The sequence below is a fragment of the Halobacteriovorax sp. genome (genome assembly GCF_048381875.1).
Lineage (GTDB): Bacteria > Bdellovibrionota > Bacteriovoracia > Bacteriovoracales > Bacteriovoracaceae > Halobacteriovorax_A > Halobacteriovorax_A vibrionivorans.
Genome location: NZ_JBLXBP010000003.1, coordinates 113,377 through 171,047, shown reverse-complemented (window position 1 = coordinate 171,047; position 57,671 = coordinate 113,377). Strand labels below are relative to the sequence as shown.

The 57,671-nt window shown below is 35.2% G+C and carries 59 protein-coding genes, 2 tRNA genes and 1 pseudogene (2 of these 62 only partly in view); 24 read left to right on the top strand and 38 right to left on the bottom strand.

Annotated elements, in window-relative coordinates:
• Window positions 1–499: the 5' portion of a ParA family protein gene (locus ACN5L8_RS09390; RefSeq protein ID WP_158536760.1), read on the bottom strand. 278 nt of this gene lie to the left of the window's left edge; only the first 499 of its 777 coding nucleotides appear in the window; the start codon lies at window positions 497–499; its stop codon lies off the left edge, out of view.
• Between the two features lie 210 nt (window positions 500–709).
• Here ACN5L8_RS09390 and ACN5L8_RS09385 point away from each other — a divergent pair, with 210 nt between their 5' ends.
• From ACN5L8_RS09385 to ACN5L8_RS09370, 4 genes are read left to right on the top strand one after another with little or no spacing between them, the layout of a single operon-like run.
• Window positions 710–1,030 (top strand): rhodanese-like domain-containing protein, encoded by a 321-nt coding sequence (locus ACN5L8_RS09385; RefSeq protein ID WP_114705713.1) that lies wholly within the window; start codon window positions 710–712, stop codon window positions 1,028–1,030.
• A 22-nt stretch (window positions 1,031–1,052) separates the two neighbouring features.
• Complete coding sequence (nadA, locus tag ACN5L8_RS09380; RefSeq protein WP_334677952.1) at window positions 1,053–2,162, top strand: quinolinate synthase NadA; 1,110 nt, start codon at window positions 1,053–1,055, stop codon at window positions 2,160–2,162.
• A 32-nt stretch (window positions 2,163–2,194) separates the two neighbouring features.
• Window positions 2,195–3,343, top strand: coding sequence for a cysteine desulfurase family protein (locus ACN5L8_RS09375; protein WP_419172893.1), 1,149 nt, complete (start codon window positions 2,195–2,197; stop codon window positions 3,341–3,343).
• A gap of 31 nt (window positions 3,344–3,374) precedes the next feature.
• On the top strand, window positions 3,375–4,403 hold the full coding sequence (locus ACN5L8_RS09370; RefSeq protein WP_419172892.1) for a hypothetical protein: 1,029 nt from the start codon (window positions 3,375–3,377) through the stop codon (window positions 4,401–4,403).
• Here the strand turns inward: ACN5L8_RS09370 and ACN5L8_RS09365 are convergent.
• Together ACN5L8_RS09365 and ACN5L8_RS09360 are read right to left on the bottom strand one after the other, a co-directional pair.
• Complete coding sequence (locus ACN5L8_RS09365) at window positions 4,389–5,168, bottom strand: hypothetical protein (protein ID WP_419172891.1); 780 nt, start codon at window positions 5,166–5,168, stop codon at window positions 4,389–4,391. The genes ACN5L8_RS09370 and ACN5L8_RS09365 overlap by 15 nt on opposite strands.
• On the bottom strand, window positions 5,168–6,337 hold the full coding sequence (locus ACN5L8_RS09360; RefSeq protein ID WP_419172890.1) for a hypothetical protein: 1,170 nt from the start codon (window positions 6,335–6,337) through the stop codon (window positions 5,168–5,170). Before ACN5L8_RS09360 ends, ACN5L8_RS09365 begins: the two co-directional genes overlap by 1 nt.
• An 81-nt stretch (window positions 6,338–6,418) precedes the next feature.
• Between ACN5L8_RS09360 and ACN5L8_RS09355 the strand changes: the two genes are divergently transcribed.
• Window positions 6,419–8,617 (top strand): hypothetical protein, encoded by a 2,199-nt coding sequence (locus tag ACN5L8_RS09355; protein ID WP_162929696.1) that lies wholly within the window; start codon window positions 6,419–6,421, stop codon window positions 8,615–8,617.
• A gap of 21 nt (window positions 8,618–8,638) precedes the next feature.
• The gene (locus ACN5L8_RS09350) at window positions 8,639–9,712 is read left to right on the top strand and encodes an RluA family pseudouridine synthase (RefSeq protein ID WP_419172889.1); all 1,074 of its coding nucleotides are present in this window, start codon (window positions 8,639–8,641) and stop codon (window positions 9,710–9,712) included.
• Here the strand turns inward: ACN5L8_RS09350 and ACN5L8_RS09345 are convergent.
• Both ACN5L8_RS09345 and ACN5L8_RS09340 read right to left on the bottom strand, forming a co-directional pair.
• Entirely contained in the window at window positions 9,687–10,421 is a 735-nt protein-coding gene (locus ACN5L8_RS09345; protein WP_158536762.1) for an HAD family hydrolase, read from the bottom strand. The two genes, ACN5L8_RS09350 and ACN5L8_RS09345, sit on opposite strands and share 26 nt — an antisense overlap.
• 66 nt (window positions 10,422–10,487) lie before the next feature.
• The gene (locus tag ACN5L8_RS09340) at window positions 10,488–11,090 is read right to left on the bottom strand and encodes a hypothetical protein (RefSeq protein ID WP_114705722.1); all 603 of its coding nucleotides are present in this window, start codon (window positions 11,088–11,090) and stop codon (window positions 10,488–10,490) included.
• A 162-nt stretch (window positions 11,091–11,252) separates the two neighbouring features.
• Here ACN5L8_RS09340 and ACN5L8_RS09335 point away from each other — a divergent pair.
• Window positions 11,253–11,328: transfer RNA gene (locus tag ACN5L8_RS09335), tRNA-His, on the top strand.
• Window positions 11,329–11,655: 327 nt separating this feature from the next.
• The gene (locus ACN5L8_RS09330) at window positions 11,656–11,889 is read left to right on the top strand and encodes a hypothetical protein (RefSeq protein ID WP_419172888.1); all 234 of its coding nucleotides are present in this window, start codon (window positions 11,656–11,658) and stop codon (window positions 11,887–11,889) included.
• Here ACN5L8_RS09330 and ACN5L8_RS09325 read toward each other — a convergent pair.
• From ACN5L8_RS09325 to ACN5L8_RS09300, 6 genes are all read right to left on the bottom strand, one after another.
• Window positions 11,879–12,415 (bottom strand): hypothetical protein, encoded by a 537-nt coding sequence (locus ACN5L8_RS09325; protein ID WP_419172887.1) that lies wholly within the window; start codon window positions 12,413–12,415, stop codon window positions 11,879–11,881. The genes ACN5L8_RS09330 and ACN5L8_RS09325 overlap by 11 nt on opposite strands.
• A gap of 142 nt (window positions 12,416–12,557) precedes the next feature.
• Window positions 12,558–13,049: a hypothetical protein gene (locus ACN5L8_RS09320; protein ID WP_419172886.1), complete on the bottom strand. Its 492-nt coding sequence runs from the start codon at window positions 13,047–13,049 to the stop codon at window positions 12,558–12,560.
• A 68-nt stretch (window positions 13,050–13,117) separates the two neighbouring features.
• Window positions 13,118–14,734, bottom strand: a complete 1,617-nt coding sequence (locus ACN5L8_RS09315; protein ID WP_419172885.1) for a hypothetical protein — start codon at window positions 14,732–14,734, stop codon at window positions 13,118–13,120.
• Window positions 14,735–14,868: 134 nt separating this feature from the next.
• The gene (locus ACN5L8_RS09310) at window positions 14,869–16,143 is read right to left on the bottom strand and encodes a DEAD/DEAH box helicase (protein ID WP_419172884.1); all 1,275 of its coding nucleotides are present in this window, start codon (window positions 16,141–16,143) and stop codon (window positions 14,869–14,871) included.
• A gap of 163 nt (window positions 16,144–16,306) precedes the next feature.
• A complete protein-coding gene (locus ACN5L8_RS09305) occupies window positions 16,307–17,065 on the bottom strand; it encodes an MBL fold metallo-hydrolase (protein WP_114705727.1) in 759 nt (252 codons plus the stop codon).
• Between the two features lie 20 nt (window positions 17,066–17,085).
• On the bottom strand, window positions 17,086–17,835 hold the full coding sequence (locus tag ACN5L8_RS09300; protein WP_419172883.1) for a hypothetical protein: 750 nt from the start codon (window positions 17,833–17,835) through the stop codon (window positions 17,086–17,088).
• Between the two features lie 85 nt (window positions 17,836–17,920).
• On the opposite strand from ACN5L8_RS09300, the gene ACN5L8_RS09295 reads away from it, so the two are divergent.
• Window positions 17,921–18,295: a VOC family protein gene (locus ACN5L8_RS09295; protein WP_114705729.1), complete on the top strand. Its 375-nt coding sequence runs from the start codon at window positions 17,921–17,923 to the stop codon at window positions 18,293–18,295.
• Here ACN5L8_RS09295 and ACN5L8_RS09290 read toward each other — a convergent pair.
• The 8 genes and pseudogenes from ACN5L8_RS09290 to ACN5L8_RS09255 form a co-directional block, all read right to left on the bottom strand.
• Window positions 18,287–20,014 (bottom strand): hypothetical protein, encoded by a 1,728-nt coding sequence (locus ACN5L8_RS09290; protein WP_419172882.1) that lies wholly within the window; start codon window positions 20,012–20,014, stop codon window positions 18,287–18,289. The genes ACN5L8_RS09295 and ACN5L8_RS09290 overlap by 9 nt on opposite strands.
• Window positions 20,015–20,335: 321 nt before the next feature.
• A pseudogene (locus tag ACN5L8_RS09285) lies at window positions 20,336–21,712 on the bottom strand (HAMP domain-containing methyl-accepting chemotaxis protein); the annotation flags it as partial.
• A 329-nt stretch (window positions 21,713–22,041) separates the two neighbouring features.
• Window positions 22,042–23,010 (bottom strand): FAD:protein FMN transferase, encoded by a 969-nt coding sequence (locus ACN5L8_RS09280; RefSeq protein WP_419172881.1) that lies wholly within the window; start codon window positions 23,008–23,010, stop codon window positions 22,042–22,044.
• A complete protein-coding gene (locus ACN5L8_RS09275; protein WP_419168064.1) occupies window positions 23,010–23,447 on the bottom strand; it encodes a TlpA family protein disulfide reductase in 438 nt (145 codons plus the stop codon). The genes ACN5L8_RS09280 and ACN5L8_RS09275 overlap by 1 nt, the downstream gene beginning before the upstream one ends.
• Before the next feature lie 7 nt (window positions 23,448–23,454).
• Window positions 23,455–24,540 (bottom strand): DUF3570 domain-containing protein, encoded by a 1,086-nt coding sequence (locus ACN5L8_RS09270; protein ID WP_419172880.1) that lies wholly within the window; start codon window positions 24,538–24,540, stop codon window positions 23,455–23,457.
• Between the two features lie 64 nt (window positions 24,541–24,604).
• The gene (locus tag ACN5L8_RS09265; protein WP_419172879.1) at window positions 24,605–24,808 is read right to left on the bottom strand and encodes a DUF4266 domain-containing protein; all 204 of its coding nucleotides are present in this window, start codon (window positions 24,806–24,808) and stop codon (window positions 24,605–24,607) included.
• Window positions 24,809–24,908: 100 nt separating this feature from the next.
• Entirely contained in the window at window positions 24,909–26,255 is a 1,347-nt protein-coding gene (locus ACN5L8_RS09260) for a hypothetical protein (protein WP_419172878.1), read from the bottom strand.
• Window positions 26,256–26,257: 2 nt separating this feature from the next.
• The gene (locus ACN5L8_RS09255) at window positions 26,258–27,643 is read right to left on the bottom strand and encodes a hypothetical protein (RefSeq protein WP_419168061.1); all 1,386 of its coding nucleotides are present in this window, start codon (window positions 27,641–27,643) and stop codon (window positions 26,258–26,260) included.
• A gap of 172 nt (window positions 27,644–27,815) precedes the next feature.
• Here ACN5L8_RS09255 and ACN5L8_RS09250 point away from each other — a divergent pair, with 172 nt between their 5' ends.
• The 3 genes from ACN5L8_RS09250 to ACN5L8_RS09240 all read left to right on the top strand — a co-directional run bounded on the left by ACN5L8_RS09250 (window position 27,816) and on the right by ACN5L8_RS09240 (window position 29,606).
• Window positions 27,816–28,388: an outer membrane beta-barrel protein gene (locus tag ACN5L8_RS09250; RefSeq protein WP_120405503.1), complete on the top strand. Its 573-nt coding sequence runs from the start codon at window positions 27,816–27,818 to the stop codon at window positions 28,386–28,388.
• A 211-nt stretch (window positions 28,389–28,599) separates the two neighbouring features.
• On the top strand, window positions 28,600–29,340 hold the full coding sequence (locus ACN5L8_RS09245; protein WP_114705738.1) for a hypothetical protein: 741 nt from the start codon (window positions 28,600–28,602) through the stop codon (window positions 29,338–29,340).
• An 11-nt stretch (window positions 29,341–29,351) separates the two neighbouring features.
• Window positions 29,352–29,606 (top strand): DUF6868 family protein, encoded by a 255-nt coding sequence (locus tag ACN5L8_RS09240; protein ID WP_419168058.1) that lies wholly within the window; start codon window positions 29,352–29,354, stop codon window positions 29,604–29,606.
• A 2-nt stretch (window positions 29,607–29,608) separates the two neighbouring features.
• On the opposite strand, the gene ACN5L8_RS09235 is transcribed toward ACN5L8_RS09240, so the two are convergent.
• The 6 genes from ACN5L8_RS09235 to ACN5L8_RS09210 form a co-directional block, all read right to left on the bottom strand.
• Window positions 29,609–30,529 (bottom strand): hypothetical protein, encoded by a 921-nt coding sequence (locus ACN5L8_RS09235; RefSeq protein ID WP_419172877.1) that lies wholly within the window; start codon window positions 30,527–30,529, stop codon window positions 29,609–29,611.
• An 8-nt stretch (window positions 30,530–30,537) separates the two neighbouring features.
• Window positions 30,538–32,940, bottom strand: a complete 2,403-nt coding sequence (locus ACN5L8_RS09230) for a fimbria/pilus outer membrane usher protein (protein ID WP_419172876.1) — start codon at window positions 32,938–32,940, stop codon at window positions 30,538–30,540.
• On the bottom strand, window positions 32,930–33,622 hold the full coding sequence (locus tag ACN5L8_RS09225; RefSeq protein ID WP_419172875.1) for a molecular chaperone: 693 nt from the start codon (window positions 33,620–33,622) through the stop codon (window positions 32,930–32,932). The genes ACN5L8_RS09230 and ACN5L8_RS09225 overlap by 11 nt, the downstream gene beginning before the upstream one ends.
• Before the next feature lie 61 nt (window positions 33,623–33,683).
• On the bottom strand, window positions 33,684–33,920 hold the full coding sequence (locus ACN5L8_RS09220; RefSeq protein ID WP_419172874.1) for a hypothetical protein: 237 nt from the start codon (window positions 33,918–33,920) through the stop codon (window positions 33,684–33,686).
• A 43-nt stretch (window positions 33,921–33,963) separates the two neighbouring features.
• Entirely contained in the window at window positions 33,964–34,431 is a 468-nt protein-coding gene (locus tag ACN5L8_RS09215) for a fimbrial protein (RefSeq protein WP_419172873.1), read from the bottom strand.
• 206 nt (window positions 34,432–34,637) lie between these two features.
• The gene (locus ACN5L8_RS09210; RefSeq protein ID WP_419172872.1) at window positions 34,638–34,826 is read right to left on the bottom strand and encodes a DUF1232 domain-containing protein; all 189 of its coding nucleotides are present in this window, start codon (window positions 34,824–34,826) and stop codon (window positions 34,638–34,640) included.
• Window positions 34,827–34,973: 147 nt separating this feature from the next.
• On the opposite strand from ACN5L8_RS09210, the gene ACN5L8_RS09205 reads away from it, so the two are divergent.
• A complete protein-coding gene (locus ACN5L8_RS09205; RefSeq protein ID WP_419172871.1) occupies window positions 34,974–36,563 on the top strand; it encodes a cache domain-containing protein in 1,590 nt (529 codons plus the stop codon).
• A gap of 316 nt (window positions 36,564–36,879) precedes the next feature.
• On the top strand, window positions 36,880–37,224 hold the full coding sequence (locus ACN5L8_RS09200) for a hypothetical protein (RefSeq protein WP_419172870.1): 345 nt from the start codon (window positions 36,880–36,882) through the stop codon (window positions 37,222–37,224).
• Here ACN5L8_RS09200 and ACN5L8_RS09195 read toward each other — a convergent pair.
• Window positions 37,221–37,826, bottom strand: coding sequence for a hypothetical protein (locus tag ACN5L8_RS09195; protein ID WP_419172869.1), 606 nt, complete (start codon window positions 37,824–37,826; stop codon window positions 37,221–37,223). The genes ACN5L8_RS09200 and ACN5L8_RS09195 overlap by 4 nt on opposite strands.
• Window positions 37,816–38,613 (bottom strand): biosynthetic peptidoglycan transglycosylase, encoded by a 798-nt coding sequence (locus tag ACN5L8_RS09190; protein WP_114705745.1) that lies wholly within the window; start codon window positions 38,611–38,613, stop codon window positions 37,816–37,818. The genes ACN5L8_RS09195 and ACN5L8_RS09190 overlap by 11 nt, the downstream gene beginning before the upstream one ends.
• 200 nt (window positions 38,614–38,813) lie before the next feature.
• On the opposite strand from ACN5L8_RS09190, the gene ACN5L8_RS09185 reads away from it, so the two are divergent.
• On the top strand, window positions 38,814–39,644 hold the full coding sequence (locus ACN5L8_RS09185; protein ID WP_412473833.1) for a hypothetical protein: 831 nt from the start codon (window positions 38,814–38,816) through the stop codon (window positions 39,642–39,644).
• Window positions 39,645–39,661: 17 nt separating this feature from the next.
• Here the strand turns inward: ACN5L8_RS09185 and ACN5L8_RS09180 are convergent, their stop codons facing one another.
• The 4 genes from ACN5L8_RS09180 to dapF are packed head-to-tail and all read right to left on the bottom strand — an operon-like array spanning window position 39,662 to window position 42,146.
• Window positions 39,662–40,192: a TIGR00730 family Rossman fold protein gene (locus tag ACN5L8_RS09180; RefSeq protein ID WP_419172868.1), complete on the bottom strand. Its 531-nt coding sequence runs from the start codon at window positions 40,190–40,192 to the stop codon at window positions 39,662–39,664.
• Window position 40,193: 1 nt separating this feature from the next.
• Window positions 40,194–40,976, bottom strand: a complete 783-nt coding sequence (locus tag ACN5L8_RS09175) for a TlyA family RNA methyltransferase (RefSeq protein ID WP_419172867.1) — start codon at window positions 40,974–40,976, stop codon at window positions 40,194–40,196.
• On the bottom strand, window positions 40,976–41,365 hold the full coding sequence (locus ACN5L8_RS09170) for a hypothetical protein (protein WP_114705749.1): 390 nt from the start codon (window positions 41,363–41,365) through the stop codon (window positions 40,976–40,978). Before ACN5L8_RS09170 ends, ACN5L8_RS09175 begins: the two co-directional genes overlap by 1 nt.
• Window positions 41,358–42,146 (bottom strand): diaminopimelate epimerase, encoded by a 789-nt coding sequence (dapF, locus tag ACN5L8_RS09165; RefSeq protein ID WP_120405508.1) that lies wholly within the window; start codon window positions 42,144–42,146, stop codon window positions 41,358–41,360. The genes ACN5L8_RS09170 and dapF overlap by 8 nt, the downstream gene beginning before the upstream one ends.
• A gap of 133 nt (window positions 42,147–42,279) precedes the next feature.
• Between dapF and ACN5L8_RS09160 the strand changes: the two genes are divergently transcribed.
• Window positions 42,280–42,356, top strand: a tRNA-Ile gene (locus tag ACN5L8_RS09160).
• Window positions 42,357–43,071: 715 nt separating this feature from the next.
• On the opposite strand, the gene ACN5L8_RS09155 is transcribed toward ACN5L8_RS09160, so the two are convergent.
• Window positions 43,072–43,353 carry a hypothetical protein gene (locus ACN5L8_RS09155; RefSeq protein WP_419172866.1) on the bottom strand — a complete coding sequence of 94 codons (282 nt, stop codon included), beginning with the start codon at window positions 43,351–43,353 and terminating at the stop codon, window positions 43,072–43,074.
• Between the two features lie 132 nt (window positions 43,354–43,485).
• Here ACN5L8_RS09155 and ACN5L8_RS09150 point away from each other — a divergent pair, with 132 nt between their 5' ends.
• From ACN5L8_RS09150 to ACN5L8_RS09140, 3 genes are all read left to right on the top strand, one after another.
• Window positions 43,486–45,066 (top strand): FAD-dependent oxidoreductase, encoded by a 1,581-nt coding sequence (locus ACN5L8_RS09150; RefSeq protein ID WP_419172865.1) that lies wholly within the window; start codon window positions 43,486–43,488, stop codon window positions 45,064–45,066.
• A gap of 113 nt (window positions 45,067–45,179) precedes the next feature.
• Window positions 45,180–45,764, top strand: coding sequence for a hypothetical protein (locus tag ACN5L8_RS09145; RefSeq protein ID WP_419172864.1), 585 nt, complete (start codon window positions 45,180–45,182; stop codon window positions 45,762–45,764).
• 3 nt (window positions 45,765–45,767) lie between these two features.
• Window positions 45,768–47,174: a methyl-accepting chemotaxis protein gene (locus ACN5L8_RS09140; protein ID WP_419172863.1), complete on the top strand. Its 1,407-nt coding sequence runs from the start codon at window positions 45,768–45,770 to the stop codon at window positions 47,172–47,174.
• A 46-nt stretch (window positions 47,175–47,220) separates the two neighbouring features.
• Here ACN5L8_RS09140 and ACN5L8_RS09135 read toward each other — a convergent pair whose 3' ends face one another.
• On the bottom strand, window positions 47,221–48,765 hold the full coding sequence (locus tag ACN5L8_RS09135; RefSeq protein WP_419172862.1) for a GNAT family N-acetyltransferase: 1,545 nt from the start codon (window positions 48,763–48,765) through the stop codon (window positions 47,221–47,223).
• Between the two features lie 136 nt (window positions 48,766–48,901).
• On the opposite strand from ACN5L8_RS09135, the gene ACN5L8_RS09130 reads away from it, so the two are divergent.
• Entirely contained in the window at window positions 48,902–49,504 is a 603-nt protein-coding gene (locus ACN5L8_RS09130) for a radical SAM protein (protein ID WP_114705757.1), read from the top strand.
• Between the two features lie 65 nt (window positions 49,505–49,569).
• On the opposite strand, the gene ACN5L8_RS09125 is transcribed toward ACN5L8_RS09130, so the two are convergent.
• Complete coding sequence (locus ACN5L8_RS09125) at window positions 49,570–51,312, bottom strand: tail fiber domain-containing protein (RefSeq protein ID WP_120405515.1); 1,743 nt, start codon at window positions 51,310–51,312, stop codon at window positions 49,570–49,572.
• A 117-nt stretch (window positions 51,313–51,429) separates the two neighbouring features.
• Between ACN5L8_RS09125 and ACN5L8_RS09120 the strand changes: the two genes are divergently transcribed.
• From ACN5L8_RS09120 to ACN5L8_RS09105, 4 genes are read left to right on the top strand one after another with little or no spacing between them, the layout of a single operon-like run.
• On the top strand, window positions 51,430–52,380 hold the full coding sequence (locus ACN5L8_RS09120; protein ID WP_419172861.1) for an NAD-dependent epimerase/dehydratase family protein: 951 nt from the start codon (window positions 51,430–51,432) through the stop codon (window positions 52,378–52,380).
• Entirely contained in the window at window positions 52,373–52,954 is a 582-nt protein-coding gene (locus ACN5L8_RS09115; RefSeq protein ID WP_120405517.1) for a polysaccharide deacetylase family protein, read from the top strand. Before ACN5L8_RS09120 ends, ACN5L8_RS09115 begins: the two co-directional genes overlap by 8 nt.
• Window positions 52,951–53,862, top strand: coding sequence for a radical SAM protein (locus ACN5L8_RS09110; RefSeq protein ID WP_419172860.1), 912 nt, complete (start codon window positions 52,951–52,953; stop codon window positions 53,860–53,862). Before ACN5L8_RS09115 ends, ACN5L8_RS09110 begins: the two co-directional genes overlap by 4 nt.
• Window positions 53,859–54,539, top strand: coding sequence for a PIG-L deacetylase family protein (locus ACN5L8_RS09105; RefSeq protein ID WP_419172859.1), 681 nt, complete (start codon window positions 53,859–53,861; stop codon window positions 54,537–54,539). The genes ACN5L8_RS09110 and ACN5L8_RS09105 overlap by 4 nt, the downstream gene beginning before the upstream one ends.
• On the opposite strand, the gene ACN5L8_RS09100 is transcribed toward ACN5L8_RS09105, so the two are convergent.
• The 4 genes in view from ACN5L8_RS09100 to ACN5L8_RS09085 are tightly spaced (at most 7 nt apart) and all read right to left on the bottom strand, a layout consistent with a single transcriptional unit that may run on beyond the window.
• Window positions 54,517–55,584, bottom strand: coding sequence for a DegT/DnrJ/EryC1/StrS family aminotransferase (locus ACN5L8_RS09100; RefSeq protein ID WP_120405520.1), 1,068 nt, complete (start codon window positions 55,582–55,584; stop codon window positions 54,517–54,519). The two genes, ACN5L8_RS09105 and ACN5L8_RS09100, sit on opposite strands and share 23 nt — an antisense overlap.
• The gene (locus tag ACN5L8_RS09095; protein ID WP_120405521.1) at window positions 55,581–56,258 is read right to left on the bottom strand and encodes a hypothetical protein; all 678 of its coding nucleotides are present in this window, start codon (window positions 56,256–56,258) and stop codon (window positions 55,581–55,583) included. Before ACN5L8_RS09095 ends, ACN5L8_RS09100 begins: the two co-directional genes overlap by 4 nt.
• Window position 56,259: 1 nt before the next feature.
• Window positions 56,260–57,102, bottom strand: coding sequence for a hypothetical protein (locus tag ACN5L8_RS09090; RefSeq protein ID WP_419172858.1), 843 nt, complete (start codon window positions 57,100–57,102; stop codon window positions 56,260–56,262).
• Window positions 57,103–57,109: 7 nt separating this feature from the next.
• On the bottom strand, window positions 57,110–57,671 hold the 3' portion of the coding sequence (locus tag ACN5L8_RS09085; protein ID WP_419172857.1) for a hypothetical protein. The gene runs 533 nt beyond the window's last position; only the last 562 of its 1,095 coding nucleotides appear in the window; its start codon lies off the right edge, out of view; its stop codon occupies window positions 57,110–57,112.

The following is a 57,671-nucleotide window of genomic DNA, read 5'->3' as shown; positions in this document are numbered from 1 at the left end:
CAATAGAGTAATCTTGAGCCTGTGTTGGAATTAGAATCTTATTACTTGCAACAAGTGCCATAATAAGTTCATCACCAAGCATTGGAGGTGTATCGATTACAACGTAATCAAACATGCCCTCTGGAATTTGCTCAAGTCTTAGCCTCATCAGTCTTTCCTTACGGCCAGCTTCTTTTCTAATCTCACCTTCTGAAAGAATCAGAAGCTTTGATAGATTGGCCATATGACGACTTGATGGAATAACAGTAATATTCTTATGAAATTTACCCTTACCTTCTGAAGGCACCATAACGTCTTCAATAGTAACGTCACCGATTAACCACTCAGGAATAAGAGTTCTGTGAATTTGTAAATTAAATGTTGAACTTAAATTGGCCTGTGAATCTAGGTCAATAACAAGTACCTTGTGACCTTTATTGGCCAAGTGAGTCGCTAATTGGTAGCACTGCATTGTTTTACCAACGCCACCCTTGTTATTTGCAACCGTTATAACTTCCATGTAAGCTCCCCTGGTCATCCATTTGACCAATATAAAAAACTATCTATATAAAATGTTAAGAAAAGTATCACGCAACGTCAAATACCTGATTAAACAATTTGAGCCCCATCAAATCTATTTTTAGACGCACATGGTAAATTACTCATAAGGTGACAGCTTGTGAGGAATGTTCTAAATTCCCAAACGTCGTATTAATAAAAGGAGTAACGCATGATTAACTTTATGGAAGTTGGTGAATTAAAGGATTTAATGGATAAGAATACTGACCTTATTCTTGTGGATTGCCGAGAGCAAGATGAGTGGGATGCAGGTCATATTGAAGAAGCTATTTTTATTCCACTATCAGACTTCGCTAATCAATATGCGAATCACTTAAAAGATAAGAGTAAAAAAATTGTTGTTCAATGCCGTAGTGGAAAGAGAAGTTTAAATGCTTGCCAATTTCTACTGGAAGAAGGTTTTGAAGACTTATACAACCTAGAAGGTGGAATCCTTGCTTGGGGAGAAAGTGGTTACCCAATTAAGGCTTAATCAATAAATTAAAGGAATAAATATGTTAGATCTTTTCGGAAAAGAGGAAGTTCACCGTCCAATAATTTCTCAAGAAGAATTATCAGACGAAGAAGTACTAGTTGAACTCAGAAAGATTAAAGAGGAGCTTAAGGACGAAGTTGTTGTTCTTGGCCACCACTATCAGCAAGATGACGTTATTGAGTTTGCTGATTATAAAGGTGACTCACTAAAGCTTGCTCAAGATGCAGCCCTACTCAAGGATAAGCCATATATCATTTTCTGTGGCGTTCACTTCATGGCCGAAACGGCAGATATGCTAACAGGAGATGACCAGAACGTCATCCTTCCAGACATGCAAGCAGGTTGCTCAATGGCCGACATGGCAAACCGAGAAGAGATTGATAAAGCATGGGACTTCATGCGCAAATCAACTAACGATAAAATTATTCCTATTACTTATATTAATTGTGCTGCAACTTTAAAGTCATTTGTTGGTGAAAACGATGGAACAATCTGTACTTCATCAAATGCACAAAACATTATCAAGTGGGCCTTTGATCAAGGTCAAAAACTATTATTCTTTCCAGATCAACACTTAGGAAGAAATACTTGTCATGACCTAGGAATCTCACTTGATGAAATGGTTGTCTACAACCCTAATATGCTTAATGGTGGGCTAACGAGCGAACAAATCGATAAGGCCAAAGTTATTCTTTGGTACGGATTCTGCTCAGTTCACCAAGGCTTTACAGCAACACAAGTAGAACAAATTAAAAAAGAAAAACCAGATACAACTGTTATCGTACATCCTGAGTGTAACTTTGAGGTTGTACAAGCGGCACACGACAACGGCTCAACTGCTTACATCATCAATAAGATCAAAGAAGCACCAGCAGGCTCAAAGTTTGCAGTAGGAACAGAGATTAACCTTGTTAATCGTTTAGCAAATGATTTTCCAGATAAAGAAATCACTTCACTGTCACCTTACCAGTGTTTATGTACAACAATGTATCGAGTAAGACCGCGTTGGCTACTTGCCAGCTTTAGAGCGATTAAGGAAAATAAACCTATTAATATAATTAAAGTAGATGACAAGACTAAGGAATACTCACTGAAAGCATTAAATAAAATGCTTGAGTTAAGTAAATAGGTTTTACACACAAGAGAGAGAGGGATTTAAACATGCAAGAGATTTACGCTGACTACAATGGCAGTGCTCCAATTTGCAATGAAGTAAAGGAGTACATTATTAACCGCCTAAACAAGGGGCCATTTGCTAACCCAAATGCCACACACCATGTTGGAACACGCGTGAAGGTGGCCATGGAAAATGCACGCTCTGTATGTGCAAAGCTTCTCGGTGCTCAAATGAGTCAACTTGTATTTAACTCTGGCTCGACAGAAGGTATCTCAACTGTTTTTCAATCTGTACTTTTAAATAATCCAAAAAAGAAAATAATCATCTCGGGAATCGAGCACTCAGCTGTTACAAACAATGCTCTTTTCTACCAAGAAAATCACGGCCATGAAGTCTATACATTACAAACGAAGCCAAATGGAATTGTTGATGTAGAAGACCTCATTAATCATATCGAAGAAGACACTGCACTTGTTGCGGTGATGGCAGCAAATAATGAAACAGGTGTTATTCAACCTTACTTAGACGTTGCAAAAATATGCCAAGAAAAAGGTGTTCCTTTCCTATGTGATACAACTCAATTTGTAGGAAAGACTGAATTTAACTTTGCTGACTCGGGAATTGATTACGCTGTAGTGGCCGGACATAAAATTGGTGGCATGACAGGCTCAGGCTTAGTTCTTGCAAAAGATCCAGCAACTTTAAAACCTCTCATTATTGGTGGAGGACAAGAGAAAGGTCTTCGTGGTGGAACTCAAAACTACCTCGGAAATGAAACTCTTGCCGTTGCCCTAACATATGCAATGAATAATCTACCAAAATATGAGGCCATTAATACTAAACGCCAACAATTTGAAGAAAATATTAAAGCTAAATTTCCACAAATTGTTATCATTGGTGAAGATGCCCCAAGGCTTTCTTCAACATCATACCTTTCAATGCCAGGAATCCATGGCCAGGCCGTGCAAATGGAGCTTGAATCTGAGGGAATTTATGTAACAACATCATCAGCTTGTTCTGACAATAACCCTCAAACTTCTAAAGTTCTTAAGGCCATGGGAGTAACTGACGATATTGGTCGAGGTGTTGTGAGAATTTCTTTAGGGCTTTGTAATGATCCTTCCCTCTATGATAGAATCGAAAGTGCATTAATAAACGCTTACGAAAAACTATCAAAGATAAAAAGTTATTAAGACAAAAAACCTTTTCATCATATTTTTAATTTTGGGAACTCTCATTTCTTGTAGTGAGAGTTCTCAAAAATATAATTCCTTAAAGCTTACTAAGAAGTTCTCTAAGAACACTAAAGATTCAATTATTATCGCCTATACTGGTAATTTAAAGTCGCAACTCACACCTCACAAAGACGAGCTGATCAATGGTTCAAAAATAGAATTTGGTGGTGCACAGCTACAGAGAAAATACCTCAGTGCCATAAGAAGTGAACTTGGAAATATTCTTTTAATCGATGGAGGACAGATTCTAGCAGGTCAATCAAAAGAAGATGGTGACGAAGTTCTTGAGCATATAAATGAATTAGAATACGATGCCGTTCTCTTATCAGATCATGACCTCATTAGCTTAAAGAATCAGAAGAATAAAGAGATCAATATTCCATTTGTTAATTCAAATCTCTTATCACTTGATACAAATGAATCCCTTTCAAGCTTTAATAATAAAGAAGTAATCATTAAGGAGATAAATGGTGTAAAGGTTGGAATCTTTGGACTAACTCCATATAAACCGATACTTAAAGATGAGGATGGTTTAGAGGGAATCCTCTTTGATGATGTTGTTGCAAGAATCCTTAATATAAAAAGAAAGATCAAAGGTCAGACTGATATAAATATTGCTATCTTACATGCACATGATGAGTGTAGTGATAAAATCGATTACCGATTTAAAGACTGTAAAATTGATCGTAGCTTCATTAAAAAAATCTTAACGCGCCTACCTCCAGATACCATTGATATCGTTTTTAGTGGAAGTAGTATTGAGCCTGTAACAAAGATCCTAGAGTATCCTGTTGTCTCTAACCTTGGGCATGGGGAATTCATTACTCTTTTAAGATACTTTCCAAAAACGAAAGAGATAGAAGCGCAACAAGTAAGAATTTGCTCTGATTTCTATGATGTAACTAATAGTTGTTATATTTCCCCTGATGACATTAATGCCATTAAAGAAGTGAGAAAAAGTCGTCTAAAACTTAGGCCAGCTCAGATACTTAAGACAAAAATCCTACAAACAAACTAGAATTCCATCATCATTACAAAATGTTTCAAGGCCTGGCTCACAAAAGCCAGCAGGAGAGCCATTAAAGCAGAGGCTTGGAAGCTTTGTATCTAAAACTTTATAACCACGAGGACAAGCTGGTTGGTTTTTTGTACCACACTTATTAACTCCACAGTACTTACTTCCACCTTGTTTACAGTTGAAGTCTACGACTTCGTAACTTCCACTAGGACACATATCACAAATATTTGCCACCACATCCTTACACTCTATATTAACTCCGTGACAGAGTTGGCCATCTTTTAAGACTTTATCCTTTAAGTATTCAAGGCCACCACTAATGAAGACATTATCGAAGTAGGACTTTTTTAACTGATTTTGAAAGGCACTAAACTTTCTTGGCATTCGATAGTTGAATAAATGATAACTTCTTCTTTCACCGCCAAGAAATAGATCGAGGCTGACTTTATCAACAGCTGATAGTGAGAATTTAAGAGAGGAGATATTCTCTTCAAGCTTTATTTTTTCATCAAATTGGCACTTATTTCCACTTTTAGAAACGTAGCGAAGTGTCCCCTCTTTTTTATTAAAAGGAGTTTTATAAAATGCACAAAAGTTATCGAATTCAAAAATCTTAATCCAAGTATTCTTTGGTTGTTCGATATTACCTTTATTTAAATATTGCTTATTAAATTCAATCTTCTTTGCAAGAGACAATCTTTCTTCAAGATCAAACTTTTGTGACCAACATGAAATAAAAAGCAAAATAAATACTAAATATTTCACTATAGACTCCTCATGCAACGAAATGCAATTCGATAGTCATTAGTTAATTTATCAGCTCTTAGAGGATCAAAGGCTATATTATTTAAACCATATCCTTCACCATCCCAATACCCGCGCATACCATTTTGGTGTGCTTTAGAATGCCAGCTAAAATAGAACGAAGAGAGTTTTAAGTTCTCACTTGGGTGGATGATATTTCTTAAGTATTCAAAAGGCCCACCAAAGATCTGGTAAACACCGGCCCATGAAACATTTCGACTATCTTTTTGTATATAATTTTGATCTAAACACTCACTTGAATAACTTTTTTCACAAAGAGATAATCGTTCTTCTTCCTTAATTTCTTCAACATGAAACTCTTTCATTCGTTGTATCTTATTAAGTAGTGTTTTTGTATTCTTTCTTGTCCAAGGATAGAGCGGTGCCCTTAAGTACTTAGTTGTATTATCAGTTAAATCTTCTGGATGAATTGAAATTGCATCAAAAACTCTTGCAGTGAGTAAACTCTTTCCTTGAAAACGGCAATAGGCCTCCATCTCTTCAACTGATAATCCATAAGTATACGAGTAGAGATTCTTGTCCTTAATTTTTTTATAAGCAGACTTTGAGATCTTATCATTTGCTAAGTTCTTCCAATTCTTTACTTCCCAATTTTGTACATGAAATTTATCAACAAAGAGATTGCGATTAAAGTTATCCCAAGAAATTGTAACTTCTCTTTTATTGGCCATAAAAGGATAGTAACGTTGTGGCACGTAGGTTTCTTGGCAACTATCCACAAAGCTAAGTTGTAATTCCTGATCATAATCTTGAGCTTTTACAACAAAATCATAGTAACGAAAGCTTGGCATTTGGTGATACGAATAACCTTGAACGAGAGATAATGTCTTAACTTTTTTATCAAGATAAACATTCACCAGCTTTTTTTCTAATAGGCACTGAAGATACTCAGGAAAACATTGATAATATTGGTCATCTACATAACTAAGAGTTTTACACTGACCTTCTTTATCAAGACGTGCATTTTCCCACTCAAACTTCAAAGTAGACGCTATTTCTTCGATTTGATCCGGGCTTAGAGTCTTTTTTGTTTGCAGCTTTGTAAAGCCCCAATACCCGACACCAATACTCAGAATTAATATAGTAGTTAAAATTATTTTTTTAAACATTTCTCACTTATGTGTAACACCCAATCAATGGTAAAATTATATATAGAATTTCCTTATGTTAAAAGGATTCAAAGGATTATTATGGATTGGATAGATAGCTTAAATAATTTAGAAGTTAACGGCAATGAGATCATGTCATTTTTTGAGTATTATGAACTCTTTAAGAAGTCTCCTGAAAAGGAATTGAGGCCAACTTCTGCTTACCTTCAAGACATGGTTAATTACTTTGGCCGTGATGATCACAAACATTTAAATGTTTTCTCACATGATGACCAAGATGCTCCAGCAGTATTTGGCCAGTATAAGATTGAGGAAAAGATCATTGAGCAACTAAGAAATTTTGCAGAAGAAGGTTTTAATAATAAATTCATTCTTCTTATTGGGCCAAATGGTTCTTCAAAGAGCTCACTTGTTAAGCGCCTTATGAAAGGTGCTGAGGATTATTCTAAAACAGATGAAGGTGCTCTTTATACATTTAGTTGGATCTTTCCTATTAATACAGTCATAAAAGGTAATCTTGGATTAAACCAAGCATCGACAACCTCTGATTTAAGCTCTTACGCACAATTAGAAGATAAAGATATCTCAGCTATTTTAACATCTGAATTAAAAGATCACCCACTACTACTTATCCCAAAAGAAGTTAGAAAGGATTTAATCCATTCTGCTTTTAATGAGAATCCAGAAAAGCAGGAAGAAATAGAAAAGTCCTACCTTGTCCGCGGTGATCTCTCAAAAAGAAATCGTATGATTTACGATGCTCTACTTAAGAATTACAAAGGAAAGCATGAAGAAGTCTTAAAACATATTCGAGTTGAGCGCTACACTATCTCTCGTCGTTATTCGAGAAGTGCTGTAACAATTGAGCCTCAACTACATGTTGATGCAAAGATGCAACAAATCACAATGGATCAGAGACTTGCATCTCTTCCACCTTCACTTCAGTCATTAAATCTCTTTCAAATGTCTGGTGAAACAATTCATGCCAATCGCGGTATTCTAGAATATTCAGATCTACTTAAAAGGCCATTGGATACATTTAAGTATCTACTTATGACAATGGAATCCGGATCAATTAATCTCGGTGGTATTTTAACTGAGCTTGATATCTTCTTTATTGGTACATCAAATGAAGTACATTTAACGGCCTTTAAGCAACACCCTGACTTTAATTCATTTAAAGGACGCTTTACATTTATCCGCGTACCATATCTCTTAGACTACAAGAGTGAAATGAAGATCTATCAAAAACAAATCAATAGTATTAAAGATCGTACTCATTTTGAGCCAGGTGCTCTTGATGCCATTGCAAAGTTCGCCGTTATGACTAGGATTCGCTCTTGTATGACAAAGCACTACGAAGATACGAAGAAACTTTCAGCTATCGTAACAACTCTTAATCCACTTGAGAAGGCCGGACTCTACTCTGAAGATAGAATCATCCCTGGCCGATTAGATGTAGAACAAGCACAAATCTTAAAACATAATATTGAGCGTATCGAATCAGAATTTGAATTCGATAATCTCTATGAAGGTAAATTTGGTATCTCACCTAGGGATATTAAAAATATTATTTATCGTCTGGCAGATATGAATAAGGCAATTACTTTTATTCAAGTTCTGGACTACTTTAAAAGAATTATCAATAAGAAGTCAGAATATGACTTTCTTAATATGTCTGCTCATGGAGATTATCATAATCCACCAAAGTTCATTGAGCTAATCAATGAATCAGCACTTGATGACTTTGATAAGAAGTTAAGAGAGTCATTAGGTCTTGTGGATGATCGCTCTTATGAAGATTACTTAAAGAGATATATCGAAAATATCAACGCCATGATTAAAGGTGAAAAGATTAAAAATGTTGTAACTTCTAAGTATGAAGATGCTGATGAGTACTTCATAAAAGAATTTGAAAATAATATCAATCTAAAAGAAGATGCAGTTAACTTCCGTTCTCACCTTATTTCTAAACTAGGTGCTTGGTATCTGGATAATAAAGGCGAAGAAGTCGATTATACTAAAATCTTCCCAGAAGTTGTGGATCGTCTAAAAGAATCATTTAGAAAAGAGCAAGAGAAGGTAATTCATAAGATTGCTAAGAATCTTGTTTTCTTTGAAGCAGAGATGTCTGGAAAAGAAGTAAAAGGCCATATCCCATTGAAAGAAGATATCAAAAAAGAAATTAAGGTTGTTATTGATAATCTTCAATCTTCATATGGTTATTCACAGAATGGTTCATTTGAGTTAATAAAGTATCTAATTAAAGAACGTTACTAGTACTAATTAACTTAGATAAACATGGCCATCTTAAATAAGAAATTCACGACTCAAGTCTATGAGGTGACGTATTACGTTGAAGAAACTCATCAAGGGATGAGGTTGGATCAATTTATGCAGATCTATCTTGAAACGTGGTCTCGCCAAGAAGTGAAAAAGAGAATCAAGGCCGGTGATGTTCAAATCATTGACCGTCCAGGAAAGCCTAGGCCATCAACGACTCTCCACTATAAAGAAAAAATCTTTTTTCGAATCACAAGAACAACTCAAGAAGACGAATATTGGCGTGGTGAACTTATTGAACTCGATGAAAAGCCTGAAATAATTTTTGAAGACAAGGAGCTTATTGTCATGAATAAGCCTCCATATATGGCCTGTCACCCAACTGGCCGCCATCTCTTTTACTGTGCCACAGTAATGTTTGAAGAAAAGTATGAGAAAACCATCCACTCAATTCACAGACTTGATCGTGAAACATCAGGTGTAATGATGCTTGGAAAAGATCCTCAGATAGCAAACCTAATGGGTGAAGAGTTCATCCATGATCGCGTTAAGAAGTGCTACTTCTTTATTGCAAAAGCCAATGAAGATTACAATGGAGCACAAGAATTCTTTTCAGATGAAAGACTTGGAGCTAGTGAAGAAGGATTGAAGAGAGTTTATATCGATTCTTTTCCCGTGGACTCTCATGAAGGGAAGCATGCCTACACTGACTTTAAAATTCTTTTTAAAGAAGGTGATTACGTTATCGGCCTGGCCTTTCCTCAAACGGGACGCCAGCATCAAATCCGTGTTCACGCAATGCTTAGAGGCCTGCCACTATTAGGTGATAAGCTTTACCTTGGATCATTTGAAATGTTTCAACGCTTTAAAGATAACTTGGCCACACCAGAAGAATTTGATCAGATGGAGCACAATCGTCACTGCCTCCATGCCATCGGCCTAAAGCTTCACTACAAGGGTGAAGATCGCATGTATATCTCATCACTTCCAAAGGACTTCATCCCGCTAATTAAAGAGCGTTTTTCAACACCAGTAGATGAGATTGAAAAAACTGTTAAAGATAAAGCTAGAGATTATTTTTCAGGTAATTAAGAACACCACTTGGCCCAGCGTTTTCTTTTCCCTTTAAAATAATGTGTGGTTTTACACTTAAGCGATCCATAACTGAATCAATATTAGAAACACCAATTGAAGTCTTAACCTTATCAAACATTGATTGATCATTTAGACTATCACCAAAGTAGATCGATTCTTCTTCCATATTTAGATGTGAAAAGAACTTATTAAAGAGAACCTTTGTTGCATTTGCCTTTGATAGGTTTCCACACCAAAAGTTTAAGTGAACATTAGATGTTGAGTAATTAATCCCCTCTTCATCCATAAGGTGACAAATTTCATTTTTAAATTTCTCATCTTCAAGATCACATAATTCAATCGCGCGATCAGATACTCGTCCCAAAGAATCACTTGTTAAATTTAAATTAGGGTACTTCTCTTTAAGCTTTACACAAAAAGCTTCAAGCTTTGCCAGCTCACTTTCTGGAACTAAGAATTCATTTTGAATAAGTCCATTCTTATCACGCCAACTAAGAGCTCCTCCGCCTTCTGAGATAACGATAGGAAGTGTTGAAAAGTGAGTGATTAGAAAATGTGCCCAAGAGATACTTCGGCCTGTTACGATAACAAATGGGATCTTTTTACTCTCAGCAAGATTTAAAATATCAAAAAGCTCACTGCTCATTTCTGTATGATGAGTTAGTGTACCGTCAAAGTCTGAAAGTATAATCTTTGGAGTTGTCATCGAATGCCTCATGTAAAAAAGGCGGCCATTAAGCCGCCCTTTCTTATATAAAATTTTTGTAAGTAATTATAGAGGAAAAGAAACACCAGCTAAGAAAGCTGTAAATGAATCCTTTAGGCCAACTTGAACTTCCATTGTACCGTTTAGGTGCTTGAAGCCTTCAATTGGTAATTGTCCGTTAATCCCCGTGTTAAGACTCATTGTTGTTTCATATCTCTGAGTATCACCATTTAGTGATAGTCCAAGAGGAATTGAAGCATATGGATAAGCTTCTTTACCCCAAAAAGAGAATCCCTTCGTTACTGTTGGAGCAATTGAAAGCTTTGTAACACCTTCATCAAACTCAGTAGAACGCTCAATCATCCCTTTTACAGAAACACGAGGTTGTTGCATATAATCTGGATACAGTTCATAGTCCGCACCAACAAATAGTCTTTGTGAACGATCACCACCAGAAATCCCTAGACCACCATCTACGATTAATTTCTCGTCTAATTTATGAGTGTAGCGAACTTGCATCCCCATTCCACCCTTATCTGATGTAATTCCAGTAAGTTCTGTAGCAATTGTCTTTGATCCGCTTAGCATTGGCATTGTCGATTGTCCGATCCCGTAAGCGAAGATTGAAGCTTGTGACAGCATCATTAATGATAGAAACGCCTTTTTCATATATTCCTTCCTAGTTTTTAGTAAACTCTTTAATCATTTTAATGCCTTGTCCTAACTATATGCAAGGAATTCCTAAGACACTTCGCACAATCCTTACACACAAAAGAATTACAGGTTGACTCATAAGGCCTAATCAATTATAAATAATTCCACATTCTTATGGTGACCGTAGTTCAGTTGGTAGAGCGCCAGATTGTGATTCTGGTTGTCGTGGGTTCGAGCCCCATCGGTCACCCCATTTTAAAAAGCCAGATCTTCAATGACTGGCTTTTTTTATTCCTGAAATCCAAATTTATGCATAAAGAGACCGATGGGGCGAGAAGTGAACGAGCGCGCGTTAGCGAAGAGCTGGCCCGGACGGCCAGCGGAAGCGAGTGAACCGGCGACGATTGCTTGAGCGTGACGCGAAAGCATGAGGAGTCCTTCAAGTGTGAAGAGCCATCAATGATAGAGTATGAACTATATTAAAGAGTTTAAAATATAATAACAAAATTCTTTATAATACTTACAACTATCTACCAAAAACAAAGATATTTAGTTATTCTATATTAACAAAAATTATAAAATGAAGCTAAAAAGGAATACGATGTTTCTAACTGAATATTTATCACCCGTTACAGAGGTTGAGATATGGTGTAAGCAACATGGTCTTGAAATCAGAACTGCTCAATGCAGTAATTGTAATAAGACATTGAAAACAGATATACCATTTGCTTCTAAAGGAATAAGAGGCTTATTTTCAGGTGTTTGTGAATGTGGTAATGAAAAAACGCCTTTCGTTTTTACAACTAAGGATTAATTAATTCAAATCCCCATTCTTCAATTTTTTTTGCAAAAGACTCATTAATTACACCTTGTTTTAAAGCATTTTGAATATTCTTATGATTTAAATGCATTCCATTCTTATTCCTTCTCAAGTAAAATTCACCTTCCTTGTAGTTACTAAAAAATTCATCTTCATCTTTTGAATTAATTTCTTGTTCAGCTCTTTGAAAAAGCTTTTTAGTTAATAATTTAACTACTCTATTTAATTCTTTTGTATCACCACTATAACGACTTACAAATAACTTAACTTTTCCATTCTCGTTATAAAGTTCATAAACTAATTCAAGACTATCAGGACCAATAATATGCCCTAAAGACTTTGTATTAGATACATACTTAACCATATGTAAATGACCAAGAACGGTATTTTTATTTTTCTTTCGTGTTTTTCTTAAATGCATATTTCTACAGGAGTGATGAGACTTAAGGTGACTAATAAAAGATTCGAATTCATTAACATTAGGCTCTTCATAGTTTTCTAATATTTTAAAGTTTTCCATGACATTTCCTCCTTTTCTACACGGTGAAAACTGTTAACAATATAAACATATTGTTGCATCACAAAAACGTTCTGAAAGGCCTCCGAAAGGGCTTTTTGGCCAACATTTACTTTCGGCCCTGAGCAAAACAGTCAAGTATTTTTCAATTCTTCTTATAGTCATCTTGCATTAACCATTTATTATATTCGTCGTTTTCATAATCAAGAATCTCGCTTTCAGTTTTTTCATGTCTTAAGGCAGACTTTAATGCCGGAAGCTTAGGTAGTACATTTAAGATCTCAAGATCTGTATTATATAAAGTCTTAACTGTTTCTGATAAAGAGTTTGTATCATTAGTAATTTTACTCTTATCTAATTTCGAAACAATTAACTTTCGGATAAATGCATTCCACTCCTGATCTGAAAATAGACTCCTTAAAGATTCTCTTGCAACAACGAAACCAGGACCACTGCCTTTAATTAGTTCAGATTTATACTCTTTCATTAATTGTGCCTTATTCATTTCCTTTGATATCTGATGTCCTGTGTTTGCACCATATATTCCGATAATTGCGACAACTATTGGTACAGCTAACACTGATATAGCCTTTATAATTTTTTCACAAGAACTTATCTTTTCGAATTTACAACTCATACTTTACTCCAATCAAGAAATCTAAAAAATTAATTTATAAGAAAAAAACTATTCAATAATCTGCATTATTACAAATTCGTTCTTTTCACATATTCACAAATATATTTCTCATCACCACCACGAAACTTCGGACACTCCTTAAGAATTCGAGACTTCGCAATGGCCCTCTCTTCTTTCTTAAAATCTTTTATATGGAAGTAGTTATAACAAGCTCTAAAGTCTCCATTTTCACAACCGAGTGAGATGAGTTCCTTCTGCTCCTGATATTTATTATTAACGTATGAAATATAAGAAGCTAAACGACAGTAGCTAGTGTCTCCATTTATACAAGTGCTTTTCCATTTTTGAAAATAAGTATCTAATACAGATTTTTCATAGAGATTACTAAAAGAGATAATATCAACACTTCTTAAGTCTTGAGGCTTATCCAGACTTGCAATTAGATCATCAATAGAACGATATTTTAAAATTTCAACTTGTCCAATCCAAGGAGAGCCCAGAGCGCCTTCTTTTAGGGAGAAAGATACTTCATCTCCCTCTTTGATTCTAGGGTAGGTATAAGTACAATATGTAGAACTACCAATTCCTAGGCTCTCACCTGTCTCCCAGTCTGCAATGTAATAACACTTGTGATTTTTATTCTTATGCGGAACAAACATACCAGTTAAGTAAGAGTGTTTTTTTACTCCTTCGGTATCATCCATATTAATATTCAAAGCCAAAAGTGCTCCAGTGACTACAAAAACGGATAAAATCCCAGACATGGCTACAGTAGCTTTTTTCTCGGTAGGAGATATTGATCCTTTGTCATCAGGAATAAAGTTCAAGTAAATATAGTAGAAAACAAATGTAATAGTGAGAGCGTAGCTAAATAATGGAATAAAATTGATTACCCCATCAATTTGTACATTTACTAGTGCAACCATACCAAAGATAGAACATACCGTGGGTATATTAACAATTAACGTCCACTTTCTCTTGGCTTTTTTCATTTCGGACCTAGAAAGTGATTCTCTATTTTCTTTTGCATGCTTGGATGAAGATTTTGCTATTTTACTTTGTATATAGCCACCAAAGTAAATAATAGCGATAAGAGTTAGTACAAGAGACCAATCACCAATCGTTTTTAACTCATCGTTGTAAAGCCTTGGGGCAATAATAAGGAATGGTACAATTGCAGCAATTACGAAGTTGAAAATCTTCTGCTTCGACTTCTTTTTTTCAATAACATCAGGTGTAACATATTCTTTTGGTCTTATTTGAAGTAATCCTTCTAAATAAACTAGGAGGTCATAAAACTCTTTTTCTTTCATTACTGTAGATGGAATTTCAACATTCTTTCCATTGCTAAGATCTATTCTAATTGACGGAATTCCACTTCCTGTTATCTCAGTGACATTAACAATTTCATTTACTAAAACGACGTGAACTTTTTCAGAAAAGAGAAGTTTTGGGATAATCATCTTGTCTTGGTAGACTTCAATCTTTTTCTTTATCCTAGAACCTATGAATGCAATTAAGACAAATCCAAAAAATACTAAGGATACAAAAATAAGTGAAATATTTGCTTCCGTTGCAGCCCTGTATAAGGTGAAGACTCCAAGTCCTCCAAAAACTAACACACTAATTACAAGCATCAACTTTTGAGTGCCATACTCATAAGTCTTGAGTAATTTCTCTTCCATTACCTCACTATCCCCATATAAACATCTGATATTACAGAGCTTATCGACATTTTGAGGAAAATTTGGAACGAAATTTTAAAAGCTTATTTTCAATTACTTACTAATGCAAGCTATGTATTTCCTTAAGAATAAATTTAACTAGGCTTCTTCTTAGCAGGCCTACGTCGCGCACTTCGTTGCTGATTATTTCCATTACGGCTTTTATTAGCAGATGCTTTCTTACTTGTGCGCCTGTGATTTTGAGGTTGAGCAGGTGCTCCAGCAACTCCATGAAAAGGATGATCCTTATCTTGTGGAATTTGATACTTAATTGTCTTTTCAATATCTTTTAAAAGTTTCTTTTCTGTGTCATCGCAAAATGAAATAGCGATTCCATCACGTCCAGCTCGGGCCGTTCTTCCGATACGGTGAACATAACTTTTAGGATCATCTGGAAGGTTATAATTGATAACGTGAGTGATATGAGAAACATCAATTCCACGAGCAGCAATATCAGTTGCAACGAGGACTCTGATTGTTCCCTTTTTAAAACCACCAAGGGCCTTTTCACGTGCACCTTGAGATTTATTTCCATGAATAGCAGCAGATGTTATTCCAACCTGATCAAGATGTTTCACAACTCGATTGGCGCCGTGTTTTGTTTTTGTAAAAACAAGTACGTGCTCAATTGATTGGTCTTCTAGAATATTAATTAAGAGTTTTGGTTTATTTGTCTTGTGGACAAAATTGATTTTCTGATCAATCTTTTCGACAGTTGTTGATTCAGGTGTTACTTCGACTTTCTTAGGCTTTACTAGAAGCTTTTTAGAAAGGTTTACAATATCTTGTGGCATCGTTGCAGAAAAAAGTAGCGTTTGCCTCTTCTTTGGAAGTCTCGCAATAATCTTATTCACATCGCGAATGAATCCCATATCAAGCATGCGATCCGCTTCATCGAGGACAAAGGTTTCAAGTTGGCCAAATTGAATTTGGTCATTACTCATAAGATCTAAGAAACGACCAGGTGTAGCAACAATTACATCCATCCCTTTTTTAAGCTGTAGGATTTGTGGCCTTGGTTTAACTCCACCGAAAATAACCGTACTTTTTATGCCTAGGCCTTTTCCATATTCTTCAATATTTTCATTAATCTGAGATGCTAACTCTCTTGTAGGTGTAAGAATTAAAGTTCTCATGTGTCTTGGCTTAGTTTTAATTTTATTTGAGCCTAGATTATTTAAAATTGGTAATGAGAACGCAGCAGTTTTTCCAGTTCCAGTTTGTGCAATTCCAAGAATATCTCCACCTGTTAATAAGTGTGGGATTGATTGGGCCTGAATTGGAGTTGGTTTCTTATAGCCTTTTTTATTTAGGCTTGAGAGAATTTCAGGTAATAGTTTTAGGGAATCAAATGAATTGATTGATGACATCATAAATATCCTTGCTTAGTAAGCGTTAATGCCAATGCTTAATCCAAATACTAGCACAGGCGAATATTTAAAATGTATCTAGATCAATCCCCTTCATCTCTTGTATTAGGATACAAGTCAACCTTTAATCGCGTTTATGTAAAGTATATTAGATCTTTCAATACTATTTGAATACAGACTTTAATAACTTCATCAAAATAGCAGGTAAACTATTATGGTGCTTTCGTGGGATATCCGGTGTTGAATCAATTAATTCTTTAATACGTTCGTGACTTACTTTGACTTGTCCATAATGGGCGATAAGAAAGTCATTGATACCAAGATCGATATAGCGCTGAAGTGAGCTTCGATACTCTTGTGGTTTCCAGATTGGATAAGGCCTAAAGACATTAGTTTTGGTACTGACGAAATTATCAGCAATATATGCAAGCTTTTGTTCTTCATGAAAGATACTTAAGTCCATTATTGTGTGCCCTGGACACTCTAAGACTTTCCAGTTTTTAAAGAATGGAACTTCCATTAGATCAGTTAGAATATAGTCGAGCTTAACTTTGCGTGAAAAAAGAATATTTTTAAATCCTCTCTTCTTATTTAAGGCCACAAGATAAGTAAGAAGGATATCAACCCAATAAGTAACGATACCAAAAGGGCCAGAGTACATTAGATTAAGATCGCGAGGGCCGGCGATTGGTATTCCTTTCTTTTGAAAGAAGCTAACCGCTCCCATGTGATCGGGGTGTGCATGAGTTGTGATAACTAATTTAATATCGCTTAAATTTCTATTTAATTTGCTTTCAAGATATGATTCCACAACTTTAACATCAGGCCGACAACAACCATCCAGAAGAAGAAACGAGCCGTTTTCTTCTACGAGATAGATTGTTTGGATATAGCCTTTTAGTTGATGTATTTTAAAGTCCATAAAGCCCAGTTGTTATGGATTTACTGATAAATAGATTTGATATCAGTAATAGGAATGGCCATCACTTCATCAGCATCATCCACGTCTGTTATTTCAACGCGACTACCATCAAGAGAAAGAGAAATTGTACCATCTAAGTTTTCACCGCTTTTTAATTCAATAGTAACAAATTCACCTTCAAGTAGTTTAACATCTTTTCTGATCTTCTTAGTTTCTTTTGCCGCATCAATGACATCAAGCCCGTAAATTTTCTCATAAGCAAATGTCATGCGTCTACCGTCTTCAATAGAGGTGAAGTTAAGTGTTTCATCACCAATTTCGAAATCACGGCCAGCAATTGAAGTATGATTGGTTCCATTATAGAAGTGAACATTAACATCTTTATTCTTTAGATTTTCCACTTCCCCTTCTAAGAGTTTTTTATAAATTTCAATTTCACCTAAAACTTTATCATTTATACTTTGTATATCACTATAGCTAATGAGGTATGCACCTTTAGAATTATTAATTTGAAGGCCACCACGTGCAAAGCTATGTATCTTTCCTTGGATATTATCTCCTTTCATATTGATAATAGACACATCACCACCGACTCTTACTTCATAATTTTTTATGATTTTCTTAAGTGCACTAAAGCAATTGCCAACTTGGAAAAATGAAGCTGTTGAACGAGAAGACGTAGGATTATAATTTGTTGAATACCATACAGCTGTAAAGGAAATGGCAATAGCTGCAAAGCTTCGAATAACTTTTTGGCGTTCTGTTATCATAGCAATTTTATCGGCTAAACTATGGTTTTCCTTAACTATCTTCATGAGTTAAAATAATTAAATCAACTAGTTAGAGGATACCATTATGAATCTTAGTGCTATTGGAATTGCATGCGAAAGTCTCGAGGACTCTATAAAATTCTACGAAAACTTTGGATTAAATTTTACCCAAATTGGGGATGAACATTATGAGGCCACAACAAAGTCAGGACTTCGCCTTATGCTCGATTCGTATGATCTAATGAAAAAAATCAATCCAAGTTGGGAGAGGCCAATCTTTCCTGGTATTACTCTTTGTTTTGAACAAGACAATCCACAAAGTGTTGATAACTTAGTTAATAAGCTAAAAGATAAAGATGTAATTATTGAAAAAGAGCCTTGGGATGCTTTTTGGGGACAACGATATGCTTCAGTTAAAGATCCAGATGGAAATCAAATTGATATCTTTGCTCTACTGTAAACGAGAACCACTGGTGCAGAAGTCTTGAATATGTTTATTAGTTGAAGGAGTGCCACAACACAAAGAAGCACGAGTAAGATCAAATGAATTCTTATGAAGAAACTCTTTTGCACGCTCGAATAAAACTTCTTGATGAGTATTTAGATTAGATAAATCTGAATAACAGGTTTGAACGAGTTGTGCACGACGTGCCGACTTCTTTTTTTCAAAGCATATCTTTTGAGGAGTACCATCATCTCCAAAATCAATCGACTTTACGATACTTGATAGACTTCTTCCACGATGCCTACCCCTTGAAGAAAATTCAACCGAATCAATGACTCCCTCATTGGACTTATTAAGCTTTAAGCTCTTACCATCGATTCCACTGATATCAACTGATCGATCTTGAGAACATGAGATATTAGAATATCGATTTGTTTGTAGATCATCATAGATTGTTTCCACAACACGGCACATATGTTCACCATTAGTTAGGGCCTGTTTTTGTCTTGGCCAATCTTCACCTAAGAAAGAAATGACTTTGGGGCTTAATGCCAAAAGAGGTTTACATTGTGGATCTTTGATCCAATCGTGGTAGCCAAGTGTTGCACAGGCCGTAGAGGGTGAGTACCCCATTAATTCGACTGCATTTGCTGCTTTTAAAAACTTTGTACTTGAAAGTATCTTCGACATAAGACCGAGGCCATCTCGTGTTTTATTCTTCACTTGACTTGCAATGGCACGAGAACTCAGCTTAGCTTTTGCTACGTTACTAGGTATTATTTTATGGTAGTTTTCCTGTATAAGGAGTCGTTTGTGAAGACGAGCCTTATCAAAAGCAGAGAGCGGGCGATACTCATGGCCTTTTGTAAATTCATTATAATTTTGTTCTAAAAACTTAGCAGCTAATCTATCTTTCTTATTCTTTAAAAAGAATTTACTATCACTTGCTTTAACTACTTTGCGTCCAAATTCTTCTTTTGTGACCGGACTCATTCCACGATCAACAAAGTCTGCTATCTTTTCAATCTTTAGTATTAACTTTCGTTTTTTTAAAACATTCTGCTTTCTTTTGCCAGTAAGTCCTTCAAGAGAAAGTCCTGCTTTTTTAAATGCATCCTCTGTCCATTTTCCATCAACATTATTTAGAGAATCTACAATTTCTCTATTTAGTTTTCTTCCATAACCTTCTTCAAAAAGAACCTTATAAAATGGCCGTCCGTTATATTGACTTGAAGGTGTAACCTTAGCATTATCATGGGCCTCTAAAACGATTTTTAATGTCTCCTTATCAATTTCTTTAAAACGTTCTGGATATCGTTCAAGTAGCTTTACTCCCAAGTCCACAATTCTCTTCTTATGCTTGGACATATGCTCGTGAAAGTCGAGTGCATCATTTACATTAACACGTCCTGATAATCTTTGAGCGATGGCCTGTACATTTTGATATTGAGTTGAAAAGATCAGTGTATAAGGAATCTTTGCAGAAGTTTCACTTTGGGAGCAAACACCTATAGATAAGTCATTAGGTGATAAATCTTCATTCTCTTGAAAATTACTATCATCAAATAAGCTATGGCATTGAGCTAAATCATCTGAATTAGAACAAATAACTTGGGCCTTCAGATAATTAATCTTATCCCGAATTTCATTTGGACTATTAAGACAATGCTCTGATGCGTAAACTACTGAAAGTAATAAGCTCAGTAAAAGAATGTAGCTTTTTGTCTCCCTCACTTAAAACTTATCGGCAGTATATAAACAAAGTTAAGTTACTGACTTATATTAGGCAGCCTTTTTAATAAAGTCTTCACTATCTGGAATTTGAATACTTGAAACCTTCTTTTCCAATGATACGACTTTCGCTTTCGTATCATTTACACCTAGGATAAGGCTTTTAATATCACCGATAGACTTATTTAAAATTGAGACTTGCCCTTGAAGCTGAGTTGAGACCAATGATGAATCTTGAGCAATACCAGTATTTGACTTTGAAAGAACATCGACATGTGAAAGCGCAGTTTGTAGCTGATTGATTCCACTTGATTGCTCCTGTGTCGCCGATGAGATCTCACCTACAGAAGAAGAAACTCCTTCTACACTAGTAACAATACTTTCTAGAATATCTTCACATTCTTTGGCTATATCAGTTCCCGTTGTGACGCTTGATCTAGCCTCATCAACCACTTTAGAAAAACGATTCTTTGTGTCTTCGATGATATTATTAACTTGTGTAACACTTGAAGAGAGCATTTCAGTGATTTCAACAGCTGCACCACCACTCATCTGGGCAAGTTTACCTACTTCCTCTGCAACAACAGCAAATCCCTTACCTGCTTCACCGGCCCTTGCCGCTTCAACAGATGCATTAAAAGAGAGAAGCTTTGTTTGAAAAACAATGTCATTAATGATTTGAGTTTTCTCATCAATACTACTTATGAGAGAAGCAATCTCTTTCATTTTATCGTTATTTAAATCAAGTTCATTCACAATCGTATCAATACTTGTATTAATTGAACTCATCGATAGATTCATATCCACAACAATATTCTTTCCTTTAGAAGCACGATCATAGCTTTCCGTCGCAAGCTGCGATGACTTCATTGCATTATCAGCAGTCATTTTAACCATTGAGCCAATTTCTTCTAATGAAGCTGAAGATTCATGTAATGCGGCATCCTGTTCCTGACTGGCCTCTGATAACTCTGAAGATGTTTTTGAAATATCAGAAGCATTAGAAGTTAAAACAGAAGAACTCTTTGTAAGACTATCTAATGTTTTGCGAATTGAATTAGACATTCTATTTGCAAATGTTACTCCCACTGTTAATCCAATTCCAGTTCCTAAAATCATAACAACAATAAGTAACATATCAATGAATTCAATTTCTTTAGAAACATCATTTGAAAGAGCAACAGCATTCTTTAATTCAATTTTAATACTATCATTATATTCATCTAAGGCTTGTTGAAAATTGCCTGCTGCCTCTGGGCAATGAACTAAAAAGATTTCTAATAGCTTTGCTCGTGCATCTGCATCATAAACCTTACCTAATTCAATCGCCTTAACACCAACACTTTTAAAGTCTTCCCACTGCCTGTCGAGCCTATTATAAAGCTCTAACTCTTCTTTGCTTGTTACATATGCTTTAAGCTCTTTTGAAGCATTCTCATAATTATTAACATATTTCAAAGCATTATTAATTGCGCTGGTACGATTATCTAAACTGAGATTCTCAAGCCCTAATGTTCTAACTTGAATTCGTATTTTCTGATAATTAACATCCATTGTATTAAGAAGAGCAGTTCTAGGAATAACTCTCTTTGCTACATCATCTGAAACTTTTGAAAAAGTTATAAAACCATAGAGAGCAACTCCCCCAATCATTAAACTTACACAAGACATAAATACACATAATAATACCAGTTTTTTCTTAAAACTTAGGTTGGTAAACATAAACTCTCTCTCCAATTTTTTCACTCACAAGATCTGTTTTTACATCTCGGTGAAAAAATATTTTATTTACAAAAAAAAGAATATTTAGGCCATATAGTCGAAGAAACTTCAATAATGAAAGCATAGTTACAGGCACTTACTAAATAAACTCTTCGCTAATAAACAGAATATATTCGCGACTCATTTTCACAAATGACTTTTATAGACAACTTTGTAAGAGATTGAATTAATTATGTAATAACTATTATTTATTAACATTAGCTAATTTGGAAAAACATCCATTCTGCCAACTCAGTTTTGCACGGTCACTAAAGTCCAAATGATTTCAAAGCTTTTTGCGATAGATGGGATTGGCCATACTTGTCTATGATAAATCCAATAAATTTATGCTTATTGAGATAAAGAAGAGCATCCTTAACACAAAGATTCATTAAAATAGTGGCGGTTGTATCAGATGTAATTGCATCATCAGCAATTACTGTAGTAGCAATAATTTCATCATTACTACATCCATTCTTAGGATTAATTATATGGTGGTCAGCTTGGTTCTTTTCATGTTCATTAAAATGAATATATCCACCAGAGGAAGCAACACTTCCTTTTGATAATTGAATTACGCCAATTGATTTTGAACTATCTTTAGACAAGGGATTTCGAATTCCGATTCGCCATGGTCTTGGAGCACTATTATGTGAATGAACCCGAATATCACCAGAACCATTTACATAGAAATTAATAATTCCTTCTTTTTTAAGAAATTCATAAACATAGTCTACCGCATACCCTTTCCCAATACCGCCAAGCCCAATACGCATTTGTTCATGTGGTAGATAGATAGTCTTTGTTAGATGGTTTAATTTAATTTTTCGATAATCGATGTGTGCTTGAGCCTGTGTTCTCTCTAAAAAAGATAGAGTCCTTCCATCATTTTTTGCTTTTCTCCATATATGTCCCACACTTGCAAAAGAGATATCGAAAACACCTTTCGAAGCTTTCGATATTTGAAGGGATCTTTTTACTAGATTAAATATTTCATTATCAACCTTTACTGGTTTTATTCCAGCAAAATCATTAACCCTATTGAATGGACTGTCACAAAAGTCAGTTAACTTAGATTGGATGCGATGTACTTCCTCTTCAGCTTTTTTGAAGATGCTTATTACATCATGCTTAGATAAATGAGTTTGAGGAAAACAGAGTAATTGAAACTCGCCTCCCATTGCTCTAAATTTATGCTCACAGCGAATGGTACTTTCCCCTTCAATTTTTAGTGACACTATAAATCCTTGGGTGGCTTATCTGAGCTATAAAGTATATTCATATTATTATCAATCACAATAGAGCGTGGAAGCTCTGTTACATTTAACATTTTTGAAGTAGTGCGATCGCGATCTTCAAGAATCAAAAAAGAGAATTGATATTTTTTCATAAATTTCTTTATTTTCTTTTTCTTCTCTCCTGCATTAACTGCAACAAAGAGGATACCTTTAGATTCGTATTTTTTCTTTAAGGCCTCGAGTTCATCTAATTCTTGGATACACGCCGTACACCATGAAGCCCAAAAGTTTAGATAAATCTTTTTATATTTCTTAGTTGCAGACTTTAGTTGAAAACTTTCTTTCTTGTCATATATAGGAAGAGTAAAATCCTTAATGGTTTGCGCATTGATATTTAATGAAAGTAAAAAAGTAATTAAAAGTAGTATCTTTTTCATAAAAAACCTAGAATTGAAATCCGATTGATGACTGAACATATGCATAGATCAGTCCATTTGAGCGTTTAGCAGCAGTTATACCATTATTCCAAACCATTTCATCAAAGTCGATCCCATAGATTGTTTGTGTATCATAATGACTAGTTAACATCGTCGATAACTCGTATGAAGAAAAATCTTCGAGATCAGAGTCACTCGTCATATACTCTTCAGCAGTCGCAAAAGAATCAGCATAGTATTCAACACTTGATTGATTGTGGTATCTAAGAGCAACCTCAAAGAAGTCTTCATCATCATTTATTTCTTTTAGGAAAGCTAAACGAATTGTATGCGCATCGAGATCCCATTGATCAAAGTAATAGCGATATGAAGCATTCATCGCAAAAGTATCATCAAAAGCATGCACCCATGTTGAAGATAATGCATAACGATTTCTTGTTTCAGGAAGAACCTCAGCTTGTCTTACTCCACCAACTAAAACAGAGCTAGCAGTAGATTCAAGGTTCTTATTTGCATTTACATATGTAAGACCGAATTGAGCAATATCCTTTCTCGTTAAAATTTGTGAAGCTGTTAAGCTCGCAGCAAAAATATCACGAGGTAAGAATTCAGATATCGTTGCTGTTGGAGGGTTACTTAAGTCTTCAAATAACATAACTTCATCTTTGTAATACTGAAGACTAAGTCCGATAGTAAAATTATCCTTGGCCATTGATCGTTGAATTCCAATTGAACCATTAAAAGAGCGGTAATCATATTCAGAAGAGAATCCAACACCACCGCTTAATTCCCAGTCACCAATTTCTTTTCTTACACCAATATTTCCTGAAATACGCGACTGTCCACCACGTCCAGGCCCACTCGCTCCAGTTGCTCCATCAAGCTTTGTGTCTGATGCCGCTGTCCAAAAATCAAAAACAAAGTGAGCATTGATCGCGGTATCTTCAGTTATCTGATGCTCAACGAATAACATCGGCTCTACAACATTGGCTTCTTCTTTTCCAGAGTTATCAAAAACCTGATTACCATCGTCACTATTTTGATGATAGACATTAAAGAGAAGTTTAAACTTTGTTTTTCCTTCTTCTAACATTTCCGCAAAAGAGCTGCGTATAGAAACGAGCAACAGGAGTAGAGTGAAGAGCGTTTTTTTAAATTTAGTTACAACCACAACCACCTCCAACAGCAGAACTTCCACCAACAGCACCTTCTCTAAATGCACGTACTTCATTCTGAAAAACACTTTCTTCAGGGTGAGGATCTAATTGCATAATTTTCTTTGATAAGAGGCCTCGATCAATTTGATCGACATTTGCACATGATGCTAGAAAGAGCATCATTAAGACATAATATAATTTCATAACTAATCCTTGTTAAAATTATATTTTAAATCTCTAACCAGATTGACGGCAACAAATACTATTGTTTGCCATTAGCAACATATGTTTACATATTCATATATTACTTTGGTGTTAATGGACAAAGGGCATCCACAATAAGTGTCGGCGTTTTAGTAAACTCATCAAACCAAATACACTCTTTAAAGTCCTGATAATGATTCGTATAGAAAGTTTGTCCTATTAACCTTTTATGACATGTTGCAATTGATCCGTCATAGCTAGACTCTAGATTTTTTAATTTCTCCTTGAGTTGATTTAGAGTTTCTTCTGATAGTAATTGATGTATCTGACTTAGTGGTACTCCTGGACCTTTTGGATTCAAGTGATTTACGAAGAGTTGCTTCTCATTTTGTCGATTAAGAGGATAGTCTCTTAGCATCTGTTTTCGACAAACCTCAAAGCGATCGACGTAATCAGCTTCAGTAGCAAAGGCATCCCCCATTAATCGTGCAAGTTCAATATTTTGATAAAAATTAAACCACTGTCTTCTTCCTGGTTCAGTAGGAAGTTTGGTATTTCGCTTTAAGAAATCATAGAAGTAATTCTGGAACTCATAATTATATCCCCAAGGTGTATATTCTAAGGCCATATATAATCCAGAATCAGAAGAGAGCATCGCCGACTTAATTTGAGTAATCAACCTTCTAAATTGTTCAATATCTCTTAAATTTTGAATTGGGATTGTTAATGGGTTCATGCCTCGAAACTCAGCGTAGAGAGTTACAGCACGATTTGCCAGTTCACGATTAAGTTGTGCGCGGATCTTTGGCTCTATCGTTGAATCAAATAGACGAATATAAGTTTCAACAAGAGAGATAAAGCCTGCATCATTACCATCAGCATCTCGATTAAACACAAGTGTAAACCACGCACCTGCATACTTATCAAATGAGCTCACATAACCACTGGCACATAATTCACCAAATGTGAAAAAATCACCTGCCTGAAGTAATGCTCCATAGCGATCTTGTATATTCACATAGTCAGTATCACGCTCTCTTGCAAAAGTTGTTTTGTGAACTGCTATTTGAAATGCACTTTGGGTTTGTTGGTTTTGTTTATTTAAAATATCGTCGACATGGCCATTATAAACATTATTATAATACTTACTAAAAAAAGGGTTAAAGATATTTGTACCCACAACTTTTTGTTTAAACTCTAATTGAATATTAGATTGTTGAGTACCGACAAACTTATCTAACTCAAAGCAGGTATTTGATCTATTAAACAACTTTCTTGAAAACCCATCAAGAAGCTTCATGTGCCCATCAATCTGAGTAACTCTTGGATCATCAATATAAAGGGATGAATGAAAATTCTCTTCATTGATTTTATTATCATGTAGTGGCAGGGCCCATGAATAGGCCCCACCAAAAATTAGAATAAATATTAAGATTTTATTTTTCATAATTATGCATCATCTGGAATAATAACTCTTGAAAGCTCTGGCATACAGTAACTATCAAGAAGTGGTGAAACTGGTACACTCGTCGTACGGGCATCTAAACAAGCTGGAATATTTCTATAATGTACTTGATCAATTCCTTGCTCATGAATTTGTTTAATACATGCCAATGCTCCGGTTTCAGGATCTGGTGTTGGTTCTGCTTGGCCATAATTAAATTGATAATTGGCCGCAAGATACTCTTCAACTTTTTCTTGTGAGAGAACTGAATCAAATGCAGCAAGAGAGATTTCAGAGTTTTGATTATTTGGTTTTGTTAAATCAGAAAAATAAGTATTTTCCGGCTCATAACCACCATTAAAATCATCATCAACATTTAAATATTCATCTTCTAAAATACGACGACAATTACTGGCCTTAAAGTATTGATCAATTTGAGCGCGATCAATACGATCTAATTCACTGATAATTTCAGCATTAGCTTCTAAATTCTTCTTCTTTTCGAATAGAAGTTTACCTTCATCATCTTCAAGTTCTAACAGGTCTTGAAATTGTGTGTTCTCAATCCAAGGTGCAACTTCCATAGTTGTCACTCGACCTGCATTTGGATCCTGCATTGTTTTAACAACTGCTTGAACGGACTTTTTGAAACTATCAATATCTGTAGGAATAATATCAGCGATCTCACCTTTACCTAAACCATAGGCCCAAATATTGATTTCTAACCTTTTTGATTGTGTCTCTTCTCTAAATTCACTTGAAATTGTCGTATCAGATGAGCCACCAGAGAAGAATCCACGCATCTTAGCTTTTAGTTGTAATTCGAAATTTACATCTCGCTCACTAGAAGTTGTGCGATAACGAAGTAAACCTAAGAAACTCGAATGACGACCAATCGATCGAACATAATAAGGGCCGCAAGAGTCAAAGAAACCGACAACATCACCTTTTGCCAATAAGCTTTTTGCACTTTCACTTAGCTGACTTTCTCCTTCTGAAAGAGAATGGTAATAGCTATCAACATCAATATCAGCAAAGATATAATGGTAATGATAAGTATTTTCTCCAGAAACTTCCGTAAAGAGGTTTACGTTTGTTTTTAAGAATAAGAATTTAAAGGTATTCTTTGTTTCAAAAGATTTTGTATACTGACTTTCCCAGTCCTGTTCAATTTCTAAGTAACGATATTTTAAGTCATATGATGGTTGAGTAGTTTTGACTTGCCCCATACAAGTACTTTGATACGTATTTGTTGCAATGGAATATCCCCTTCCCAAAACAGGGGAAATACCCAAGTCATTTAATCGATTATCTCGAATAACTCGTGATGAAGCAAAAACACTACTCGATAATATCGACAGTGTAACTGCCGCCCTCATTAAATTTTTCACATATCCTCCTATGATAATGTTTTCAAACCCTCTAAATAAAATATGATTAATAAAAAGATATGTAGGTAACTAAGTCAATTTAAGCTCTAGTAAATTCAGGCAAATAAAAACTAAAGGATGATCAAAATTACCGCTAACATTAACGACGCTTAGAATATGAGATAATTTTAGAATGAAAAATATCTTACGTTTTGTTTCATTTATCTTAATTATCTCTTCTTCAACTAGCGTATTGGCCTATGGGAATATCTCAAAAGGAAATCTCACAATTGAGCCAATAGTCGGATACGAAAGAGTCCAGTCGATTCTTCCAACGCCTCATACATCAAATCGATTGTTTTACGGTGCTCGTGCTAATTGGGGACCACAGTATTTGTCCCTAGAAGCAGAAGTTACTCAATCAAAAGAAGATGAGACTTATAATTCTGGTACCGTCGAAATGGCCGAGACATCAACAAATTACAAACTTGGTTTAAGAAGTGCATACAATATTGGCTCTTCACTACGCTGGTATTTGCGTGCAGGAGCTAGTGCTCGTGAAAGTAAGTACGAAAGAACAGAGGCAGGAGTTACCACTACACAGGAGCCTGCGACATACGTTTCACCTTATGCAGGAAGTGGTCTAAGTATAAATATGCTTGGAGTATTCTCTCTTAATGCAGGTATTACAGCTGTTTTCACAAATCATCGCGAAATAGAAGAACCTGAATATCAATCATCACTTGGGTTCTCAATTAGAATATAGAATAAAAAAAAAGGCCCTTACCGAAGTGTAAGGGCCTCTTTTCATGCTCGCAGCAAGAGCTACAAGCTGAGCAGAGCAACCGAGTGAAGCTCTACCATCTTTAATATACCATCAAAACATGTTCACCAGAGTTAAGATTTCCTAAATTTGCTCTATTGTTTAGACCATCAATTTTCTATAAAATATAAAGGCCAATCAATGGGAGGATTTGATGATCAAGTTACTAGTGCTAGTAAGTGCACTTTTTATGACTTCATGTGCGACAAAAGTTCATGGTTTAAGAAAAACAGCTGATTTCACATATAGTAATGTTGTGAACGGACGCCTTACTATTGGAGGCATCACTCACACAACAGAAAAATGGGATTATAAGAAGAAGATTAATCTGGCCAATCAATTTCGTACAGATGTTCAGGAACAAAGAAAAGACATCATCATCGATAGCACAAGCTATCTCGTTAAGCGTATGGGACGAGGCCTCTATAGAGAGATGCTTAGAGAAATCGAAGAGGATTCAACATTATCTGAACAATCTCTAACTCTATTAAACCAAAACCTAACAGATCGCCGCTATATTGCCTTTGCTCGTATTGAAAATGACATCACAAGAAACTCACGTGAAACTGAAGATGTAACAGATACAGAAGGAAAAGCAACAGGAGACAAGAAACTTACGACAACTACAAATCGAGATATGGATATTAACTTCTTTGTCTATGATATAAGAAATAAGTATCTCGCTTGGAATGGATTGATAAAAAAGAGTGGATCTAATTCCCTAGACTATCACATTGAAAAGAAAAATGGATTAGTTCAGTTTTTTGATTTAATTACAGGGTCAAAACAAGGCAGTCTTGATAAGAAATACCCTTACCCTAAAAAACCTAGTGAAAGGTATATCTTAAGTCGAGCTTTCTCAGGTTTTGCACAAAACTTACCTGAAAAGGACTAGAGGAAAGAATTATGGAGATCAATATCAATAGCATCACAGAGTTTCTAGGATGGTGTACACTTATTAATTTTGGTCTCCTCACCCTTTCGACTATCTCCATCGTATTATTTCGAAAATTTATTATAAGAACACACTCAACTCTTTTTGGAATAAAAGAAAAGAAATTACCTAAAATATACTTCAAGTATCTTGCTAACTTTAAACTTGTTGTCATCCTATTAAATTTAACACCCTATATTGCCTTGAAGCTTATGAAGATGTACTAAATTCACCAAGCTTTTACTGTTACAGTAATTACATCTTCGTAGTCACCTGTTTCAGCACTTGTTGGGACCGTCCCCAATTTTACATTAATGGGATAGTTTTCAGCATTGATACTTGTTCCTGAATTACGTTGAAACATATAAGTCTCTTGTCCTGGATTTGAAAGTGATTGATATGAAGTTGGCCCAACTTGAATCTGATACGGGATATTGGTACTCCCCTTTTTTAAAACAGAGCCATTTTGTGAAGTCATATAAACCCCAAAGCCAACATTACCTTTGACATTTAAAGAGGCACTTTGAATTTCATTAGAGGTCATAACGCCAAAGTCCATTACATACTGAGTTGCAGCTGGATCGTGTGCGCCCCCCAAAGGCACAAGACTCAATTCAGCATAACGTGGAATAATTAACTGTAAATAGAAATAGGCCGTTGATTCATAAGTTAACTCGCCATTATCTTTAACACTGTAGAAACTGATTTGTAAGCTATCGCCAAAGTAACCCGTTCCAGTTGAGAACACAGAATCGAGATCCACCTGCTTTACAAAGAAATTAAAATTATAATCTGTATTATTCGCAGGAAGACTTCCAGAGATATACTCACTTGGCTGACTAGCATCAGGATAGTCTTTTAATACGGTTACAAGGCTGCTATCACTATAGAGATTATAAGGTATTGATGAGCTACCGCTGCTAGCTTGTCTATTATAATTTCCTGCTCCACCTCGACTAAAGAATGCTCTAAATGTACGACATCTATTTGCATTATTCTCTCTTTTAATTATAAAGCTATGTGAAACAGCTTGAACACTATTTGTCAGAGTTCCTGTAAAGTTATTACTTGTAACAGTATAATCACACTCTCTAGCAGAGAATACCTGATGTGAGAATAATACTATAAAAACCAGAATAACTTTCTTCATATTTACACCTAATTAATATTTATCCTACCTATATCGACTATCCCTTTCAAACCATTTTTGATTGAAAGTTTTCGAATTTTCTTTCCACTAACTTTTAATAAGGTATCCCCAACATCAACTTTATCAACAAAGAAGCTACCATCTCGATCAGTAAAGAAGACTTTACTACCTAGCTGACACACCTCTAGAGAAACAGGCTTCCCATTTCTAGTCAGCTTCCCTTTTAAACTAAAGAGTCCGTTATCTTTCACTTTAATAAGATGCCCAGATTTATAAGTAGGAAAGAGAATAAACTTTTCTTTTTCTAAGCTTGTTCCATAATTTAATAGTGATGGATCTAGCTGCACATCACGATATTGGTAAGCGACCATGTCAGTAATGGCAAGATCACCTAAGAGAGGTGACTTTGTATCTGCAAAGGAAGATGTGGACTTAATAACTAATTTTTGATTACTTAACTCATCACTCGTTTTGAAGATAGCAAAACTATTTGTATTAGTTCTCGCCTGTGCAAAGCCAAAACCATCATCGTAAGCAAAGAGTGTTGTCGTCGAAAGTCCAATACCTAGTTGTTTATATGACTCATTTGATGAAAGTCTCGAATATCGACTTCTTAAATAGAAGTCGGCCATAGGCGTAGGAAGACTTGAAGAGAAACTCACTTGAGAAGATGTCTTATCGTCATCAGCAGATATAGTATAACGAGGAGTATATAGTTCACTACTATTATCTTGAGTGTATGAAATTCGTGAGGTTTTATTATCAAAATCGTGGAAAGCTGAAATATAGCGATTCTTTGAAGGAAATGACCAAGTTAAAAAGGCCGAAACAGAATTGTCGTCTCCAAGAGTCGAGTCTTTAGTATGAGCAGCATAAACACTTAAATTTAAATGTCTTGTTGGATTGTAGTTGATTGAGCCTCTGACAAACTTCTTATTCCCATCAGATGCTTCTTTATAATCAGCTAAACCTGCACCGATATTTAACGATCCTCTCTTAAATAGAGGAAGAGCTAAGTTTAATTGATAATTATTTTTTAAAAGCTTGATATTAAGATCTGAACTAGAACGAAAACTATTTACAAAATTTTCATACCGAAAAGTTGCTGAAAAATTTTCGAGTAATACACCTGCAACATCTTGGTACTGCCAAGTTAGCGCTGTAGCAACACCATCACTATCATCAGAATTTTTAGAAAATGCATTTCCTAAGAATAAATTACCAAATTTCGTGCTTACACCATTTAATAATCCTGTTAACTTGAAATCAGCATCACTTTGAAAATAACCACCCGTTGTATACCAATCATTAACACCATATTGAATAAAACCACTATAAAAGTCATCATCAAAGTAGGACCTCGTAATACCTGAATCATCAATTTGTCTTCCGGCACTAATTGAGTAATCAAACTCTCCACTTTTTAACACTGACACAGATGTTGGAATATCAAATTCTAGAATTTGCTTTACACCAGCTCCATCATCAATTTCTACCCTTACATTATTCATCCCATTAACAAGAGGAAGCTTTGATAACTTATAATTTCCAGCTGGTAGAATTTCACTTTTAACAAGAGTTCCATTTACATAGGTACGAACCTTTGAACGAGTTGTAATTTGAAATTCTTTTTCTCCTTGAGAATACGGTGTCTCATAAGGATTTATTGAAAATTGTTTTCTAACGTTTAGACCACCAACGGCCTTTGATTGCATAAAACCTAATCGTCCGGTTGTTGTATCTCCAAGTCGGGTGCGCATGCGAAGGTTTTCAAAGTCTTTAGTTAAACTGAAATCACGTCTTGACCATTCACTATATGGTGTAGCAGAACGAGATTCATCGTAAAACCCATTCATCTCAAGGACATAAGACTTCATATTAATAAATGACTTAATATTAAGAGAGAAGTTCTCACCACCTAAGTAATCGTCACCATAAGTCTTATCGAGAACATAATTGATTGATCCCGCTATTGGAGCAGGCCTTATATCAAGTCCAGCATACTTAACTTTTGGATTCTCTTCTAATGAATAGTAAACGGGACTTAAGTCAGAAAGGTCCACATCAACTAAGACTTTTAAACTCTGTGAGTCATACCTTATTTTATAGGGAAGTGATTCAGCAATCACCCATTTCTTTGATGTATCAAAGGCTTTAAAGCTTTCTTCTTTTAGAATTGATTTTAGCTTCAAGCTTAGAACTTTACTATTATAGGCCTTAATACGATCGCCACTAACTTGAACCTCGACATCTCCGAGCGACTTGCCTTGGACGACAATCTCAAGATAGGTTTCAAAAACACTTTCTCCAAAGACACTTTTAAAAAGTTCACTTTGTGACTGTGCAAGAGCATGACTCGGATAAGTAAGACTTAAGAGCAGTGAAATATAGAGAAGCTTATTACTTATCAAACTTGATATTAACCTTATAACCAGAAGTAAGATTCAAATCATTCTTAAACTTAAATACTCTAGTGGTGTTTGCCAAAATATTTTGACCATTTAAATTATCGAGGGCCTTACGTGATAAGCTAAGCTTTTTCTTACCTTTTACAAAACTTACTTCTAGGTTCTTAATATACTGATGGGTATTCCCAGAGTTTCTCAAGGTTAGATATATCCAATTATTCTTCGCTTCATACTTTAATGCTTCAACTTTAGAAAATGGCCTCTTTGCTGGAATATAGACGACATTCATATACTTAAGAAGCATCTTTATCCCGCCGCGGTTTTTCTTTTCACCTTTAGAAACTTTCAAAGGAACTTGTTCTGCAACAACTCGATAAACTCGCTCTGTCTCTAAAGAGCTTGGGCCACTCCAATCAACTCGAATTGTCTTTCTCTCACCTGGTGAAATTATTAATTGCGGTGGAAAGACTTTTATATCATTCGTAACTGGAAGCTTTTCTGTTCCATCTTTATTTTGGAGACGCAGAAAGCCTTTTACCGTAACAGGAATAATTTCTGTTGTTGTATTTTCAATAAGAAATTGAGTTGATTTTTGCTTATTATTTATATCGATAGTTTGGCTTGTTGGCCTGAAAGTGAATGAAAATAATAATGGTATTATTGCCAGTAAAACAATTCGTTTCAAGTCTCCTCCCAAGAGTCTATAACTGCTCTACTATTATAACTGATTAATCTCGTTTTAGATATTAGTGGAAAGATATCTCGTAAATTTCGTGATTGATTTTTCTAACTTTTCTGATGGTATATGACTGCTTATCAATATTAGATTTGATGGTATCCTTGCCGCCTTTTTCTTTATTATTTGTGACAACTTTCACAGATGCAGGAACCCTACCTCTTAGCCGCAAGGTCTTTCCTCTTTGAGCAAAACTCACTTGAGAGATAAGCATAAATAACAAAAAAGGCAGAGTAATTGACTTCATTACTCTGCCTTTCGGTTATCTGACTAAAAAACTTTAGTATTTATTAGTTTACTGCAATTGTAAGTGTCACTGTGTCTTCGTAATCACCTTGAATTAGGTCTTCGTGTGGAACACCTGTGTATGAGATTGTTAAGTCTTTATCAACATTTACGCTTGCCGCTGATGGAAATGTAAAAACATCTGTTGTTGATAGGTCAACATCCGCACCATCATATTTTAGGTCATAATCAATTGAAGATGATCCTACTGACTCATGTACTAGACTTCCACTATTAGCCGACTGAAATGAAACTGTGTAACCCGAAACAGAGTTTGAAGCTTCATTTACTGTCGCTACTTTTGAATCTGCTTGAGTTGTATCTAGTGGAAGTGTTGAAGCTAGTGCTTCTGGCGTAACTGTAATTGATACAATTGCAGGTACTGTTCCTTTGAGAACAAGTGAACCTGTTGTTGCTGCCATTGCTGAAGTTGATAAGATTGATGTGATAAATAGGGCCTTAAATACTTTCATTTTCATTCCTCTTTTTTGTGTGGTTAATAATTCAACACCTTATATGTAAGCAACAACAGTGCCATAAAAGTTCATTGGCTTTCAGCTACTTACATAGCTTTATTGTATATTTTCTGTACGAATGTCACAATATGGTCAAAAAGTGGTCACCTTTGAGCACCTTCGACTAAGATTAGTGAGCAAAATGTCACCAGTATGAATAAATTCTACTTAGACTTTAGTTGTTTAATACAAGAAATGATCAATAAGACGGCACCGGCCTCGTCAAGATTGCCAATGTAGGGAAGATTATCCGGAATGATTTCAATGACACCTGCTGTTGGATTAAGAATATAGATAATACCGATGATGATTCCGATTGTGGGTATTATTCTCTTTGTCATTATATTCTTCATGGTGAATCTCATTTTTAAATAAAAGTAGTTTTATTATACACAAGTGTCAAAAATACCCTAAGTTAAAAATATTGAATTGCTAACCCTATTTACTTCAATGTCGATACGACCTCAAGAATCAAATTAGAAAGAGCTCGTAGGAGAAATATGAAAACATTTACAAAGAAACTTAGTCTTAATACCAAGATCTTATTAATGGCACTTATTCCATTTTTTATTTTCACTTCAATTTTTATTGCCTATTCATATGTTTCAACAAAAGAGGCACTTTTAAAAGAAAAGCGCCACCAAATTCAAGATGTCACAACAACAGCAATGAAGTTCTTAGTTGCAATGAATGAAAAGGTTGAAAAAGGTGAATACACAACTGAAGAAGCAAAGAGTATTAGTAAACACTATATTGAGACAATTCGTTATGGACGAGATCATGATGACTATATCTGGGTAAACGACTTACATCCTAACATGATCATCCATCCAAGTGAGTCCTTACAAGGAAAGAGTGTCGCAGATTTTAAAGATAAAGCAGGTAAGCCACTTTTTAATGATATTGTCACCCTTGTTAAGAAGCAAGACAAAGGATTCATTAACTATATCTGGAATAGTAAGAATGATAAGAATAAATTTGTTGAAAAATATTCTTATGTTGAATTATTTAAGCCATGGGGATGGGTTTTAGGAACAGGCATCTATGTTGAAGACGTTAATAACTATATTTTGAGTGTCTTTCTAAAGCAAGCTTCATTTGGAATTATTGGCTTATTAATTATTGCAGCAATCTTTACCTTTGTTTTAAAAACTGGTGTATCAACTCCTCTTCTTTTAATGGCCAATAAATTAAAGGAAACCTCTCAATTTGTAGCCCGTGGCTCAACAACAACACTGAATACATCGACGCAACTTTCAGCTGCCACTAATGAACAAGCGGCATCTCTTCAGGAAACAGTTGCTTCTGTTGATGAAATCTCATCAATGATTCGCAGAAATACAGAGTTTGCTGAAGAATCAAAAAAATCAGGAGAATTATCGGAAAGAGAGGTTCAAAATGGTAAGCAAACAATTGATGAAATGCTTATGGCAATTGAGAACATCTCTGAGAATAATACTGATGCCATGAAAAAGATGGAGCATAGTAATAATCAAATTCAAGAGATTTTAAATATCATTAAAGAAATAGAAAGCAAGACCCAAGTTATTAACGATATTGTTTTTCAAACGAAACTGCTATCTTTTAATGCTTCAGTTGAGGCTGCAAGGTCTGGAGAAAGTGGGAAAGGATTTGCGGTCGTTGCCGAAGAAATTGGATCTTTAGCGTCAATGTCAGGGTCAGCTTCAGATGAGATAAAAGTCTTAATCGATGAATCTATTAAAAATGTAGAAAACATCGTTTCTCAAACGACAACAATGGTAAAAGACGTAATTGATAATAGCGGAAGAACAGTTGAAGCCGGCCGTACAAAAGCAAGCCAGTGTAAAGAGGTTCTGGATAAAATTGTTTTCAATGTTCAAAATGTTAATGGGAAAATTACTGAAATTGCGCATGCATGTTCGGAACAAACCCAGGGAGTTAATGAAATCACGAATGCAATCCGTCTAATTGATGAAACAACTCTTCAAAATAACAACTCGGCCCAAGAAGCTTCTAAAGAAGCGTCAAACCTTAAAAATCAAGCAAATAACCTTGATAATGTAGTTAAGTCAGTAATTGAACTTGTAAGTGGAAATAAAGCCGCCTAGCGGCATAATAATAGGGTGGAATATAACTTCCGCCCTATTATAGCTTCTATTAATCGCACTGTAGCGACACACAAACCCCAGTTTCAACAACCAAACTTTTATTTGACACTATCTACATTTATGCTAAGATAATTTCAGATTCAGATATTTATATCGGCTGGATGGAGTGTCCATTACTAAAAATTCATTTCTTCTTTCTTTTTATAGCAATTCTTTCTTATATACATTCTTTGAACAACCCTACACTCCTTCGGCCATATAAATCTGAATTCATATCTTTTTTGCGCTTATGAAGAAATCCACGTAAAATATTTTTATGGATAAGAAATTTGAAACTCTCTATTATTTTATGAATGAAAATGTATCTGTGATCGAAGTAAAGAAACTTGGTCTTGCAGATGACGCGAAAAAGGACCAACTTTATCAGTGGTATTTCATCTTAAATGAAGAGCTTTCTTTAGAAAAACTTGAGTTTGAGTCTGCATTCGTCGACCAAGTCAATGGCAATGAGATCAATGTTCGGAAGTTTAAAGATGCAGAATTTCGCTTTGATGATAGCTTTGGAAAATTTCAAAATAAAGAAGGCGGCCATATTATCATGAAAGTTCCAAATGCTGTCCTACCTCAACCATTAGAAGATTTGATTTCAAAAAACCTTTAAAATTTTTCTGAATAAACTTTTCGCCAAATCTCTAAGAGCTTAATTGGAATTGGCTCTTTTAAAGGTGAAATATCAAATTTTTCAAAAAGATACTTATCAGCGAGATCTTCACTTTCTTCAAATTGAAGGTTTCGCTTTTCTTGAATATCTAAATCACTTTGACAATTTCCACCTTCGCTTTGTCCCGGCTCACATGGATTGAAAGCAATACAGCCATAAGGCTTATGATCAACGCCTAGGCCACATCCAAAACTTGGATAAAAATAAAAAGGACATGTATAAGATTTTCTAAAAAACTCTCCAGTTCCTATTTGAATATATTTATCCAGCCTGAATTCAGATATGCAGTCCTCTAATCGTCTTCTTGTTTCTTGATTCAGTAGATCTTTTTCTTCTAGAGCTGCCATGGCCTCAAGTGCTTCAATCGATGTTATTTGCATTGAATTCGCTTCGTATGTACAACAGCGCCCAGTACAATTCATGCAATCAAGGCCTTTTTTCTCATTATCATACATTTGCTCAGATAAAAGAGCACGTCTTGTCTTAGCTTCTGCTAGGCCAACATCTGAATAGACATTTTTTAATAGTTCTTTAAAGTTCAAAGAATTCATCTTCTAGTATCTGCTTCTTATTTTTTACGGACTGTACTTTTGTTTTCTCAAATGAAAGATTTGAATCTCGGTAATCATCTAACTCTTCAGGTGTGATTACTTTTACGACTTTCAACTTATTCAAGATTGAATTTACAATTTTATTAGCAAACTCTGTTAACTCTTTATCGCGAAAAGACTGAGAGTATACTTTGGGATTTGGAAGTAACATTGCTAGAAATGCAGCCTCTTTTGGATTTAGATCATCTGGTCGTTTTTTAAAGTAAAACCAACTGGCCTCTGTGATACCGTAAAGTCCTTCTCCAAATTCAATGATATTTAAATAAGTTTCTAGGATCTTATCTTTTGTTAAACGATTCTCTAAATACATAGTCGAAAAGAGTTCAAATACTTTTCTTTGCAGACTTCTTTCACTCTTTGTATAGAGATTCTTTATCAGCTGCTGTGAGATCGTACTTGCCCCTCTTAACTTCTCTCCATTTAAATGATCCTTGATGGCCATGTAAATTTGCCTTAGATCAACTCCTTGATGGTTATAGAAGGACCAATCCTCACTAACAATAAAAGCATAGTAAACATGCTTTGGTAAGGCCTTAAGACTTGCCCACTTGCGAGGTCTCTTGTGAACGATACGGTAATGAATTGACTCATTCCTATATTCATTTTTGACGTAGCTATTTGCCAGTTTATTAATATTTAAAACTGGTACTTGCGTGAAGAGGTAACCACTGAGAAGCCCTCCTACAAGGATGAATAGTAGAATCATTTTCTTAAGCATTAGACGCAATATAGCATATTTTTACTTTACTTGAATAGTCCAGTATAGACATCTTCCCTACTGATCTCGTTCATATTATTAATAACTTAGCCTGCTAAATCGGCATTATTTACCGACATCGATAAAATCACCTTAATTAATTACGCATGCACTCCACAACACCCGATTCGTTTATTGCTACACAGACAAACGGAGTTGACATGTTTACAAAATCATTAAAAATGATGACGGCATCTTGCTGCCTCATATTCGCCACCACACAAACATTTGCCCAAGAGGAAGCCTCTTTCCCTATTGGTAGAATAACTCAATTAAATGCTCTATATACTTCACCTCAAGGTGACGGAAGCGCAAAAGAAGTTTCAATTGAAGGCTTTGGTGATTTCATAAATCCAAAACTTGAAGTTGAAAACTATAATGGAATCCTAATGTTTCGAGTAGAAAATGAAGCCTTTGAGCTCGATCTATCTTCTCTTCCAATTAGAGATGCCAATAAGATTGATCTTGATAATATTAATTATACAAATGGAAATGCTGACCTTTCACTGGGCCTAACAAATATTAATGCCACAGGTGAAGGGTTTAGAACGACACTTACAAACTCAAGAGTTCAATGCCAAAAAAGAGAACGCGAAGGAAGTGAATATGAACAACTTCTTCAAAACTGCTTCAACTATTTAACACTAAATGTGGATAAGGCCTATTTTAAAAGTGATGAAAGAAGTTTCTATAATGTAACAAATGAGTATGAAACACTTGGTGATGCTGTTGAGATCGATGGGATCAGTCTTAATATTCGAAATGGTAAATTTAATGGACACCTTAAAGGAAATATTTCTAAGGGTGTAAAAGTTAAATTTGAGGGCCGCTCTTCATACGATTTAGATAATAAGATTATCAATATAAAAATTGAAAAGGCAAAGGCCGGATTCTTTAACGTACGTCGTACAATCTTTAAAGAATTAGAGCGCTTCGAAAGTAATACTATCGAAGTTGATGAACCAAATATTTATATTATTCTACAAGACTAAAATATTCTGAGAGGATCTTAATTGATCCTCTCCATTAATTCTTCATTTGAATTCACAACAGTAATTAATTCATAATGCTCTTTTGAAACAAACCCTTCTGCTACAGAAAGCTCAATATGCTTAATTAAGTGATCAAAATAACCATTAACATTAACCAGATAAATTGGCTTTTTGTGATATTGAAGCTGGGCCCAAGTAGTTATCTCAAATAGCTCATCAAGAGTTCCAAAGCCTCCTGGATAAGTCACAAAGCAATCCGATAATTCATACATCTTCTCTTTACGTGTATGCATTGTTTCTACTTCAATAAACTCGGTTAAACCTTGATGTCCGACTTCCCAATCAATAAGTGACTTAGGCATTACACCTATAACGTGTCCATCTTTTGCAAGCATAGTATCAGCGATTTTTCCCATCACACCAATTGAGGCTCCACCGTAAACAAGGTAGTGGCAATTTCCGACAAGCTTTTCCCCCAGTTCAGTTGCCTGCTCTAAATAGACTTCACTCTTTCCACTTGATGATCCACAAAATACACATACTCTCATTCTATTCTCCAACTTCTTTAATTAACTCTTCTAATGTGAGACTCTCACTAAAGCTTTTATCTAAGTATAAGAAATACTCCTGATTTCCACTCTTTCGTCCTTTAATCACACAAGGCTTAAAACCTTTAATCTTAAGACCTATTGCCTCACATTGTATTTTCAATTCTTCTAGTGCACGAATGACGTATTCGCGTCCTTTAACAAGTCCCTTCTTACCAATACCTTCTCGTCCCACTTCAAATTGTGGTTTAAAAAGAAGAATCATTTCAGCATTATCCTTACTGATAGCAACAAGGTTATTCCAAATTAAATTCAGTGAAATAAATGACAGATCAGCGACACATAGATCAACCTTCTCTTCTAGCCCATTTAATTCACGAATATTTGTTCCCTCTAAATTAACAACTCTTTCATCATTAATAAGAGATGGATCAAGTTGTCCATGCCCAACGTCTATAGCAAAGACTTTCCTTGCTCCAAGGCCGAGGCAAAATTGAGTAAATCCGCCAGTGCTTGCTCCCACATCCGCTACGACTTTATCTTTTACATCAACATTAAAATGCTCAAAAGCCCCTGCTAATTTATGAAAGCCACGCCCGACTTCTTTGACATCATCAATTATTTCGATTTCTTCATCAGAGACTTTATAAGATGCTTTGGTAATAACCTTTCCAGCAATACGAACCCTTCCGTTTGCAATGATTTGCTGTGCTTTTGATCTTGTGGAAACAAGTCCTAAGTCTGCTAATTTCTTATCGAGTCTTTCTAAATTTGAATCGGACATTAGTGAACAACTGGTTTTATCTTTATTTTCGTTTTTTGACCAAGTTCTGGCTCATTGAAGATAACACTACCTTCGTGGCCTAGCTTAAGATCAAGTTTAAAACTTTTTGAAAGTGTTTTAGAGAGTACTCTTCCCTCGATTTCAACAAGTGAGCCTGGGCCATAAGTTGTTTCATCATCAATGAATGTACCTGAAAGTAAGAGATCAATTTTACTCTTCATAACAAATCGACTCATTTTATCTGGTTGTATATTTTCAACAAAATGAAGCTCACTCATAAGAATGGTTTGTCCCTCGAAGTCTTTTTCATGAGTCATTACCACTTCTACAAAGATTGTGGCATATGCACTTAAACTTAACAGAAGGCATAAAATGAGTTTTTTAATCATGGAATTCACCTGTGTAAATTAGCTTTGTTTGACCGCCAAGATAGATCATCTCCGCTGCTCTTTTGACAAATAGTATACCACCATTTGTTTGAAATTCTATTTCATCACTATGTTCATGGCCTTTATCCCAGAGCATACAAGCGGCCGCGACATTACCTGTACCGCAAGCAAAGGTCTCACCCTCAACACCTCTTTCATAAGTACGAATTCGGTACTCTCCATCATCTATTTTATGAATGAAGTTTGAGTTCACTCCCTCTGGAAAGTCTTTATCATAGCGAATACGCTTTCCTATTGTTTCGACGTCAACTTCTTGAGCGTCGTAGACCATAAATACGCAATGCTCAACACCTGTATTTACATACATTGAGTCAATGGCCTCTTCATATTTCCCAGAAATATCATAAAGGTCTTCATCTTTGATTGTGGCCATATGAACCCAAATTACATCTCCATCAAGTCCTGATGAATAAACACCGCTCTTAGTTGTAAATGTGAAATCAGAATTATGGGCATCAGTAACTCGACGGTAAAAATCCGTAATAGCTCGTGTGGCGTTTCCGCACATACTAACTTCCCCACCATCAGCATTAAGATAACGCATATGAAAGTCGTATTTATCAGAGTTCTCTAAGAAGACTACTCCGTCTGCACCGATTCCAAAGTTGCGCTGACAAAGCCTTTGCCACTTTTCTATATTGTGAACATCTTGCTTTCCATCACGGTTATCGATGACGATAAAGTCATTTCCATTAGAGCTGTATTTACTGAAATTTGTCATGAGAATATCATTTCATTATTTAATAAATTTGACTACTATCGCCAATTACACATCGCACCACCGCCATGTATCAAAATTTTGTAGCCAGATTACCAATTCTTAGTTAAATTTATATTTCAAATTACCAACTTATGGGACATTAGCTCAGTTGGTTAGAGCCCCCGGCTCATAACCGGGTGGTCACAAGTTCAAGTCTTGTATGTCCCACCATAAAAAAAGCCTCGGCATCTGCCGGGGCTTTTTTTATTTGTGCGATATTCAAGATTTTCAAATTTTGATCATGGAACAAGTTGTTGAGGCGGCAAATGCCACGATGGCATTTGAAGCCGAGCATCACTGACGAGCGAACACGAAGTGAGCGAGAGAGTGCCCCTCGCATAGCATGATATATTCTTGAACACAGGGGCCACCCGAAGGGTTGTCACACGGTCGTGAAAAAACATGCCCGATGGCATGTTTTTACTGTGAATGTGCCATGTAAAAAGATGTGTTTCGACTAGAGAGTTCACGACCGCAAGTCTTGTATACCGGAAAGCCGCGCTTCGCTAGTTTTCCTTAAGTCACATCCATCTATGCATCAACATATAAACTCTTAACCTGCAGAAAACTTAGCTCAATATTTTTAAAGCCTTATAACAATCGAAAAATTTAAACTTTTTGCATACAAAAAAGCCCCTGTTAAACAGGGGCTGATTTCTATTGCTAATAGAGCCCTTACTCGGGGAAGGGATAGAAGAATTATAACACGAACAAAGTTTCAATAAAAAGTCCTTTCTCCTGCTCAATGACGAGCATCCATAGGGAGAAATCATGGAGGATTTTTTATTGCTACTAGAGTTAGTAATTTGCTTACTTAATCTATTGATTATACTGAGCAAGTTCTAATTCGGGGAAGGGCGAGTGATCGCCCTTTTTTTTATGAACACTAACAATTCGGATCAATATCCGCATCACAAATTCCACACATCTCTTTCTTTGCTTCGTAATTTGTGTCTTTACAATAGCCAGTGTAGTCACCGTGGGCCAGATGATCTTCAACAGCGTCTTTAGCAATAAAGATCTCCTTAGCATTTGAAGGATTTCCTGGAGGTACATGACAAACAAGGGCCTTATTATCTTTTTTAGGACATCTTAGTAGAGGTCTACCTTTTGAAAAAACTGATGATGAAACCAAAGTTAAGGCCAAGGCCAAAATTGTATATTTCATAATTTCCCCCAAATTTCTTTCAAATATTATAACATGGGTTCAAGATATTTTTATTTTTTACAAGAACGTAATTTTAGTCATTTAAAAGCATGCTAGAATAATCTTTATTGTAATAAACTTAGGTACTTAAATATGATTAAAGACTCATATGATTACATAATTATTGGCTCGGGTTTTGGTGGCTCTGTCTCTGCACTTAGGCTTGCAGAAAAAGGCTATAGCGTTCTCGTTATTGAAAAGGGAAAGGATTATGGTGATACTTCAAAATTTCCTAAGACAAATTGGAATCTACCTAAATGGATGTGGCTACCTCAGTTGAAGTTTTTTGGAATTCAGCAACTTACTTTCTTTAGACATGTATCGGTCTTAAGTGGTGTTGGTGTTGGAGGTGGATCTCTTGTTTATGCAAATACACTTCCTAAACCGAAGTCCCAATTCTTTGAGCATGGACCTTGGAAGAATTTAAATAATTGGGAAGAAGAGTTGTCCCCTTATTATGATCTTGCATGGAAGATGCTTGGAGCAGAGAAAACAAAACATCATGGTGATGCTGACTTTACATTAAAACAACTAGCAAAAGAAATTGGAAGAGAAGATCACTTTGATGCAACAAAGGTATCTGTCTATTTTGGCGAGAAAGGAAAGGAAGGTATTGAAGTTGATGATCCTTACTTTGATGGTAAAGGACCAACTCGCTCCGGATGTATAGCCTGTGGTGCTTGTATGACTGGTTGTCGATACAATGCCAAGAATACTTTAGATAAGAATTATCTCTATCTTGCACGTAAGCTTGGGGTAGATATTCTTGCTGAGAATAAAGTTATTGATGTCACACCTTTAGATGGTGAATCGGGCCGTACTGGTTATTCTATAACGGTTAAGGAATCAACAAAGTACTTTGGTAAAACAAGGACTTTTAAAAGTAAGGGAGTTATATTCAGTGCTGGTGTTCTTGGGACAATTAACTTACTACTTGATTTGAAAAAGAAGTCTCTTCCTAAATTATCTCCTGCACTTGGAGATACCATTAGAACAAATAATGAAGCACTTATCTTAAATACAACTTATAAGCGAAATATCGATATGACTAAAGGAGTTGCTATTGGTTCGATAATAGATATCGACGAGCACTCTCACCTTGAACCGACACGCTATGGAAAAGGTTCTGGCTTCTGGCGTGTCTTAATGGTTCCAATGATCTCTGAGCCAAACTTCATTTTAAGAATGTTAAAGCTCATTATCGAGCCTCTAAAGAATCCTATTAAGTGGCTTCGCATCTTAACAGTAAAAGACTTTGCAAAGCAGACTAATATTCACCTTTTTATGCAGCACTTAGATAGTACTTTAAAATTTCGAAAAGGATTTTTTGGATTAAAAACACTTCTTTCAGAAGGAGAAGCTCCTACCGCCTTTATTAAGACTGCACATGAAATGGCCAAGAAGTATTGTAAGATCATTGATGGAAAACCAATGGTGATGTTTACTGAAACATTAACAGGTATTCCTTCAACCGCTCATATTTTAGGTGGAGCCTGTATGGGAGAAAGCGAAAAGGAAGGAGTCATTGATAAGGACAATAAAGTTTTCAATTATGAGAATATGTATGTCTTTGATGGCTCAATGATCTCTGCAAATCCAGGAGTGAATCCATCATTATCAATTACGGCCATAACTGAATATGGCATGAGTAAAATTGCTGAAAAAGATAAATAATAATTGATGAAAAAAGATAAGCCAAGTATCTAAAAATACAGATAAAATCTAAAAACTAAATATAAGGCACTGAATTAATTAAGTTTATAAACAAATACTCCGAAAAAGTAAGCATGAAGAAATTCCACGTATTTCTCATTGCTTCTTGGGTAATTGCAGTATCGGCTGTGATCACAATACTGCATTCGTGGCATTATGCAGACCTTGGCCCAGAAAAAAATAAGCAAGTTGAATTCAAGAATCTCTTACCAAAAATTAAAGAAGGTCATGGTGTAGCACACTTTATTACGCCGGCCTGTAGTTGCTCTCAGCAAGTTTATAAACACTTATTAAGTAGAAAGCCGTTAGAAAATGAATTAGCAATTATTATCGATGATAATGAGCTCGAGTTTGAAAAGAACTTAAAGGCCAAGGGTTATAAGGTTCAATTAATTGAAACTAAGAAACTTGATGATGAAAAAGCAGATATGATCAAGGGGGTTCCCCTTCTCGTTATTTACGATAATAACTTAGAAACACAATATGTTGGTGGTTACTCAGATAAATCCATTACACCATTTACAAAAATTAATATTCAAAGCTTTTTAAATAATATTGATAAAAAACGAAAAATAGCATCGATGCCAGTTATAGGATGTGCAGTTAGCAAGAAGTATCAAAAGCTACTCGATCCACTGGGATTGAAGTATCAGGAGTAGAAAGTGAGTGTTTACGAATCAAATTTAAATAAAGTTTTAAAGTATACAAATATCGCTATCTTTGCACATATTCCAATTTTTATGGTTATGGCCTGGTTCTTTGATACACAATACAGTATTGCGATACTTGGCCCAATTCTATTAGGTGTTGGACAATTAGGTGTGCAATACCTATTAAAGAATACAAAAGTAGCTGCGATCTTAATGGGCTTCACTTATATTGCACTATCTGGTGTTATGATCCATCTTGGTAAAGGTATGATTGAATGGCACTTTCATATATTTGTTGCCATTGGTATTTTAAGTGTTTTAGCAACTCCATTAACAATCGTTGCTGCAGCATTAACAGCAGCAGTACACCATGTTGCTTTTTACTTTCTTCTACCTAGTAGTATTTTTAACTATGAAGCAAGTTTAGGGATTGTGGCAATTCATGCGGCATTTGTAGTTGTTGAAGCAATTGCATGTACATTTCTAGCTTATCGCTTCAATAATGTACTTGAACTTCAAGAACAAATTAATAATGAGATTAGACCTCTTGTAAGTAGTATTGATAGCGCTTCAAAAGTTTCAAGTCAGTCTTGTCATCAACTACTTGGTAACTCGCAAAATAACTCTTCGGCCATTACTCAAATTTCAGCAACAGCAACACAAATTTCACAAATGGTTGAGAGTACAAAAAATCAGATTGAACGAGTCATCTCGATAATGAATGAATCAAAAACATCAATGGGTGAAAGTTCACAAGCAATTGGTGAAGGTGAACGATTTATTAATTCATTAACATCTCTAGTGGAAAATATGAAAGATCTGCAAGAGACCTCTTCAACACAACTTAATTCAGTTGTTGAATCTGTAAATACAATTAGTGAGAAAACGACATTAATTAATGATATCGTTTTTCAAACAAAGCTCTTATCATTTAACGCTTCAGTAGAGGCGGCCAGAGCTGGAGAGCACGGGAAAGGATTTTCTGTCGTAGCTGAAGAAATTGGAAAACTCGCTTCAACTTCAGGAGCAGCAGCTGTTGAAATCAATGATATTGTAAACACAAGTAAAGAGCAGTTAAATAACTCTGTAGAGTCAGTTGCACAAAAGCTTACAAGCTTTCAACAAGAAATTACTGATTCATTTGAATTTTGGCAGGATATAAATAAGAAACTTACTTCATCATTTTATGAAGTTGAGAAAAACTCAACAGAGCAAGAAGTATCTTTGAAAGAAATCTCATCTGCTGCTGACCAGCAAGATATTGGTATTAAGGAGCTTTCAGAAGCACTACATAATATCAACGAATCAAGTAGTGAATCACTGGTTCAAATTAAAACTGTAGCTGACATTACAGACAAGCTTGAAGGTGAATCAAAGAAGTTGAATCATATTCAAAGTAAAATCATGAAGGTTGCATAATCTCTATCATTAAAAATCTAATATATCGCCATGGTAAATGATTAAATCATTTACCATGCCATGTAACTGAATAGAGATCGTGTCTTCGATCTTTTAAATTCTTAACAGCACCATTTTGACGGGCCTCAAGTAATGTATCAATACGTAAGTCTGCGATAGCAACCATTTCTACGTTTGGTGTTGTATCAGCAGCGATCCCATCACGAGCGAAAGGAAAATCACAAGGTGTTAGAATACAACTTTGGGCATATTGAATATCAACGTTGTTAACACGTGGAAGGTTTCCAACATTTCCGGCCATTGCAACATAAATTTGATTTTCAATAGCACGTGCCTGACAACAGAATTTCACTCGACAATAGGCTTGGCGATTATCTGTTAAGAATGGAACAAAGAGAATATTAATCCCTTGGTTAGCAAGATGCCTTGTTAGCTCTGGGAATTCGCTATCATAACAAATTAGAACTCCGATAGGGCCACAATCAGTGTCAATTACTTTTACTTCATCTCCCCCTTCAATATTCCACCAATATTGCTCATCAGGAGTTGGATGTATTTTTGCTTGCTCATGAATTTGTCCATCGCGAAGGCAGATATAACTTATATTATGAACTCTATCCCCTACTTTAGTTGGGTGAGATCCTGCAATAATATTCACATTATACTTAACGGCCAGACGTTGGAATAAAGATTTCACGTCTTCTGTGTATGCAGTCATATGCTCAATAGCAACGTCTGCAGTTACTTCTTCGTTCTTAATTGAAAGAAGCTGCATTGTGAAAAGCTCTGGAAATAAAACAAAGTCTGCACGATAATCAGCAGTAACATCAACATAATATTCAACAAGGTCTTCAAATTCTTTAAAGCTTTTAATACCACGTTGCTGATATTGGACACTAACAATTCTTACAGAGTTTTGTTTAATCGGACGATCTGCCTTACTGTCCCGTGCTTCATACTCTGAATTTCTCCAAATTAAATGTACTCCATAACCCATGGACTCTTTATCATCTGGTAGATAATTCTCTAATACACCAAGAACCTCAAATCCGTTACGTAATTGAAAGCCAAGGGTCGTATCTCGTATCTTCTTATCTTTAACTTGATTGATGTAGTCTTCAACGCTTTCGACTTGTTTAATTTTCTTTTTAAGATTTGGGATACGTCCGGCAAATACAATTCCTTTTAAGCGCTCGTACTTAACCAGTCTCTTTCTTGCATTATATAAGCGCTGTCCTATTCGTTGACCTCTAATATCTGGATCAACACAAGTTTCATATCCATAAAGAATATCTCCTTCTTCATCGTGAGTTGATCCATAGCCTCGGCCAGTTATACTTGCCCAAGTATGCTTTGCAGTGGCCTTCTTTTCTGAAATGAGAATACTTGCACTATAGCCCACAATCTTTCCATTGAGGGTAGCGACAAAATTACCTTCAGGATAATTAGTAATCTGTCCTCTAATCATCCCTTTTGTATATGAGTCTTGAAATCCAGTATAAGATCGCTCAACTAGATCAAAAATTCCGTCAATATCACTAAGTTGAGATAGTCTTACCTCAAGCTTTACTTGTTTTGCCTTTTTGGCCATAAAATCATCCTTGATTCATTCTTTATGCTTACTATTTTAGCAGTAAATTCACTGTGGACAAGACGAAGTTAACTGACCGAAATCTTAAGAAGAAATAAAGCTTTTTTACGATTCTGTACCGTGTTACAATAATTCTATGGCCGAAGCTCGTGATGAATTCACTATAATTACTACCTTTAACTGCAACTGGGATTGCTCGTATTGCATCATAGACACTCATGAGCGCAATAAGAAGAATCCAATCAGCAAGGAGATGCTCCTTGAGAAGATTTATAATGTAACAGAAGGTGCTACAGTTAGCCTCAGTGGAGGTGAGCCAGGTTTAATTGATCCAAAAACGATGGAAAAGGTCTTTGAACATCTTGTGAAGCTTAATTGTACAATTGATGTTTTCACAAATGGGCTCTTCATTAAAAGATATGGTGATAAATACTTACAATATATTGATGAAGTTCTTTATCATTGTGTGGAAACCCTAGACCAGGAAATAGAATTTCCCGATATGGACGAAGAACAAGTAACTTATGTCATCATCGTTACAAATGATAATCACCATATGGTTGATGACTTCTTAGATAAATACCCTCATATTTCATTCAAATTGGCCTGTAATATGAAACACGGTCAAACTCTTAATCGCGGGGATGCTTTTAAGCTCTTCATGAGAAATAAGAAGCGAATTAGTGAAGACAGCTTTGAAACACTCTTTCGTTATCACTGCGATTGCAATCTCGTTTAAACATTAAAGCTAAATAAAAAAAGGGAGTCCATGACTCCCTTTTATATTATCTATTTGTCTTAATTTTATTCTAAAGGCGCTAAAGGTAGTGCGCATACATCTTCATATTTATATGCATCTTCACCTTCACACAGGGCCTTCATAAGAAGGTTAACTCTAAACTTAAGCTCTTGGTTCTCTGCTCTAAGCTCTTTAATTGCAGCAGTATTTATAGCAGGCATTTTTGTGTATTGAACATTTAACATACCTGTCTCTTCATCTCTTTCCACAACTTCTGGAAAAACCTTCTCTATGTCTTGTGCAATATAACCAATATCTCTTCTCTCGTTGCTTCGCCAAACAAATTCAACACCTCTTATATGATCAAGTTTAGATAATACATCATCGATTTCCACAATCTCTTTCTTCAAACGTTCATCAGATGTGAAGTTTAAGTAAGAATTATCATAGAGAGTCATTACTCGAGTTGTTACTGGAGCACCTGGATCACCAAGATAAATATTTCCATAAACGCGTAAATGAGATGTCTGACCTGACTGCCCAACATAGACGTTAGCTGTACCATAAGGATTTAGAAATAAGTTTGCTGCTCCCCCTACACCATTAAATGCTTGAACAGCGTTTTCATCTGCACCAAGAAAGGCTGTTCCAGTTCCTCTTCGAACTTTAAGCGAAGGTCTACCAACACCTGTTGATGTAATATTTTGAGAACCTGGTCCACCAACTTCAACATTACTGTATGGCCCTAGCTTTAATGTTAAACCACTAAGATTAGACGAAGGTTGAATTGTGTCATCAGTAAATCCCATGAAATTTGTACCTCGATAAATTCTCATCGGTACATTAGATGTATTATGAGCTCCAAATGGATTAGTATTACGACCACCGATATGAATAGGTCCGTATGGATTTATATTCAACAATGGATTTACCATTGCTTGAGGATCAGTTCCAGCTCCTGTTGTCGCTTGTATTGTATCATCATCAATTACAATAGCACTATTTCCACCATTATGAATTCTAAGTGGGACGTTAGCACTATTATTTAAAGAAATCTGGCTAGCATCATTACTACCAACTTGAGCAGAGTAATCAAGAGCAACTCCAACTGTACCTGCAACACGAGACTTGAGCTCCACTTGTGTACAATCTCCGTTTGCATCAATTTCACCACCTAGAGCATCACATACAGCATCTGAAAATTGATTTTGTGAACCATAACAAGATACAACAGCACCTGTAGCGGCATTAACAACGAAGCTAACAGGAAAGTCACGAGCAATATCCGTCGCTCCAACTGAGCTCTTCTTTACATTAGCAAGGTTAGCTCCAACACGACCTTTTTGAAAACGCACTCTAATACTTGCATCAACCTTTGTTACATTTACTCCATTTTGCATATAAACTGGACCAGGACCTGTAATTGTTGTCGCTGTCATCTCTTCAATATGTACAATACCGTCTGTTCCACCGAGTTCCTGATCAAGTTGATAGACAACATCAAAATCTGCTGGATTTGGCCCATCAGAGCGATTAATTTGATTAAAGCTAAAGCTACTTCCACTGGCCGTTCCACCAAAAGACTCACCTGAAAATGTTTTTTCACATGAATCCTGGTCAGCAAGAATTCCTGACATTCTTTGAATTTCTTGTTGTATGTTAAAAACTTGTGAAGCTCTTTTAGAAGTACGATTAATATTTCCAATCATGTTAACTAGAGCAACTGAAAGAACACCAATGAGCCCCGCGGCAACCATTACTTCCACGAGGGTAAAACCAAACTCATTATTTCGTTTTTTGTAATTCATTTGAGACACCTTTAAATATGCATTATATTATAATTATAAGTGTATTTAAATTTTAATGCATTATTATTAACTAAATAATTTTACCAATAGTTTAATATTGTGCAAGTGGCTGAAAATATGGATAAAAAAAAGATCATTATAACGGGAGGACTTGGCTTTCTAGGTAGCGCAATTGCCAAGAATTTCTTTCACAAATACGATGTCGTCATCATTGATAAAATTGAACAAACTGACAGTAAGGTAAACAGGTTAACAGAGTATTTTGATCATTTTTTCTACAGGAAAATGGACCTTGCCGAGATGAGTACTTCTGACATCGAGTGGCTAGAAGACGAATTAACCAGTACACACCTCTTCTTTCATTTTGCTGCTGCAGTGGGAGTTAAAAGCATAGATAAAGATCCAAAAGCATCAATCATTAAGGAGTACCAAGTAAATATGGCACTTCTTCCTATGCTAGCAAAGAACAAGACAAGAACTATCTTTGCCTCGACCTCAGAAGTTTATGGAAATAAAGAAGACTGTAAAGAAGATCAAGAATTATCGATTGGGACACCTGATATTTTAAGATGGGGTTATGCTTGCAATAAGCTTATGACTGAGTTTCTCATTAGAAGTTATGATGTTCCTCACACTATTATCAGATTGTTTAATGTTACAGGAAAAAACCAATCAGCAAGTCAAGGAATGGTTCTTCCTAAGATGATACAAGACGCCAAAGAAAAAAATAGAATCTATGTTTATAACCAAGGTAAACAGACTCGTGCATTTTGTCATGTTGATGATTTTGTAAACTCTATTGACTCAATTGTTCATAGTGACTTATTTCATAATCAAATCGTTAATATTGGTAATGATGAGAATAAAATATCTATTTTAGAACTAGCATATAAAGTAAAAGAACTTATCTCACCAAATGCAGAAATTGAGTTGAAAGATTATCATGAAGAATACTCTAATGAGTCTGAAGATATATTTAAAAGATCTCCGGATACAACTAAGCTTAAACAGGTTTACACACCTAGTATTGGAATTGATGAGATCATTTTGAGCTTTAAAGATGAATAAGAATTCGAATAAACCAATTATTATGATTCATGAAGTCTCCGACTGGATGCTAGAGATTGATTTGTCAAAATACATTATTACTTTTGACGATGGATTGTACTCACAATACAAAAATCTTGATCACTTTTTAAGCTTTGACACCGAAAAGTATTTCTTTATTTCCACAAATATCGTTAGTCCAAAGAATGAGAGACAGGAGAAAGAAGTTATTCCATGTCATATCGCACATCAGAATTTTTTTAACAATGGAGACACCTCTGCTTACATGAATTGGGAACAAATTCGTACGATCGACAAAAGTGCTAATTGCTTCATTGGCGGTCACTCCCATAGTCATCGTGACCTAAGAGGTGACATAAAATTAAAAGAACTACACGACCACTTAACCCAAGACACAGAATTAATGCTTAAAAGGTTTAAAGTAGAAGGAATAAAGATTAATAGTTTTTGTTTTCCTTATAATTATGAAGCCCCATTATATAAAGAAATATTGAAGCAGAACGACATCAATCATTTCTTTGGCAATGAAAGAATAGCGATCGAAGACATAAGAAGGGAGCATCAGAAGTCGTGAGATACAATAATGAAGAGATCATATCAATTGGAGGTAATGCCTTTCTCAATATAAATTGGGAGATGGTATCACACTGCCAATTTGACTGTTCTTATTGTTATTATAAACCTTTTCAAAGCGATACAAATTACACCACTCTTGGCAAGATTGTCCTAACAAAACTTAAGCAAATCAAAGATGATTTTATTATAAACCTAATTGGAGGAGAGCCATCACTTCATCCAGACTTCATTCAAATTATTAATGAGCTTATAGGAATAGAAAACCTTAAAGAAATTAGAATTGTCACAAACTTTGTAAAGCCATTTGAGTTTTGGAATAAGATTAAAAAGTCATCAAAAGTAAAAATAACAGCAAGTTATCATCCAGAGTACCCAAATAAAGACTTCACTAAAAAACTGTCTCAACTTACTTCAATTTATCGAACTGACACTGCTTTTCTAATAACAAACGAAAAATCACATCTCAAACGATCAAAAGAAGTTTTCCAAGACCTTTATGAACTTTCAAAGTCGTCAAAACATACAATCAATCCAATTCGCCTACATAGTAAAGAAGGTAGTAACACTAGTTACCAAGAATACGAAAAAGATATTGAGGCCTTCATCACCTCTTGTGAATCAGAAGTCGAAAAACTAGATAATCAAGAAACAGCAACTATTACAACAACAGCAAAAACATTAGATATTTCAAAGCCAAAATTCATGGCCAACAACTTTCATGCCCTCAAAGGATGGAAGTGTGATGTTAATGCTTTTATTATTCAATATGATGGAATGGTCTCCTATGCTTGCAAGGGTATAAAGAAACATATCCTTACTTGTAACTTTAAAACGTCAGCAATTATTTGCCCTTTTAAATATTGTGAATGTGATGACTACTGGGATTTCAAAAAGGTAAAAGCATGAAAAACAACATCCTTATTATCGTTGCTCATGCTGATGACGAAGTACTGGGCTGTGGCGGAACTATCGCAAAACACAAAAGAGCAAGTGATCATGTCGACTTAATTATTTTAACTAATAGTGCTGCTTCACAAGAAGGAAAGTCTATTGAGAATCGTTTAAGAGAACTAGAGTTATCTTGTAAAATTTTAAAAATAGATACATTCAAAATGCTTAATTTTGAAGACAACCAGTTAGATAAATACCCACTACTTGAAATAATTAAAGAGACACAAAAGATCCTTGGTAAAACGACTTACAATCTAGTTTATACTCACTCTATCAATGATTTAAATATAGACCACAGAATAACAAATCAGGTAACATTAACTCTTTTTAGACCGTTACCTAACACTAAAACACCTAATATTCTCACCTTTGATATTCCTTCAAGTGTCGAATACCAATCTCCAAACCAGTTAAAGATTGAAAAAAACTATTATTCACTCTTATCCAAAGAAGATTTAGACTTGAAACTAAAGGCCCTCGAAGCCTATAAAAGTGAGTCTAACGACTTTCCTCATCCTCGCTCGAGTGAGTATCTAGAAATACAAGCAAAGCATGAAGGATCGAGGTGTGGAAATGAACTTGCGGAGTCATTCTATATAGAGAGAATGATTAGCACGAATAAAAACGATTAATTAGAACTGACACATATATAATTTCATCATCTTTCAAACTTTCATAAAATGGTAAGCTCAATGTTGTATCACAATATGATCGAGCACCTTTATACGAATTGCCATCGGCCCAGTAACGATGGAGATGTAAAGGTTTAAAATGAATTGAAGTCTGAACACCATGATCAGATAAAAACTTTCGTAAATCATCTCTCCTTTTAACATTAATTGTAAATAGAGAAGGTACGACCTTATCTTCTAGCTCTCTTACTTGTATATATTCTTCATCTAGCTGGTCTAGATATTGCTCATATATCTGTCGTCTTTTCTCTCTCTTATATTCAAAAACTTTTACCTGGTCATTCAGAATAACGGCAACAATATCTGTCATATTTGATTTACGGCCTAGATACTCAATATCATATGAACCAGATTTATCTTTTGCGATTCCATGTAGGCGATATTTTTTTGCTTTATCAACATAAGAAGAATCATTAAAAATTGCCGCACCACCATCCGGTGTTGAAAATATTTTATTAGGGTAGAAGCTAAAAAAAGTAGCATCGACATTGGAATCGAAACACGAAGGATAACTAAGTTGTGCAAAATCTTCGATAATTTTAAAATTATATTTCTTCTTTAATTCTATAAGTGACTTTCTATCATAAAGAAAACCAGCAATAGAAACAGGTATCACCGCGTCTACTTCTAACTCAGATAAAATTTGTGAGAGATGATTAATGTCTATCATTCCTGTCACTGCATCAACATCACAAAAAATCACGTTATGGCCAAGTCTTTTTGGTACTTCAGCGGTTGTGGTAAATGTGTTTACAGGTACAACTATTTTTGCACCTTTTTTAGCGAAGAGAACATCAAGAATGATCTCTAGTGCAGAAGTTCCACTATTTGTGCAAACACAATTAGGAAGGTCTAATGTTCTTATTAATAAATCTTCAACTGCTACGACTTTAGGACCGCCAGTCCAATTTCCCGAAAGAAGAACCTCTCTGACTTGATCTCCTAATTGGTCTCCGATATATGGCCGAAAAAATGGTATTTTCATTTATATAAGTAAATCTCCTGGGCCTCACTAATTGGATACTCCCTGGCCAATATATTTTTCACATTAAACAAGGGGTTTCTACTTTTCTCTAAATAATACAAGTTATTTAAATTATAATCGCAAATATAAACAAAGACCGGTCTACGCTTTTGAATTTCAACATACTTTAAATCAACTATCTTGATATCACCGCTATATACATTTTTATAAATCTTTGAATAGAGCTGATTATAAAAAGGAAAGAGAACCTTCCTATCATTACCCCATAATTCTTTTGTAAGTGAGACAATTCGCTTTCCATCACTTTCTTTCAAATCATCCATTTTAAACCAGCCATCTTCTTCGGAGTAATACTCGAAAACTAAGAAGTGTTCTGATTCTTCTAACAAAGTTGGCAAGATCGTTTGTTTATTCATAACCTTTCGGTATTTCTTTAGCAATTCATCGAAAGTAAAGTCTAGCTTACGATCAATATCTGGCGATTCAGTAACAAGATATTTCAATGCGGGTTTATAAAGGTATTTTTTATTTCCAACACGAATATAGTAGAAAATCTTACTCTTTCCAAAACCTGAACCTAAAGGGACATCGATACCAAAGTCTTCAAATATTTTATCCTTGGCCTCATAGAGAAATTGTATTTTCTTATCTCTTAAGATCTTTTCAACATCCATATTAACTGTGTCCTTTCATTCGTTTAAAATAAGCGATCTTTTCTCTAACTTTGTCATATTTTGAGCTTGGATATAAATGTTCATGCCAGAAATAAATATCACCTAATTTATCCTCAGGAAAAGTATCTACAGAAGCATAACCTTCTCCAACTTGATAATACTCAATAGTTTCAATGGGAAAAGCCTTCTCATTATATGCACGATCAATAACGTATTCTTCGAGGAAGTACTCACGTACATTTTGACAATACTTTTTCCAACGTTCATCACCATTTGTTTCATGAAGTTTCATAAGTTCCTCATAGAAGTACTTATAAAAACCTGAGTCACGACGAGATATAATAAATCCAGTGTCTAATGGATTATCCCAATCATCTCCCAAAAAGCGTTGATCTAACTTTGACACATCATCATACTTTCCTACAAGCACATGACCTTTTTCATAGACCTCACGAATGAGATCAGGACGTATCGGCTTAATTAAATTCATATCAAGATCAATATGAATGAATATATCTTCTTCTAGTTCATCTTCTAAAATCATCCCACAAAAGGGAACATTCACAAACCCCGAGGAGAAGCTCTGTGTAACTTCATGATACTTTTCGATATATGTTACATTTAATTCCTCAAGCTTCTTCTTTGTTTCACCACTAATCACATTTTGAGTTGGGCAATATGTATAGATTGGAATGTCTTTTAAATCACCAGCATTCTTACGCCAACTTTGAAAACATAAGATTGCTTCATCTTCATAATGACGTTGAAACTCAAAATCGATCCCCATGTCATCGTTAGTGCATTTCTCATTACTTTCAATCATTGTTATTAATGCAATCTTCATTTAAATCCTACTTAGTATAATCAATGTATTCATCTTCTCTTTGAGTATCTAGTGTTGAACAGTGAATACCACCACCAAAAATCTCACAATTTTCAAGTGGCACTGTATGGACATTAAAACCCTTATTATCTAATAGCTCTATGACATTATAAGCCTTTTCATTAACTAAGACATTCTTTTCATCCAAACTAATAATATTAATATCCATTCCTCGCGTACTCGCTAACTGAATATCAATATCTGTCATTCCCTGTTCAATAACAGGCTCTACTTGATAGTCATCAGGAAATAAGCAATCCCAACTTTTGAATTTTTCAGGAAGAAGTTCTTTTATATTTCGATACTTAGGATTTACAAGAAAAGTCCCAGGCTTTAAACATATTAGAACACCATCGATGTGATTATCCGCAACATTAACGATATGAAAGTTACTTTCTGGAAATAGAGACTTTATCCATTCAAAACCAAGATAGTGATTATATGAATTAATATTAACAATAACATCCTTACCTATTCGTAAAAACTGGGCCCCATCAATGGCCATCGTATATTTATTACGATCAAAATTT

Coding starts and splice junctions, on each gene's coding strand:
- ACN5L8_RS09385 (WP_114705713.1), top strand. CDS start 710: ATGATTAACTTTATGGAAGTTGGTGAATTAAAGGATTTAATGGATAAG.
- nadA (WP_334677952.1), top strand. CDS start 1,053: ATGTTAGATCTTTTCGGAAAAGAGGAAGTTCACCGTCCAATAATTTCT.
- ACN5L8_RS09375 (WP_419172893.1), top strand. CDS start 2,195: ATGCAAGAGATTTACGCTGACTACAATGGCAGTGCTCCAATTTGCAAT.
- ACN5L8_RS09360 (WP_419172890.1), bottom strand. CDS start 6,337: ATGTTTAAAAAAATAATTTTAACTACTATATTAATTCTGAGTATTGGT.
- ACN5L8_RS09355 (WP_162929696.1), top strand. CDS start 6,419: ATGGATTGGATAGATAGCTTAAATAATTTAGAAGTTAACGGCAATGAG.
- ACN5L8_RS09350 (WP_419172889.1), top strand. CDS start 8,639: ATGGCCATCTTAAATAAGAAATTCACGACTCAAGTCTATGAGGTGACG.
- ACN5L8_RS09345 (WP_158536762.1), bottom strand. CDS start 10,421: ATGACAACTCCAAAGATTATACTTTCAGACTTTGACGGTACACTAACT.
- ACN5L8_RS09340 (WP_114705722.1), bottom strand. CDS start 11,090: ATGAAAAAGGCGTTTCTATCATTAATGATGCTGTCACAAGCTTCAATC.
- ACN5L8_RS09330 (WP_419172888.1), top strand. CDS start 11,656: ATGAAGCTAAAAAGGAATACGATGTTTCTAACTGAATATTTATCACCC.
- ACN5L8_RS09325 (WP_419172887.1), bottom strand. CDS start 12,415: ATGGAAAACTTTAAAATATTAGAAAACTATGAAGAGCCTAATGTTAAT.
- ACN5L8_RS09320 (WP_419172886.1), bottom strand. CDS start 13,049: ATGAGTTGTAAATTCGAAAAGATAAGTTCTTGTGAAAAAATTATAAAG.
- ACN5L8_RS09315 (WP_419172885.1), bottom strand. CDS start 14,734: ATGGAAGAGAAATTACTCAAGACTTATGAGTATGGCACTCAAAAGTTG.
- ACN5L8_RS09310 (WP_419172884.1), bottom strand. CDS start 16,143: ATGTCATCAATCAATTCATTTGATTCCCTAAAACTATTACCTGAAATT.
- ACN5L8_RS09305 (WP_114705727.1), bottom strand. CDS start 17,065: ATGGACTTTAAAATACATCAACTAAAAGGCTATATCCAAACAATCTAT.
- ACN5L8_RS09300 (WP_419172883.1), bottom strand. CDS start 17,835: ATGATAACAGAACGCCAAAAAGTTATTCGAAGCTTTGCAGCTATTGCC.
- ACN5L8_RS09295 (WP_114705729.1), top strand. CDS start 17,921: ATGAATCTTAGTGCTATTGGAATTGCATGCGAAAGTCTCGAGGACTCT.
- ACN5L8_RS09275 (WP_419168064.1), bottom strand. CDS start 23,447: ATGAAAAAGATACTACTTTTAATTACTTTTTTACTTTCATTAAATATC.
- ACN5L8_RS09270 (WP_419172880.1), bottom strand. CDS start 24,540: ATGTTAGAAGAAGGAAAAACAAAGTTTAAACTTCTCTTTAATGTCTAT.
- ACN5L8_RS09265 (WP_419172879.1), bottom strand. CDS start 24,808: ATGAAATTATATTATGTCTTAATGATGCTCTTTCTAGCATCATGTGCA.
- ACN5L8_RS09260 (WP_419172878.1), bottom strand. CDS start 26,255: ATGAAAAATAAAATCTTAATATTTATTCTAATTTTTGGTGGGGCCTAT.
- ACN5L8_RS09250 (WP_120405503.1), top strand. CDS start 27,816: ATGAAAAATATCTTACGTTTTGTTTCATTTATCTTAATTATCTCTTCT.
- ACN5L8_RS09245 (WP_114705738.1), top strand. CDS start 28,600: ATGATCAAGTTACTAGTGCTAGTAAGTGCACTTTTTATGACTTCATGT.
- ACN5L8_RS09240 (WP_419168058.1), top strand. CDS start 29,352: ATGGAGATCAATATCAATAGCATCACAGAGTTTCTAGGATGGTGTACA.
- ACN5L8_RS09235 (WP_419172877.1), bottom strand. CDS start 30,529: ATGAAGAAAGTTATTCTGGTTTTTATAGTATTATTCTCACATCAGGTA.
- ACN5L8_RS09220 (WP_419172874.1), bottom strand. CDS start 33,920: ATGAAGTCAATTACTCTGCCTTTTTTGTTATTTATGCTTATCTCTCAA.
- ACN5L8_RS09215 (WP_419172873.1), bottom strand. CDS start 34,431: ATGAAAGTATTTAAGGCCCTATTTATCACATCAATCTTATCAACTTCA.
- ACN5L8_RS09210 (WP_419172872.1), bottom strand. CDS start 34,826: ATGAAGAATATAATGACAAAGAGAATAATACCCACAATCGGAATCATC.
- ACN5L8_RS09205 (WP_419172871.1), top strand. CDS start 34,974: ATGAAAACATTTACAAAGAAACTTAGTCTTAATACCAAGATCTTATTA.
- ACN5L8_RS09200 (WP_419172870.1), top strand. CDS start 36,880: ATGGATAAGAAATTTGAAACTCTCTATTATTTTATGAATGAAAATGTA.
- ACN5L8_RS09190 (WP_114705745.1), bottom strand. CDS start 38,613: ATGCTTAAGAAAATGATTCTACTATTCATCCTTGTAGGAGGGCTTCTC.
- ACN5L8_RS09185 (WP_412473833.1), top strand. CDS start 38,814: ATGTTTACAAAATCATTAAAAATGATGACGGCATCTTGCTGCCTCATA.
- ACN5L8_RS09180 (WP_419172868.1), bottom strand. CDS start 40,192: ATGAGAGTATGTGTATTTTGTGGATCATCAAGTGGAAAGAGTGAAGTC.
- ACN5L8_RS09175 (WP_419172867.1), bottom strand. CDS start 40,976: ATGTCCGATTCAAATTTAGAAAGACTCGATAAGAAATTAGCAGACTTA.
- ACN5L8_RS09170 (WP_114705749.1), bottom strand. CDS start 41,365: ATGATTAAAAAACTCATTTTATGCCTTCTGTTAAGTTTAAGTGCATAT.
- dapF (WP_120405508.1), bottom strand. CDS start 42,146: ATGACAAATTTCAGTAAATACAGCTCTAATGGAAATGACTTTATCGTC.
- ACN5L8_RS09155 (WP_419172866.1), bottom strand. CDS start 43,353: ATGAAATATACAATTTTGGCCTTGGCCTTAACTTTGGTTTCATCATCA.
- ACN5L8_RS09150 (WP_419172865.1), top strand. CDS start 43,486: ATGATTAAAGACTCATATGATTACATAATTATTGGCTCGGGTTTTGGT.
- ACN5L8_RS09145 (WP_419172864.1), top strand. CDS start 45,180: ATGAAGAAATTCCACGTATTTCTCATTGCTTCTTGGGTAATTGCAGTA.
- ACN5L8_RS09135 (WP_419172862.1), bottom strand. CDS start 48,765: ATGGCCAAAAAGGCAAAACAAGTAAAGCTTGAGGTAAGACTATCTCAA.
- ACN5L8_RS09130 (WP_114705757.1), top strand. CDS start 48,902: ATGGCCGAAGCTCGTGATGAATTCACTATAATTACTACCTTTAACTGC.
- ACN5L8_RS09125 (WP_120405515.1), bottom strand. CDS start 51,312: ATGAATTACAAAAAACGAAATAATGAGTTTGGTTTTACCCTCGTGGAA.
- ACN5L8_RS09120 (WP_419172861.1), top strand. CDS start 51,430: ATGGATAAAAAAAAGATCATTATAACGGGAGGACTTGGCTTTCTAGGT.
- ACN5L8_RS09115 (WP_120405517.1), top strand. CDS start 52,373: ATGAATAAGAATTCGAATAAACCAATTATTATGATTCATGAAGTCTCC.
- ACN5L8_RS09105 (WP_419172859.1), top strand. CDS start 53,859: ATGAAAAACAACATCCTTATTATCGTTGCTCATGCTGATGACGAAGTA.
- ACN5L8_RS09100 (WP_120405520.1), bottom strand. CDS start 55,584: ATGAAAATACCATTTTTTCGGCCATATATCGGAGACCAATTAGGAGAT.
- ACN5L8_RS09095 (WP_120405521.1), bottom strand. CDS start 56,258: ATGGATGTTGAAAAGATCTTAAGAGATAAGAAAATACAATTTCTCTAT.
- ACN5L8_RS09090 (WP_419172858.1), bottom strand. CDS start 57,102: ATGAAGATTGCATTAATAACAATGATTGAAAGTAATGAGAAATGCACT.